Genomic DNA, 51,087 nt, shown 5'->3' with positions numbered 1-51,087 from the left:
CATCCGCCGGAATAGACGGACCCGTGCACAGCGTCCTCGCTGAAAATTTGTTCTCAAAAGTAACTGGCGTTGACTTTTGGCACGCTGTTGAGTTCTCAAGGAACGGACGCTTCCTTCGCGCCTGTTTCACCAGGCCCTCCGGGCGCTTCCTTCGTTTTCTACTCTATCAGAACTTTCGGCTTTCGCTTTTCGCTCCGGCCCGTTCCGACGAGTGAAACTCTAGCTGATTTCTTCGGTCGGAACCAAATCGGTCAGCCATTTTCGAAAATGGCAGCACAAAGAAAGCCTTTGTGCGATCAGATTCGAGGGGGTTTGCTGCCCGGACACCCGCACCGCGAGCGGGGCAACTCGGAGAACATTACGCATCCCCGAGGGCGGTGTCAACCCTCCCTGAGCGGGAACTCGCACCAGACCGCCTTGCCCCCGTCAGGCGTGCGCCGGGTGCCCCAGTTGGTGGCGATGCTGGCGACGATCGCCAGGCCACGACCCGACTCGTCGGCCGGCAGGGCCTGGCGGCGGCGGGGGAGGTGGTCGTCCGCGTCGGTGACCTCCACCGTGAGGCGGCGGTCCGTGCGGCGCAGGCGGAGGCGCATAGGGGGGTGGCCATGGGTGAGGGAGTTGGAGACCAGCTCGCTGACCGCCAGGACACCCATGTCCCGGACGTCCTCTCCGACGCGCCAGCTGCTGAGGACGCCGCCGGTGAAGGCGCGCGCGCTGGACGCCGCCTCCGCGCCGCCGAGGAGGTCGAGTGACGCGCTGCGGAACAGCTCGGCGGAGTCGTGTTCCCGCTGGGGCAGCTGGAAGACCAGGGCGGCGACGTCGTCGTCGTGCTCCGGGGTCACGCCCATGGCGCGGAGCAGACGGGAACAGATGACGTCCGGCGTGCCGGTGGCGCCGCTGAGTGTCTTGGCGAGGGCGTCGAGACCGCGGTCGATGTCGCGGTCGCGGCGTTCGACCAGGCCGTCGGTGTAGAGGACGCCGGTCGCGCCGGGCGGGAAGGGCAGGGTCCCGGAGGCGTGCATCCAACCGCCGGTGCCGAGCGGCGGGCCGCCGGGTTCCTCCGGACGGGTGACGCTGCCGTCGGCGGAGCGGACCATGAGCGGCAGGTGGCCGGCCGAGGCGTAGGTGACCGACTGCTCGCTCGGGTCGAAGACCGCGTACAGGCAGGTGGCGATCTGCATGGCGTCGATCTCGGCGGCGATGCCGTCGAGGAGCTGCAGGACCTCGTGCGGGGGCAGGTCGAGTCGGGCGTAGGCGCGGACGGCGGTGCGCAGCTGGCCCATGACGGCGGCGGCGCGCATGCCGCGTCCCATGACGTCGCCGATGACGAGGGCCGTGCGTCCGCCGCCGAGGGTGATCACGTCGTACCAGTCGCCGCCGACGGCGGTGTCGGCGCCACCGGGTTGGTAGGTGGCGGCCACGCGGAGGTCGTCGGGTTGTTCGAGCTTCTGCGGGAGCAGGCTTCGCTGGAGGGTGACCGCGGCCTCGCGCTGGCGGCGTTCGCTCTCACGCAGGCGCTCGGTGACGCGGACCTGGTCGGTGACCTCGGCGCCGAAGACGAGGACGCCGCACACATCGGAGGCTCCGGTGCTGCGGCGTAGTGAGGCGAAGGTACCGAGGCCGAGGGAGGAGAGACCGAGCGAGGTGCGTGCCCCCGCGCCCCCCACGCTGCCGGCGCTCCCCCCACCGACACCCACCGCTCCTACCGTTCCCACTCCGCCTCCCGCTCCCACTGCGCCTGCCGTTCCCACCGCTCTCGCCGTCACGGGCGAGGCCGTCGTGGGTGTCGACGTCGCGGCCGCCGTCGTGGTCTCGCCGAGGGTGAGGGCGGCCAACTGCCGGCCGAGGTCCTCGGACTCGCGGATCGGGGCGCAGACAAAGGTGTAGTAGCGGGGCTCCGTGCTGCCCGCCGAGGAGGCGGGGTGGTGCAGGATCTTGCGGGCCTTGACGGTCCGCGGGCGGCCGGTCCGGTAGACCTGGTCCATCAGCGGCAGCAGGCCGAGCTCTTCGAGCTCGGGCATCACCTGGTGGGCGGGGACTCCCGTCGGACGCGGGCCGAAGACCTCGGTGTAGGCGCGGCTGAGGTAGCCGAGGCGATGGCCGGGGCCGTAGCCGATGGCGACGAGGGCGGGCAGGTGGCCGAGGACGTCGTGGACGGCGAGGTGTTCGTGGCCGGCGTGCTCGTGGGCGATTCGCTCCTCGGGGATGTCGCCGCGGCTGGCCGGGACGCTGGGGGTCGGACCGGGGTCGCGGTCCGACGACGCGGAGGCGCGCCGCTGTCCGCCGGGGAGCCGGACGCTCCAGCGTGTGAGATTCAACGGAGTCCTTCGGGCTGCGGGGCACGCTGTGGGAGCGGGCGTCGGTCGAACGGTCATCGGTCGAGCGGGCTCGATCGAGGCTGGCCGGTCGAGGCAGGCATCAGGTCGAGGCAGGCTTCAGGTCACGCGGAGTCGGGGTCCAGTGTGGCCGAAAGGCGCGTCACGGGGAATCAGCGGACCTGGGGTGTCTCGAAGATCGGCAAATCCGGCCGGATCGGACACGGCTTCTTCACACACCTGTCCGTTCCGGTCGTCGAGCGATCGGGTTACCGCCCCTCCATCAGCTGTTCGAAGCCGGCGCGTGGTTCCTCCAGTTCCCCGAGCGAGACCATCTCCCGACCGGTCAGCCCGGCGAGCAGCCAGTCGGACAGGACGCGGGCCTTTCGCTCCCAGGTGGGGATGCGGCGCAGGTGCACAGCCCTGTGCAGCAGCCAGGCGGGGCGTCCGTGCAGGGAGCGTCCGCGCAGCTGGGCTACGCCCTTGTGCAGGCCGAGGGAGGTGATGGAGCCCTTGAGCTCGTACCGGTACTCGACGGTGGGCTCGTCGCGCAGGCTGGCCACGAGGTTGTCGGCGAGCACCACGGCCTGGCGGACGGCGTGCTGGGCGTTGGCGCGGCAGGTCTCGCCGGGGCGGGCGAGGTCGGGGACGGCGGCGCAGTCTCCGGCGGCGTAGACGTGCTCACCGCCGAGGACGCGCAGGTGGGTGTCGCAGCGCAGCCGTCCCTGGGCGTCGACGGCCAGGCCGGTCTGTTTGAGCACGGGGTTGGCGCGGACGCCCGCCGTCCACACGAGAGTCCGGGCGGCGAACCGGCTGCCGTCGGTGAGCTGCACGATCCCGTCCGGCCCGACGGCGGCGAGCCGGGTGCCGAGCCGTACGTCCACGTCGCGTTCGCGCAGTTCGGCGGTGGTGCGGGCGGCGGCCTGGGGTTCCGTCTCGGGCAGGATCCGTTTGCCCGCCTCGACGAGGATCCAGCGCAGGTCCTCGGGCTGGAGGGTCGGATAGTGGCTGACGGCGTGACGGGCCATGTCCTCCAGCTCGGCCAGCGCGCCCGTGCCCGCGTAGCCGCCGCCGACGAAGACGAAGGTGAGGGCGGCCTGGCGGACCTCGGGGTTGCGGGTGGAGGAGGCGGCGTCGAGCTGCCCGAGCACGTGGTTGCGCAGCTTGACGGCCTCCTCGACGCTGCGGAACCCGATGCCGCTGCGGGCGAGGCCGGGCACGGGCAGGATGCGCGAGACCGAGCCGGGGGCGAGGACAAGCCGGTCATAAGGGACTGTCAGCTCGATCGGCGGCCCCTCCCGGTTGAGCGGCGAGGGCAGCAGCAGGTGGGCCTGGCGGGCCGCGGTGTCCAGGGAGGTGAGTCTCCCCTGCACGATCCGCACGCCGGGCAGCGCGCGGCGCAGCGGCACGACGACGTGGCGCGGGTCGATCGCGCCGGCCGCGGCCTCGGCCAGGAAAGGCTGATAGGTCATGTAGGAGGTCGGGTCGACGAGTGTGACCTCGGCCTCCCCGGGCCGCAGCCGTGAGCGCAGCCGCAGGGCGGCGTTGACGCCGACCTGGCCGCCTCCGACGATCAGAATGCGCGCGGGTGGGAGCACGCAACTATTCCGCACCCGCGTACGCCCGCGCGTCCATACTCCGTACCTGAATGAGTGGACCCAGAGTGCTCCCGGGTTTGCGCGCCCCGGGGTGGTGGCACGAGGCGGAAGGCGCTCGGGCGACCCCCTTGACTCCACTGATCTGCGCAGATGTCCTACGCTGCGCAGCGACGATGGTGTGGGCACGTCCGATGCGGACGGGGCGAATCCTTTCGGGTTCCCCTGTTCCCGTCGATGCGCTGTCAACTATCGTCGTTGGATCTGTCTACGGGGGAGGACGAACCTCATGGTTCAGCAGGAGCAGGTACTGCCGCGAGCGGTGGACGGAACGATTCCGGTCCAGCGGGGGATCGTGGCCAACAGCGCCGGCCGGGGGGCGGGCGCCGGAACGAACGGCACTCCGGGGGGTCGGCTGCGCGTGGACGCGCGGCGCAACCTGGAGGCGGTGCTGCGCGCGGCCCGCGAGGTCTTCGGCGAACTGGGCTACGGCGCGCCGATGGAGGAGGTCGCCCGCCGCGCGGGCGTGGGCGTGGGCACGGTCTACCGGCGCTTCCCCTCCAAGGAGGTGCTGGTGCGGCGGATCGCCTCGGAGGAGGTGGTCTGGCTGACGCAGCAGGCACGCGAGGCGATCAGCATTCAGACCGGTGGCGCGGGCGGCTGGGAGGCTCTCGCCTCCTTCCTGGCCCGGGCGGCGTCCTCCGGCGCGGGCCGACTGCTGCCGCCGGAGACGTTCCGTCAGGCGGAGGCGCTGGTGCGGGTGCCGGTGCAGCGGACGCCGGGTGCGTCCGAGGAGCCGGCGGGACCGGCGGCCACGGACGACGAGTTCGGCGCGGACGCGGATCCGGCCCGCCTGCTGGAGCTGCTGGCCGAACTGGTCGAGGGTGCGCGGGTCGCCGGCGAGCTGCGGCCCGGGGTGACCGTCGCGGACGTGGTGCTGGTGCTGACCGCGGCGGTGCCGCAGCACACCTCTTCCGACGGGAGCGCGTCCGGCCGTCTGCTGCAGCTGCTGCTCGACGGGCTGCGTAACTGAGCGATGGCTCCTGGCAGGCGGTTGCACCGCCTGCCAGGAGCGTCGCGCCCCTGAGGTAACCGGCGTCCGAAAGCTATTCCCCGAAGGAGTGGCGTCGGAGGCATCGCCTCCCGTTGGCTCACCACCGTGTGGGAAAGTTTCACGGTCGAGTGAGTGAGCGGGGGTCCGTGTCATGGCCGCAGAGGAGCCGGAGGCGACCGCCGCCGCTGCCAAGGTTCCGCCGCAGGGCGATGGCAGTGGGCGGCATCGTGGTGATGTCGCGCGCGAGCACCAGCTGCCCGACGCCACGGTCCCGGCCCCCGGTGGGCCGGTGGACGAGGACGCGCCGTTCGGGCCGTCCGACGCGGAGTTGACCGCGGCCGTGCGCGGCGGGGACGACGTGGCGTACGAGGAGTTGTACCGGCGGCACGCGGCCGCCGTGCGGCGGTACGCGAAGACCTGCTGCCGGGATTCCTTCACCGCGGAGGACCTCGCGGGCGAGGTCTTCGCCCGCACGCTGCAGGCGCTCCGCGCCGGCAAGGGGCCGGACGTCGCCGTCCGCGCGTACCTGCTGACGGCGGTGCGGAACATCGCCGCGTCATGGAGCCGGAGTGACCGGCGCGAGCAACTGATCGACGACTTCCAGGTGTTCGCGGCGTCCAACGCCGTCGTCGCGACGGTCGACGTCACCGATCCGGGTGCGGACGCGCAGGCGATGTCGGGGGTCGACCAATCCCTGATCGTGCGGGCGTTCCGGAACCTGGATGCGGACGACCGGCTGCTGCTGTGGCACACCGAGGTCGAGCAGGAGCCACCGCGCGAGGTCGCGCTGCTCCTGGGCAAGACGGCCAACGCGACGGCGGTGCAGGCGCACCGCGCCCGCGAGCGGCTGGCGACGGCGTTCCTGCAGGCGCACGTCTCGGACAGTCAGGCGTCCGACTGCGAGCGGCACGCGAGCAAACTGGGCGGCTTCGCCCGCGGCCAGCTGGGCAAGCGGGCGTCGACGGAGGTGCGGGCGCATCTGCAGGAGTGCGACCGCTGTTCGGCCGCCTACCTGGAGTTGGTGGATCTCAACCACAGCCTGCGCGAGCTGCTGCCCGGTGGGCTGTTGGTCTGGCTCGGCACGGGTTATGGCACGGCGGTGGCCGCCGGCCTGGTCGGCGGTGCGGCCGTGGCCGGCGCGGCAGCAGGTGCGGGCGCGGCGGGCGGTACCGCCGCAGGCGGCGCTGCGGCGGGTGGCGGCGCGAGCGGCGGTGCGGCGGCGGGTGGTGCCGCGTCCGAGGGCGTCGGGCTCCCCGTGAAGATCGGCGTCGCGACGGCGGTGGCCGTGGCGGCCGGTGTCGCGCTGGCCTACGCGCTGTCCGGCAGCACGCCTCCCCCGCACAAGCCGGTGGCGGCCAAGCCGACGCCGCATCCGGTGGCGACGCAGCCGGCGCCCAGTCCTACGCCTTCCCCCACACCCACGCCCACGCCACAGGCCCCGGCACCGACGCCGGTTCCGGTCGCGGTGGTCAAGCCTTCGCCGAAGCCCACTCCGCCCAAGCCGACGCCGACGCCGACTCCTACGCCGACCCCGACATCCACCCCGACGCCCACTCCGACTCCGCTGCCTCCCCCTCCTCCGCCGCAGAGTTACTTCGTGGACTCCCTGCCGTTCCAGGGCGTCTCGAACACCGACGGCCCGGCGATCGAGCCGGATGCGTTCAACTGGGTCTGGCAGCGGCCGGACGGCGTCAGCATCGGCGGGACGAAGTACCGTCGCGGCATCACCGTGGTGGCGCCCTCGGCCACGGTCATCGACCTGAACCGCAGTTGCTCGTCGTTCTCGGCGTCGGTGGGCGTCGACGACGTGACCATGGGCTGGGGCACGGCGAGGTTCACCGTGGAGGACGGCGACACGGGCGCCGTGCTGTGGAGTTCGGACGTCATCCACGGCGGCGACCCGGCCGTCTCGTTCAGCGTGCCGCTGACGGGGCTGAGCTCGGTCCGGCTGGTCGTCCACGGCTCGCACGGGCACTTCGGCGGGCAGGTCGCGGACTGGGCGGACGCGGGCTTCACCTGCTGAGCCGGTGAGCCCGCGCCCCGGAGGTCAGCTCTTGAGCTGCGCCACCTGACGCAGGGCGGAGAGGAAGGTCTCCGTCTCCTGGGCGCCCTGGACGGCGTACTGGCCCTCGAAGACGAAGGTCGGTACGGCGCTGACGCCGATCTGCCGGGCCTGCTCGAGCTCGCGCTCGGTCTCGGCGCGGCCCTCGTCGGACGGCAGGAACGTCTCGACGCGGGTCCGGTCCAGGCCTGCGGCGACGGCGATCTCGGTCAGCGCGGCGAAGTCGGCGACGTCCACACCGTCAGAGAAGTGCGCGGCGAGCAGCCGCTCCTTGAGCTCCGTCTGGACGGTCGGGCCGTACTCGTGCTCGGCCAGCCAGAGCAGGCGGTGGCCGTGGATGGTGTTGACGTGCAGGGCGGCGTCGAAGTCGTAGTCGATGCCCTCCTGCTTGCCGATGGCGGCGACGCGGTCGTCCATGGCGCGCGACTGCGGCCCGTAGCGCTCCTCCAGCCAGGCGCGGTGCGGGCTCGGCTCGGTCGGCGCGTCCGGGACGAGCTGGTAGGGGCGGTAGACGACCTCGACGTCGGCGGCCCCCTCGAAGGCGGCGAGGGCACGGTCGAACCGGCGCTTGCCGATGTAGCACCAGGGGCAGGCGATGTCCGAGTAGATCTCGACCTTCATGGGGGCGCACTCCTCACAGCTCACGAATCTCTGCGCACTCAGAGAACGCGCTCGCCGGGGAATGCATTCCCGCCGGCCCGACTCCGTCAGCGCAGCGGACCGGGCACGAGCAGCACCGGGCACTGGGCGTGGAACAGCAGCGCCGAGGCCACCGAGCCCAGGAGCAGGCGTGGGAACCCGCCGTTGCCGCGAGCCCCCAGGACGAGGGTGTGCTGACGTGCGGACGCGCTCAGCAGCAGGGCGACCGGGTCGCCCGCGAGCACGTGCAGGTCGGGCGCGGCGCCGGCGCCCGTCACCCGGGCGGAGACGGCGACGATCCCCCGCTGGACCACGTCGGCCATCCCCGCGAGCAGCCGGTCGACGCTGTCCTGCACCACGTCCTCGAGCCCTGCGGTCGCCACGGCCGGCGTGGGGTTCACGGCGGCGAGGACGCGCAGCGGCAGCTCGTGCGCCCGCGCCTCCTGGAGCGCGCGCTCCAGCGCCCACAGGGATCCGTCCGAGCCGTCCACCCCGACCAGGACGCCGGGCTCGGCGTCGGCGGCGGGGAGCTGGTGGGAGACGGGGAGGGCGCGCATGAGGCCATCATGCGGTGTCACAGTGACGGACAGTCAGCTGCAACACGCTTCAGGGGCGCGCGCCTCTGCCGGTATACGGCCTCTCCCCCGGCCTTCGGCCGGGAGGTGCCCCCTGCGTGGGCGCGAGACCACCGGCGTGCGGATCGCCCTGCGCGGTGCGGACCACCCGCTCATCCGTGGTCGCTCGCACAGTTCCCCGCACCCCTGGGGTCAGTGCAACTGCGGTGCCGTGCCCAGCTGGCCGACCCAGCAGCTGCCGCGGCGGCTGTGGAGGCGGCGCAGCCACAGCTCCGTGGCGATGAGCTCCGGGAGGCCGTCCATGGGTCCCGGGGAGTCCGGGACGGTCGCGGCGGACAGCGCCGCGCGGGTGGCGGCGACGTCGATGACGCCCCAGCGCCCCAGCAGGGAGGTGGCGAGGAAGCGGTCCAGCGAGGAGGCGGCCCGACGCAGGCCGGCCCGCATCGTCTCGGCCGAGGGGTAGGCGTCGTGGGGGGCCGGGCCGGAGGCCGGGAGGCCGTCGGGGACGGAGGGGACGCCCGCGCCGGCCAGGACGGCCCGCAGGATGAGCTGGCGGGCGCCGGGCTGGATACGGGCGCGGTCCGGCACGAGCCGGCATGCGCGGACGACCTGGTTGTCCAGGAACGGCGCGTGCAGACGGCGCCCGCGCGCCTCGGGTGCGGACTCGACGACCTGGGCCAGCACCCGGAAGTCGGCCGCCCGGCGCTGTAGCGCGAGCCGGGCCCGGCGGGCGCCCGGGCGCTCGTCGGGGGCTCCCGCCTGCGCGGCGAGGCGCAGCCGGGCAGCGACCGCGCCGCGCGCGCCCTCGGTGAGCCAGGCGGCGGCGGGCCCTGGCGTGCACCAGGCCAGCGCGCGGGTGGACGCGTCGCCGGCACTGCCGGGGCGGAGCGCGTCCGCACCGCCGCGCAGCAGCGCGGCGGCCGTGGCCTCCAGCCCCTCGACGTAGCCGGTGCGGGCGAGGCGTCGGGCGGCGCGGACGACGGAGACGGGCGTGCCGAGCCCGGCTGCGCCGAGCGCCGCGCTGTCGGCGCGGGTCAGGGCGGCGACGGGGCGCAGCAGCGGGCTGCGGCGCCGCTCGTGGAGCAGGTCGGCGAGACGGGCCGGGTGGCCGTCCAGGGCCTGGCGGGCTCCGTGGCCGCTGATGTGCTCGACGCCCGCGGCGGCGAGACGGGCGCGCTGGCGGACGGCGGTGACCAGGGCCGGTCCGGGCTCGTCGGTGAGCGGCCCGGCCAGCGGGTCGTCGGCGAGGTCCGCGAACGGCAGCGCCTCCTGCCCGCCGGGGACGACGACGTGGTCGATCCGGTCGGCGGCGGCCTCGGCGACGGCTCGGGCGCGCAGCAGTTCGGCCTCGCGGGCCGGGTTGGGCGGGGCGCCGGTGACGCCCTCGGCGTCGGTGTAGGTGATGGCCAGCAGCGCGTCGTTCCCCGGTGCGGTCGGGCCGCCGACGCGGGCCCAGGACCCGCGGACCGCGCCGGTGCGCCGCGGATTGCCTCCCGATCCGGCTGCGGCGGCGTCGGGACGGGGCGGGCCGTGGCGCAGGGTGCGCGAGCTGCGCGGGTCGCCCCAGCGCTCCTCGCTGAAGGTACCGCGTGCGGGGTGCCGTGCCGGGGCGGCGCCGTTCGCCTCGCCCTCCGGGCCGTCCGGGCTCTCCCCCGCATCGCCGTCCGGTTCGGCCGACGGGGCCGGGCCTTCGTCCCCGGTCTCCGCCCGTAGCCCGAACAGCGTGGCGCCGCGCGGACGTTCGGCGCGCGCGGCGCCGAAAGCGGTCGCGGGCGCGGTCGCGCGCGGGACGCCCGCCGCCAGGAGGGTGAGGACGGTGGAGGCGCTCCCGCCGGAGAGATCCACGCTGACGGCGGGCCGCGGCGTGAGCGTGGCCGTGACCGGCTCTGCGCCGTCCGTTTCCCCATGACGCCGCCGGAACGCCCGCCCCCGGAAGGCCCCGGCGCCACCGACGCCCGGCGCGGCAGCCGGCGGGTCCGGATCGGCCTTGCGCGCGGCGGAGCCGGGGCCGGCGGCTTCGACCCACACCCCGCCGGCACCGCCGCGCGTGCCCTGTTCCGCCTCGGTGGCCGTCGGTTCCGGTGCGGCGTTCTCCGCGTGGAGCATGCCGAGCCCGTAGGTGGTGGGGGGCGCGGGTGTCCGGACGCGCAGACGGACGGACTCCAGCAGGGAGCGGGTGACCTCCGCCGTCGCGGAGGCCTCGCTGATCTCGTAGGTGCCGACGCCGCCCGGCGGTGCCTCGTAGACGGAGATGTCCGGGACGCCCGCGCGGATGCTGAGCGCCTGCCCCGGCGGAACGCGGCGCACGCCGGTGAAGGGGCTGTTGTCGCCCGCCCCCTCCGGGGAGTCCGGCAGGGCGAGGCGCGCAGCGAGGTGGACGTGGTCGAGGGGCGCGTCGACGAGGTCGGCGAGCGGGAGCGCGGCCGTCGCCCAGGCGGTGCCGCCGCGCCAGCCCGTGTGGTAGACGGGCTGGACGCCTGCCAGGTCGCCGAGGACGGCGACGCGGCTGCCCTGTTGCAGGACGACGACGTAACTGCCGGGCCAGGTGGTCAGGTGCCGCAGGGCACCGCCGGTGGTGGTCAGCAGGGCGGTGCGCAGCGCGGCGTCGGCGGCGCCGCAGCGGCCGAGGACGAAGAGGCGGGCCAGCGCGCCGTCGTCGGGCGGCAGCGCGAGGAGGGCCGATCCCTCGGCGGCCCCCGTCGGTTCGTCGAGCTCGGGGAAGCCGACCTGCACGGTGTGGTGGTAGTGGCGGCGGTAGCGGTGGACAGCGACGCCGCGGATCTCGTCCGGACGCCAGTCGCCGACGACCCAGAGCGGGTCAGGGCCTGGCCAGAGCAGGCGTCCGCCGACCGGCCGCAGCGCCTCGGCCTCGACCCCCGCCGCGCCGCGCACTCCGTTCCAGCCCACCACCCACCGCATGCTCGCCTCCCCGCAGGGCAGCACGGTGCCGCACCGTCAGCTCACATGGTGCCAGCTCACGGCGGTGACGGCGGCGCCCTCGCGGAGATCAACCCTGGTTCGCAGACGAGTTGTTGATCATTCGTCAGACATGTGCGCAGGGAAAGGCGACAGAACGGAGCAAACCATCCCACCCGCCGCGGACGGCCCGACGGCCGGGCCCCGGGCCATCCCCTCCCTGGTCCGGGCCCCGACCCCAGAGGCCGCGGACCGGGAAGGCCCCGACGGGCGAGCCCCACGCCCTTACCGGGACAGGCCGGAACGTTCCGGGACTGCGCGGCTTTCTCTCGCGGCCCGGGGGGTGTCCGCACACCCCCCGGGCCGGTCCGCCGCCGCGCGGGGATGTACGGCGGCGGCGTCCCCCGACCCGCCGGGTCCTCGACGGCAGGCCGACCCACGCCACCATGCAACTGCCGCGACCATGCATCAGGGAGGGGGCACGGCGGGGCGCACCGCCGCACGCGCCAGGGGCATAGGACAACCACCCGACGCACTGGCGTACGAGCCTCCCGGTCGAAATCCATGCCCAACAGGTCGGTCGTCTCGGCCGCCGCCGCTACCTCTTCCCGCCAACCGGAACAAGACCCCTTAACCCTGGGAACGCGGGGAACTACTCTGGGTGTTGTCAGACAGTGTGGGTGGGCCGCGAACGGCCCACGGACGGACGAGGGCGGACCAGGCGAGGGGGTGCAGCCGGGCATGGTGACCAGCGGGCGCGGACCGAACGAGAAGCTGGGTTCCCTGCTGACGGTCGCCGGCATCAGCAACGCCGGCCTGGCCCGGCGCGTCAACGACCTCGGCGCCCAACGCGGGCTGACCTTCCGTTACGACAAGACCTCGGTGGCCCGCTGGGTCACCAAGGGCATGGTGCCGCAGGGCCCCGTGCCGCATCTGATCGCCACGGCCATCGGCGGCAAGCTCGGACGCAGTGTCCCTCTGGAGGAGATCGGCCTGGGCAGCGCCGATCCCACCCCCGAGGTCGGCCTCTCCTTCCCGCGCGACGTCCCGGCCGCCGTCCACTCCGCGACGGAGCTGTGGCGGCTCGACCCCGGACGTGGGCGCAAGCCCGGTACGCCGGGCCCCGGTTGGTGGGACAGCCTGGCCGGCACCTTCTCCGTCGCCGCGTACGCGACGCCCGTGTCGCGCTGGCTGATCACCCCCGTCGACGGCTCCGTCGCCCGGGACGCGACCGCTGCCGCCTCCGGCGCTCCTGCCGTCGGCGGTGCCGCCTTCACCGACGTCCACGAACCCGGCGAGCTGGCGCGTCTCGCCGACGCGCAGGGCCGCCCCTACCGCGTCGGTCACGCCGACGCGGCGAAGCTCCGCCAGGCCGCGGAGGAGGCCCGCCGCTGGGACTCCCGCTACGGCGGCGGCGACTGGCGCTCCTCCATGGTCCCCGAGTGCCTGCGCCGTGACGCCGCCCCGCTGCTGCTCGCCTCCTACAGCGACGAGGTGGGCCGCGCGCTCTTCGGCGCCACGGCGGAGCTGAGCCGGCTGGCCGGATGGATGGCCTTCGACACCGGCCAGCACGAGGCCGCGCAGCGCTACTACATCCAGGCGCTGCGGCTCGCACGTGCGGCGGCGGACGTCCCCCTCGGCGGCTACGTCCTCGCCTCGATGAGCCTGCAGGCCACGTACCGCGGCGCGGCGGAGGAGGGCGTCGACCTGGCCCAGGCCGCCGTCGAACGCAACCGCGGTCTGGCGACCGCGCGCACCATGAGCTTCTTCCGCCTCGTCGAGTCCCGCGCGCACGCCCGCGCCGGCGACGCGGCGGCGTGCGCGGCCGCGCTGGCGGCGGCGGAGAGCTGGTTGGAGCGAGCGCGGACCGGGGACGCCGACCCTGCGTGGATCGACTTCTACACCTGGGACCGCTTGGCCGCCGACGCCGCGGAGGCCTTCCGCGACCTCGGAATGCCCGGCAAGGTCCGCGAGTTCACCGAACGCGCGCTGGCGCGCCCGACGGAGGAGTACGTCCGCTCGCACGGCCTTCGGCTGATCGTCTCCGCGATGGCCGAGCTGGACCAGGGCGAGCTGGAACGCGCGGTCGCGGCGGGCAACCGCGCGCTGGACGTGGCCGGCCGGATCTCGTCGCAGCGGACGCGGGAGTACCTGGGCGAGATGCTGAAGCGGTTGGACCGCTACCGGGGCGAACGCATCGCCGAGGAACTGGTCGAGCGCGCCCGGCTGACCCTGGCCGCCCCGGCGTAGCCGGGGAGGGGCGCGGGGCTCCAGCCGTGCGGCTCCGCCACGCGGGCGGAGCCGCGGATTGGCACAGCCCCGCGCCCCTGGCAGAGTGCAACACATGGACTGCGACGTCGTGATCGTGGGTGGCGGGATTGTCGGGCTCAGTGCTGCGTACGCGTTGAGTCTCGCGCGGCCCGGGATCGACGTGATCGTGCTGGAGAAGGAGCCTCGGCTCGTCGCGCACCAGACCGGGCACAACAGCGGGGTGATCCACAGCGGGCTGTACTACAAGCCCGGCTCGCTGAAGGCGCGCTTCGCCCTCGCCGGGGCCGCCGAGATGGTGGACTTCTGCAAGGAGCAGGACCTGCCGTACGAGGTGACCGGCAAGCTCGTGGTCGCCGTCGACGAGACGGAGGTGCCGCGGCTGCAGGCGCTCGCGGAGCGCGGGCGGGAGCACGGCCTGCCGATCCGGGAGCTCGCGGCGAGCGAGATCGCGGAGTACGAGCCGCACGTGCGTGGCGTCGCCGCACTGCACGTGGGGACGACGGGGCTGGCCGACTTCCCGGCCGTCGCCCGGCGGTACGCGGAGCTGTCCGGCGCGCGGATCCGAACCGGCAACACGGTCACCGCGATCGCGCGGGACGCGGACGGTGTGACCGTCACCACCACGCTGGGCCAGGTCCGGGCCCGGGTGCTGGTCAACTGCGCGGGGCTGTACAGCGACCGGATCGCGCGGCTGGCCGGCGACGAGCCGGGGCTGCGGATCGTGCCGTTCCGCGGCGAGTACTACGAGCTCTCCCCCGCGGCGGCTTCGCTGGTGCGTGGGCTGGTCTACCCCGTGCCGGACCCGGCCTTCCCGTTCCTCGGCGTGCATCTCACCCGCGACCTGGTCGGCGGCGTCCACGTCGGACCGAACGCCGTGCCGGCGCTGGCGCGGGAGGGGTACGGCTGGCGGCGGATCAACGTGCGGGACCTGGTGGAGACGGCGTCCTGGCCCGGGACCTGGTCCCTCGCCTCGCGCCACTGGCGCGCGGAGGCGGTGGAGCTGCGGCGCTCGCTGAGCCGCGGGGCCTTCACGGCGGCCCTGCGCCGCCTGCTGCCGGACATCACCGAGCACGACCTGCACCCCGCGCCGGCGGGCGTCCGCGCCCAGGCCGTGGACCGCGACGGCGCCCTCGTCGACGACTTCGCGTTCGCGCAGGGCCCCCGCACGGTCCACGTCCTCAACGCGCCCTCGCCCGCGGCGACGGCGTCCCTCCCCATCGGCCGCGAGATCGCGTCCCGGGCGCTGGACGCACTCTCGTAGCCGGGCGCGCGGCGTTCCGTAGACTGGGGCGCATTGTGACCAGCCAGACCACCGCCCCCGCCATAGCTCCGGACGACCGTGCCCACGACGACCGTCCGGGCGCGCCCGTCTCCCCCGAACTCCACCGGGAGCAGCGGATCCGCAGCTTCCACCCGCGCAAGGGCCGCATGAGCACCGCCCAGCACGACGCGCTGGCCCGGTCGTGGGACGGGTACGGCATCCGCGTCGACGGCAAGCGCGCCCTCGACCTGGACGCCTGGTTCGGGCGACCGGACCCGCGGGTCGTGCTGGAGATCGGCTTCGGCATGGGTGACGCGACGGCCACGATGGCCGGGGCGGAGCCCGACCGGTGCGTGCTGGCCGTGGACGTGCACACCCCGGGGCACGGCAACCTGCTGCGGCGGATCGAGTCCGACGGGCTGGACAACCTGCGGCTGGCCGAGGGCGACGCCGTCGTGCTGCTGCGGGACCAGCTCGCGCCGCAGAGCCTGGACGGGCTGCGGATCTACTTCCCCGACCCGTGGCCCAAGGCCCGGCACCACAAGCGCCGGCTGATCCAGCCGGAGTTCGTCGCGCTGGCGGCCTCGCGGCTGCGTTCCGGTGCCACCGTGCACTGCGCGACCGACTGGGAGCCGTACGCCGAGCAGATGCTGGACGTACTGAGCGCCTCCCCCGAGCTCGCCAACCTGCACGCGGACTACGCGCCGCGTCCCGACTGGCGGCCGGTCACCAAGTTCGAGCGGCAGGGGCTGGCCAAGGGCCACGTCGTCCGGGATCTGCTGTTCCGACGCGTCTGACCCGCCACCTGACCCGCCACCGCCCTTCGGTGACGGATCTGTGAGGGGCGCGTGAGGGGCGACTGACCGGCCAGAACTCCTTACGGCTCGCTCGGCGCCCCCGCTAAGGTCGTGGGGTGAGCAGCGCGTACGAAGAGCCTGCGGCCGTCGCGGCGGCCGGTCCGACAGCCGAACCGTCCTCCGCCGACATCGAGCCCGGGCCGGCCGTCGCGCTGCCCGAGGGACTGCCCGCGGTACCGCAGGCCGGTGGCGCCGACGCGCTGCCGTTCAGCCCGCCCACCAGCTTCCGCTACAAGGTGCGGCGCAACCTGCTGGAGAACAGGTGGCTGCGCCTGCTCGCGGTGGTGCTGGTGCTCGCGCTGTGCGGGGTGGTCATCCTCGCCAAGGTGCAGCACCTGACCGGTACCTCCGGGTTCCTGGTCGGCATATCCCTGGCCGTGCTGCCGGTGCCGCTGATCCTCGGCGCGTTCTACTGGCTCGACCGGGTCGAGCCCAAACCGTGGAAGCTGCTGTTCTCCTGCTTCGGCTGGGGCGCCTGCGCGGCGGCCCTGGTCGCGTACCTCGCCAACAACTACGTGACCTCACTGCTCGTCAGCCACCAGATCGGCGGCAGCGAGACGCTGGGTGCCAGCCTGGTCGCGCCGCTGGTCGAGGAGACCTGCAAGGGCTCGGCGCTGCTGCTGGTCTTCCTGTTCCGGCGCCGGGACTTCACCGGCATCGTCGACGGCGCGGTCTACGCGGGCTTCACCGCGACGGGCTTCGCCTTCACCGAGAACATCCTCTACATCGGCCGCGCGGTCGCGGACGGCAACCCCGACGGCGGCAGCAGCGTCGCCGTCACGGTCGTGACCTTCCTGATGCGCGAGGTGATGTCGCCGTTCGCGCACCCGCTCTTCACGTCCATGACGGCGGTGGGCTTCGGCATCGCGGCGATCAGCCGCAAGCGCTGGCAGCGGATCTGCGCACCGATCGCGGGCTGGATCTTCGCCATGCTGATGCACGGCACCTGGAACAGCGCCCCGCAGCTGGGCGCGGCGGGCTTCTTCGCCGTGTACTTCCTCTTCATGGTCCCGGTCTTCGCGCTGATGGTCTGGCTGATGGTCTGGGCCCGCGGCAACGAGCTGCGGACGATCGGCCGCCAGCTGGCCGTCTACGTGACGGCGGGCTGGATGACCACGCCGGTCCCGGTGGTCCTCTCCTCGATGCGGACCCGCAAGCAGGCCCGGGCGCTGGCCCGGTTCCAGCAGGGTCCGGCCGGCGACAAGGCGATGCGGGAGTACCTGTCCTTCGCCACCTCGCTGGCGTTGCTGCGCGAGCGGGTCGCGCGCGGGCTCGCCGTCGCGCACTTCACCGAGCGCGAGCAGGAGCTGCTGCATCATCTGTGGGAGCGGAAGGACGCGGTGGCGGCGGTCTTCGCACGCGTCGGTGAGCAGGAGTGGTTCCGCAAGCACCCGCCGCTCGTCCCGGCCTTCGGCCGCCCGATGGCGATGCCGACGGGGGTGCCCATGGGGATGCCGATGGGGATGCCGATGCAGCGCCCCGCGCCGGGGTACCCGGGCGGGTACGCGCCGTATGCCCAGCCCGGACCCTACGGGGCCTACGGGCAGCAGCCGGGGCTCCACCCCGGGACGCCGCAGACCGACGCCTACGGACGCCCGGTGGCACCGTACGGCTGGCCGGGCCGGCCGGCGCCGTACGCCCAGCCGGGCCCGTACGGGCAGCCGTATCCCCAGCCGTATCCCCAGCCGGGCCACCCGCAGGGGAACGCGCAGCCCAACCCGTACCCGCAGAGCCGCCCGCAGCCCTCCACGCAGCCTGCTCCGCAGGCCACGCCACCCGCTCAGGCACAGCCGAACCCGCAGCCGACCCCGCAGTCGTATCCGCAGCCGTATCGGCAACCGAGCGCGCAGTCGCCGTCACGGCCGGAGACGTCCGTCCCGTCCGGGCCGCAGGTGCCGTCGACGTACGAGTACCCCGCCACCCGACCCGCCGCCGCGGCCGAGCCGCAGGAACCGGCCGTCGAGGAGTGATTCCCGTGCGGTGACTTCGGCCGTACCGGAACCATCAGCACCCCCCGGCGCGTTGTTCCTCATATCCGCACACTGACGTGCGGCGACGCCGACACAGCGTCAGGAGGCAACGCCGGTGACCGATGGCATCTACCGGATGGCCGTGACCAGCGGGCACGGGCATCAGGAGACTGTTGCCCTGGCAGAGCAGCAGCTGCGCCAGTGGCTGAAGGCGCTGCACTACGACGAGCCGAGCTCCGGCAACGGCCGGCGCCGGGTCGGCCCGCAGGCCGTGCTGGACCAGGTGGCTCGTGGCAAGGCCGTGCAGGGGCGGCTGGCGCGCTGGCGGCTGCGCGAGTTCACCGTGCAGGGCATCTGGCAGACCTCGCTGACCGTGGCCACCGCCCGCGACGGCCGCACCTGGGTGCAGTTGGACGCCGAGCAGCTGCCCGTGCGCGGCGAGGAGCCCGCCAAGGCGCCGGTCCCGGCCCTGGCCCGGGGCCTGCTGGACGTGCTGGACGCGACGGAGGGCGAGCAGCCCGGCTCCCCGCGGGTGCAGGCCCTGCCGGGGGTGATCGAGCGCGGCGACGTCGACAACATCCTCGACGAGCTGTGCGACCCGGACCGGCGGCTGCCGATCGTCGTCGCGAGCACGCCCCTGCACACCGACTTCGAGGACTGGCTGGACGACACCGTCGATCCGCTGCTGCGCAGCTGCAGCGGCATCGCCGTCCTCTACGCCCTGGCGCCGGGCGCGGAGCGGCCGTTCAACGCGGCGCTGGAACACCACCGGGTCTACGGCGGCGCGGTCCGCACGTACCTGCCGGGGCTGGATCCGGCGTGGGCGCCGGAGGCGGCCCGGCATCGGGTGATGTCCCGCTCGACGATCGAGGAGAACCTGCGGCGCGCGTCCGGCCTGCTGGCCTGGCTGCCGCGCCGGCTCGCCGTGCAGGCTCCCCTGCCGGACCAGCTGGTCGGCCTGCCGCCGCTGCGCCCCGAGGGGCTGCCCGAGGCGGACACGATCCAGCCCGGCGGCCTGCTGGTGGACCACGAGGAGGAGGAGGCCCACGAGCAGCGGGCCCGCGCGGAGGAGCTGCAGGAGGTCCGCCGCTGGCTGCGCGCCGCGGAGGAGCGCGAGTCGCTGCTCGCGGCGGAGTACGACGAGCAGTACAGCGAGCTGCGCGCGGTCCGCACGGAGCTGCGCACGCTCTCCGGCCGCCCCGTGCGCCCGCAGGACTCCGAGCCGTCCACGTTCGCGGAGCTGCTGGACCGCCTCGACGAGTTCCCGCTGCTCGAGTTCACCGGTGACGCACGACTGACCAAGGATCTGGACGAGCAGACCGACCACCCCACCTGGGTCCGCATGACCTGGGACGCGCTGCTCGCCCTCCAGGACTACGCGGAGTCCGCGAAGTCCGGCTCGGCCGGCGGGGACTTCCGCAGCTGGTGCGAGAACACGCCGCCCGACTGCCACCCCTTCCCGCCCCGCAAGGTGATCCGCGGCGAGTCCCGCACGGTGAGCACCAACGCGAAGTGGAAGCGCGAGCGCCTGCTGCCCGTCCCGGTGGAGGTCGACCCGTCAGGTCGGGTCTTCATGGGCGCCCACCTGCGAATAGGAGGTGGCGGCACGGCACCCCGGCTGCATTACCACGACGACTGCTCGACGACGGGCCGGATTTACATCGGCTATATCGGGCTGCATCTTCACAACACGCGCACAAACTGATTGACGGAGGTTCACTTCCATGGCTCAGGTCCCCTCTTCGCTGATAGCCGCCACGGGCCTCGTCGGCGGCTTCGCCGTGGCCCGCGCGACCAAGCGCCGTGAGCTGGGCGGGGTCGCCCTCGCGACGGCGGGCGCGCTGGCCGCGCGCCAGTGGCGCGCCGCGGCGGGCCCGAAGGCGGCGGCAGGCCTGGGCGGTCTCTACGTGGCCGCGTTCGCGGGCTCCCACCCGCTGGCGAAGAAGCTGGGCGCGTGGCCGTCGGTCCTGACGGTGGCGGGGACGGTGGCGCTGGCCTCCTGGGCTGTCGCCGACAGGAAGTAGAGGGACTTCAGTTCGCTGCACCTACGTCAGGGGCGCGGGGAACTGCGCGAGAAACCACTGATGAGCGGATAGCCCTGAACGTTCGGGGCTCTACCTCGCTGGGTGGCTTGTCGCGCAGTTCCTCGCGCCCCTGAAGGTTGGTGCAACTACAGGCTGAGCCCGTGTGCGGCGAACCAGGCGGTCGGGTCGACCGCCTCCGCTCCGTCCGGGTGGACCTCGACGTAGACGTGCGGGGAGGTGAAGCCTCGGGAGGAGCCCACGCGGCCGAGGGGCTGGCCGGGGGTGACGGGGCCGTGGCCGACGCCGATGGCGGAGAGGTGGCAGTACCAGATCTCCGTGCCGTCGGGCAGGGTCTCCACGACGCGGTAACCGTGCGATCCGGCCCAGCCCGCGGAGGTGACGACGCCCGCGCCGACGGCGCGGACCGCGGTACCCGCGGGAGCCGGGAAGTCCTTGCCCGGGTGCAGGTGCGACCAGTAGGAGGCGTCACGGCCGAGGCCGTGCGCGGCGACCGCGATCGGCGGGACCAGGGTGCCGACGGCGCGGACGCGCTCCGCCGCCGCTGCCTTCGCGGAGGCCGCGGCCGCGGCCTCGATGCGGGCCGACTGCGCCGCGGGCGCGGCCGCGGCGTGCTGCTCCGGCGTGCCCTGGGTGCGGATGCGGTCCAGGAGGGCCGTCCCCGCGTCACCGCCGTGCGACGCCGCGTCGTGCTGCTCGTCGACGAAGAGCGAACCGGCTGAGCCGCCGTGCTCGGTGCCCGCGTGGTCCGCGGCGAGCGCGGGGGCCGCGAGGCCGATCACGCTGCTGGCGCCGACGGCCATCGCCGCGAGACCCAACGCTGCGCCGCGCTGGCGCGGCAGGGCGAGGGAGGGCTGCTCGGTCGGCGCCGGGGTCTCGACCTCGGCCGGGTATGCCGCCATGACTGGCGTGCTCCTTTCCGTCCCTTCGCCGACCGGGTTAGCTGACGGGTTCGGAGAGGGAGGTCTCCTACGGCCGTAAGGCCGATACACCCCAGGTGCGTTGGGTCCCCGGTTCCATGAGGATTAGGCGATACACACGACGTCCGCGTGTACTGTTATGGAAAGTTAATACTAAAGCGGCCTGAATCCAAGTGGTTCCCGGGGGGCAGTTGGGACCACAGCGGCCGCTGGTCAGCGTCCGACTGAAGTTTCGTCATCGAATCGGGCATGTCGGACAAAGGCCCCGAGCTGTGACGCGAGGATCTTCTGCAGGACGCTGTAGGCCAGGATCGGGACCAGCACCGCCGGGTTCCCCGGCAGCCGGGTGACCGCGACGACCGCCCCAGCGCTGCTGTTGTTCATGCCGGATGCGTAGGCGAGGGCGATCGCGTCCGCGCGCGGCAGGCCGAGCCGGCCGGCCAGCACCCAGCCCGTCAGGAACGAGCCCCCGCACATCGCCGCCGCGGCGACCGCCACCAGCAGCAGGAAGTCAGGATCCGGACGGGCCACCACCTGGCCCAGCCCGCCGCAGGCGTTGGTGTAGCTGAGCAGCACCACCACGGCCAGGTTGACCACCCTGACCGACGGCAGCGCGGCGGTGAGCAGGGCGGGGTGGCGGGCGCGCAGCAGCCGCCCGAGCCCGAGGCCGAACGCGCAGGGCAGGACGACCGTCACCACGGCGAGGACGCTGCACGCGTGGGCCGCGGCGGCGTGGAGGTCGGCCGCGTACGGGCCGGAGGCGAGGAAGCCGCCGAGGTGCAGGCCGAGCGGGATGGTCAGCGGACTGAGCAGGGTGCTGCCGATGACCAGGCCCAGCGTCAGCGTCGCGTTGCCCTCGCTGCCCTGGGCGAAGACCGTGGCCCCGGCCGCGACCGGCATCGCGCCGACCAGGGCCAGCCCGACCAGCAGGCTCTGGGCCTCGTGCGGGCTGTGCCAGCCCTGGGCGGCGACCGCGCCGACGGCGAGCAGCACGGTGGGCAGCAGGGCGTTGGCGGCGATGCCGACGAGCAGCGCCCGGGGATGGCGCAGCAGGCCGGGCAGGGCCTCGGCGCGGGCGGTGAGCCCGGCGTTGAAGACCATCACGGCCAGCAGGCCTGCCTGGAGCGGGACGGCGGCCCCGGCGAGCTGGAGCGGCGTCACGCCGCGCAGCGCCAGGCCCGGCTCGGGCCAGCCGGCGGCCAGGGCGTAGGCCAGCAGCATGATCCAGAGCAGCCGCCGTTGGGCCGACTCGACCAGGAGGGTCAGCAGGCCGTTCACGTTCAGGGAGGTCATGGGGCACCGCCTTCCGGGCGCGGGTGGCGCCTGTGGCGGCATCAGATCAGGTGCGTACCCGCACGATCCAGCCGATCAGCCCTGATTCATGACTTCGGGCGAATCCCGTCATGATCGGGAAGGGGGGTACAGCCAGGCGACGAGCCGGCCCGCGACGGCGTCGGAGGAGAGCGTGCGGGCGTTGGCGAAGCTGCCGTCCTGGGTGGTGGCCCGGACGCTGCCGTCGGGGTTGAGCACCACCAGCGCGGGGATGCCGCTGCGCTTGAGGTCGATCCAGCGGGCGGCCAGCGCGCCGTTGCGGTCGAAGTGCCCGACGTCGACGGTGACGAGCCGGTAGTCGCGCTGCAGCACGAGCTTCACGGCCGGCTCGGTGGCACGCCGGGCGAGCGCCTGGCAGTCCACGCACCAGTCGGCGCCGAACTCCACCAGCACCGGCCGCCCGTCCCGCCGCGACTGCGCGAGCGCGGCGGCCACGGCGGCCGCCGCGTCGGCCTTGGCGTCGTACCCGGTCGGCACCGGCGCGGGCGCCACCGGGGAGACGCTGACGAAGGGCTGTGCGTAGTGCGGCGCGAGATCGGACCCGCGCCCGTCGACCTGCACGCAGCCGGCCAGCGCGAACAGCAGCAGGGCGGTCGGCGGGAGGAGGCTTCGAGCACGTCGTGGTCGCACACCGTCCAGTGCAGCACCCGGTCACCGGGGACCACTGTTCGACGCGCCGTCACCACTGCGCTACATGGAGAGGTAGACCAGGCTGCCGGCACCCGCGAGGAAGCAGTAGATCGCGAACGGGGTCAGCGTCTTGGTCTCGAAGTACTTGTCGAGGAACCGCACCGCGACATAGCCGGCGACGAAGGCGGCGATGCTGCCCGCCAGCAGCTGCCCGTGGATGCCCGCGCCCTCGGAGCCGAGCAGCCCGGGCATCTTCAGCAGCGCGGCGCCGCCGATCGCCGGGGTGGCCAGCAGGAAGGCGAAGCGCGCCGAGTCCTCGTGGCGCAGGCCCTTGAAGATGCCCGCACTCATGGTCACACCGGAGCGGCTGATGCCGGGCAGCAGCGCGGCGATCTGCGCGGCCCCGACGAAGAGCGCACTGCCCCAGCCGAGCTTGACGATGCGCCGGTCCGAGAGGACGTCGGGGTGCACGTTCTCGTCGCCCGGCCCGGTCCCGTCCCCGGCCCGGCGACGGCCGGTGCCGCCGCGCTTGAGCCGCTCGGCGGTGAAGAGCACGAAGCCGTTGAGCATCAGGAAGAACGCGGCGACCTCGGGCTTGCCCAGGTGCTCGCGGAAGAACTTGTCCAGCGCGATGCCGGCGACGCCGACGGGGATGGTGGCCACGATCAGGAGCCAGGCCAGGCGCTGGTTCACCGTCTCGATGCGCCGCTCGCGGATCGAGCTGTAGAGCCCCTGGATGATCCGCGCCCAGTCCTTGCGGAAGTAGACGACCAGCGCGAGGGCGGTCGCCAGGTGCAGACCGATCAGGACGCTCAGGTAGGGCGACTTGTCACCCGCGACGTTGAGGTCGTCCGAGAACGGCTTCCCGAGCAGGGCCGGGATCAGGATGCTGTGACCGAGGCTGGAGACGGGGAACAGCTCGGTGACGCCCTGCAGCAGGCCGACGCCGATCGCTTCGGGATAAGTGAGCACGGACATCGGTATGGCGACCTTGGGCTGCTCGAGGGACGGGATGACAAGCAGCCCGAAATTACTACAAGCGTGTAGACGCAAGCAGCCGAGATGACGGGTGTTCATTCACCCGTCGTGCGATGTTCACCGACGCCAGCCAGAGCGGCAGCCCGACCAGGACCGGCAGCCAGACCGGAAGCAGCAGCCGGTCCGCTTCGTAGGCGAGCGGATGCGCGGCCACGGCGGCCACGCCGGTCACCGCGCAGCCCGCCGCGAACGCGGCCACCGGGCCCGGCGCGCGCCGCAGCCCGAGCGCGGCGAGGACGAGCGCCACCGGCAGCACCGGCGTGAGCGCCTCCCCCTGCAGCCACTGCCACCAGAAGCGCCCGTTCAGGACGGCGAGCCGGGCGCGCGGATCGGGCGCGAGCGGCTGGGTGAAGTGCTGCGAGAACAGGTCCTGCAGACTCAGCGTCAGCGACGGCAGGTGCCAGACCGCGTCCGCGGCGCCGAGCGCGACCAGCGCGAGCGCCGAGACCGCGCCCACCACGACCGCCCCGCCGGAGCGGCTGCGGCGCCAGGCCAGGCACAGGCCCGCACCGAGCGCGGTGACGAGCGCCACCGGCAGCGCCTCCGCGTAGCGGACCAGTCCGAGCCCGAGGTATGCGCCGGCGAGCAGCGTCCCGCCGGCCCACAGGCGGCCGCGGGTGCGTGGCCGGGCGCAGCAGAGCGCGACCGCGAGCAGGCCCGCCGTCAGCCCGAGCAGCGCGGCCCCCTCCGAGAGCGGGCGGACCCCGTACGCCCCCGTCGGGCCGAGGTAGCAGAGCACCTGCCCGAACGCGGCGACGAGCACCCGAGCGGCCGGCAGCAGGACGCGCAGCGTCGCGAAGACCAGCACGCCCGCCAGCCCGGTCAGCAGCACCGCGGTGAGGCGCAGCCCGGTGGGACCGCCGAGCAGGGAGACGAGCGGCACGGCCAGCAGCGGGTAACCCGGCCGGGTGGAGAAGATCCGCGTGTACCGCGGGTCGTTCGGCGGCAGCACGGTTGCGCCGAGGCGCGCCCGGCAGGCCGCGGCGTCCGCGGGAGCGGGCGCGGGAAACGATCCTGCGGAGGGCAGCAGCAACCGTCCCCGAAGGTCCTGGCGGGCCCACTCGGCGCAGTGGTCCGCGTTCGCGGCACGGGTCGCCGCGAGGACGGACTGCCCCGCGTACCGGTGGGCGAGCAGGTCGTAGCGGTAGCTGTCGTTGCTCCAGCTGCTCGCGGACAGCCCGAGCGCCTGGACGAGGACGAAGAGGAGGAACAGCAGCGCGGTGGCGTTGGTCCTCGACACTCGTCTCACTTGCCGAGGCTCGCACCTCCGCGACTCCGCCGCGCCCCGGGCACGCTCGACTTAACCCGAACAGGTGCCGTGCACTACCCAGGGGCGCGGGGAACTGCGCGAGAAACCACCGGCGTGCGGATGGCCCTGCGCGTGGCACCATCTGCTCATCAGTGGCTGGTCGCGCCCGCGCGGCGGAGCCGCATATTGGCAGAGCCTCGCGCCCCTGGAAGGTGCAGCTACGCCGCCGTTGCCAGCTCAACCGTGTGCTGGGATCCGGCCACGACCGTGCTGCGGGCCGGGACGGCGTTGTCCGCCACCGCAGGCAGGACGCGGCGCAGGCGCCACGCCGCGACCGTGATGGCGACGCAGCACAGGGCCAGCGCGGCCAGGTAGACCGTGGAGAGGCCGGCGCCGACCAGGAGGACGCCCAGGGCGGGACCGAGTGCGATGGCGACCTGCTTGACCAGCGCGAACGCCGCGTTGTAGGTGCCGAGCAGCCGTGCCGGGGCGAGGTCCGCGACGATCGGGCCCAGGGTCGGCGCGAGCAGTGCCTCGCCGACGCCGAAGAGGGCGTACGTCATCATCATCGAGCCGATCGCCGCGAACGAGCCGCCGTGGAAGAGGCCCGCGACCGCCGCGAAGATCCACGCGGCCAGCCACACCACACCGGTCGCCGCGATCGCGGTCGTGCGACGACGGCGGGAGGTGATCCGGACGACGACCATCTGCAGCAGCACGATCGCGAAGGTGTTGACGCCGAGGCCGAGGCCGAGCGCGGACGGGGAGATCCCGACCGTGCTGGTCGCGTACGCGGCGACGCCGCTCTCGAACTGGCCGTAGCAGGCGAAGAAGATCAGCCCGGCAAGGACCGACAGCTTCACCATGGCGTGGTCGCCCAGCAGCGTGCGGAAGTCGGAGCGGCCGCGCTCCGCCGCCGCGGGGCTCTCCTCGGCGACGACCGACACCGCCGGGAGCCGGACCGAGCCGGTGACGGCGGCCAGCACCAGGAACATCACGGCCTCGATGGAGAAGAGCAGCGTCAGGCTGCCCGGCCGGGAGACGTCGACGATCTGGCCGCCGATCATCGCGCCGATGCCCATGCCCAGGTTGACCAGGGTGAACTGCAGCGCGAAGGCGTGTGCCCGGGTCGTGCGGGTGGAGCAGCGGACCACCATGGTGGCCAGCGCGGGCTGGCAGGTGGTGACGCCGGCGCCGAAGAGGAAGGCGGCCAGCAGGATGGTCCAGTGCGTGGTGGCCAGGCCGAAGGAGGCCGCACCCAGCGCGGTCAGCACGGCGCCGGCGACCAGCACCGGGCGCGGGCCGAAGCGGTCGATGCCGCGACCGCCGAGCGGCAGCACCACCAGCGCGGCGGCGGCGAACAGCGTGAAGACCAGCCAGGCGGTCAGGGATCCCAGACCGCGCACGTGCTCCACGTACACGAACATGTACGGCAGGGTGAACCCGCTGCCGAAGGCACTCAGGGCGTTCCCCACCTGGACGCGGCGCAGCGCCCCCTGCATCGTGTTCTCCCTCGTGATCGCCATGTCCCACACCGCCCTTCTCTTCGCTCCGCCACACGCTCTCTCGTCGTATCGTACGAAAGAATACACTACTAAAGTCTTCACAGCGCAAGTTTTAATCCCGCAAGGCTTGAGCATGATGAGATACTGGTCGGCATGACAGAGTCGTCGTCCCAGGAGCCGCCGCACGAGCTCGCCATCAGCGAGCAGGTCGCGGTCTACCAGCGCGAGTTCCCCAACGTGGACCCGCAGGTCGAGACGATCGTCTCGTCGCTGAGCCGGCTTGCCCGGCGGATGTCGGTGGCCTACGGGCGGCACCTCAACGACCTGGGCATCTCCTCCGCCGACTGGGAGGTGCTCAAGGCCCTGATCGTCGCCGGCGCGCCCTACCGGCTCGGGCCGGGTGAGCTGGCCAAGCGGATCGGGCTGACGCCCGCGGCGATGACCCACCGCGTCGACCGGATGGCCACGGCCGGACTCGTCACCCGCAGCCGGGACGAGAGCAACCGGGTCCGCGTCAACATCGAGCTGACCGAGCTCGGACGCGAGAAGTGGTTGGAGTCGATGCGGATGGCGGCCGTCTTCGAGGAGAGCCTGCTGCAGGACGCCTCGCCCGAGGAACGCGCGGAGCTGTCCGGGGCGCTCGGGCGCATGCTGCGGCGCGTCGAGGACTCGCAGCCCGACGCGCAGGGCCGCACCGAGGACCTCGGCCCGGACGGCCAGGCCTGAGAGAACAGCCCGAGAGAGAACAGCGCGAGAGAACGAGTGAGGGGCCCGGAACCGTCACACGGTTCCGGGCCCCTCCGCGTGCCGAGGCACGGGTGGATCAGGCCGGCTGGATCACGACAGGCCGTTGGCCTTCAGCCACTGGTCAGCGACCTGGGCCGGGTCGGCACCCTGGAGGCCCACCTGAGCGTTGAGGGCCATCAGACCGGCGGTGGTGAGCTTGGCCGAGACGTCGTTGAGCACCGTCGCCGCGCCGGCCGGGAGCGACTTGTTGGCCAGCGGCACCACGTTCTGGAAGCCGAAGAGGCCCTTGTCGTCGAGCAAGGTCACCCAGCCGTTCTTCTGGATCGACGGGTCGGTGGTGAAGATGTCAGCGATCTGGACGTCGTTGCCCTGGAGCGCCGTCTTGGTGAGCGTGCCGCCCGGGTCGAGCGCCTTGAAGCTCTTGAACTGCAGGCCGTACTTGTCCTTCAGGCCCACCAGGCCCTGCTCCCGGGTCTGGAACTCCGGCGCCGCGCCGATGACGAGCGAGGCGGCGACCTTCGGGGGCAGCGAGCTGATCGTGGAGGAGGAGGTGAGGGTGTACTGCTTGGCGGTGTTGGAGTTGACCGTCAGCGAGTCCTTGTCCTCGGCCATCGAGGGGTTGAGCAGTTGCAGGACGCCGGCCAGCTTGGCGGAGGCCTTGGTGTCGGTGTCCGCGGTGCTGGTCGGGACGGCCGTCGGGTCCAGGTAGGACAGCAGCGCGCCGTTGTACTCCGGCATCACCGTGACGAGGCCGTTCTTCATCAGGCCGTAGGAGATCTCCCGACTGCCGATGTTGGCGTGGTACTTCACCTGGAAGCCCTTGGCCGCGAGGGCGTGGCCGTAGATGTCGGCCAGGATCGTGCTCTCGGCGAAGTTGTTGCTGCCGACCGTGATCGCGCCGCCGGCGGCGGCGGCGGTGGGGGCCAGCGGGTTGCTGCCCGTGCTGGAGGAGCTGGAAGAGCCGCAGGCGGAGAGGGCGACGGCGGCTGCGGAGGCCACCAGGGCAGCGGCCGCGCGGGTACGGGTGGAGCGGGAGACGTTGAAGGAGGTCACGGTTCCAATCCGGCTTCTGCTGTTGTCGCTTGAGTCGCTTGTCGCTTGATGTGACGCGTGCTTACGGTTGATCAAATCCATTGCCGGAGACCTGAGTCAACGCCGATCTGGTCACGATCCACCCTCCGGACCGACCGATAGTGGCCTCTCACTGGCCGAAATCGGAAGCCAGATGGGGCCTTTGTAGCGCAATGTTCACAGGCGACTCTGACAAACAGTCGACACAAGCGGTAGTCTCGCCCGCGGTCACGGGTTCGGGGGGCGAGCTCAGGTTCGACCCGACGACGGAAACATCGTCAATATGCAGGATTCGCAGGGACAGTAGGAGTTCCCTTTGTCCTCCCTGGACACCTTGGCCGACCGCCTCGGACGCCGCCTCGCGCGTCTGCCGTTCCGGCGCAAGCTCAACGCGCTGATCGCGGTCCCGCTCGTGATGATTTCGGTGCTTTTCGCCGTCTATGTGAACGGCCAGGTCAACCAGGCCGAATCCGCGGCGAACGAAGCGGACCTGCTCTCCCGCAGCGGCACCGTGGCCCAACTCGTGGATGACGTCCAGCACGAACAGTCGCAGGCGATCCTCTACTACGAGAGCTACTGGGAGACCCCGACCAACCGGGCGAAGAGCATCCCGGACCGGGACTCGTACGTGGCCGCGCAGGCCGCCACCGACGCACAGGTCGACAAGGTGCGGCAGACGTTCGGCTCCGCGATCCCCGCGGATCTGGCCACCGCGCTCCAGGTGCTCGAGGCGGGCCTGCAGGTTCCGCGGCAGACCATCACCTCCGGCCAGCTGCCGACCGACAACATCGACGCCGCCTACGGCAACGTGGCCGAGAGCCTGATCGACGGCCTCGGGCTCAGTGCGCCGCAGAGCAACCAGTCGACCGCCCGGCTCTCCGACCAGCTCGACTCGCTGCTGCGTGCCGACTCCGCGCACGCACAGTTCGAGACGGCCGTCGTCTCCGCGCTGACCCGGGACTCCGACGCCACCACGCAGTTCGGCGTCGCCGAGGGCAGCATCCAGCTCTACCAGGCGCAGGTCGCCCGCTTCACCGCGATCGCCCCGACCGACCGGTCGAACGCGCTGGGCGGCATCGAGTTCGGCCCCGACGAGGTGAACCTGGAGTCGGCGCTCAGCAGCCTCTGGCTCAAGACCTCGGCCCTGACGGAGGTGTCCGCGGCCGATCTCAAGGCGGCCCGAGCCCAGGCGCTCGCACTGCAGCCGTCCGCCGTGCGGGAGTCCCAGAAGCGTGCCCGCATCACGGGCGAGCTGATCCCCGAGATCGCCGGCGAGGCGCAGTTGGACTCGACCCGCGCCTGGTGGCGTGCCTCGATCCTGCTCGGCCTGGCCGCCGTCATCTTCTTCGGCTGGGTGCTGCTGCTGGCCCTGATCCGCCGCTCGATCCTCGGCCCGCTGCAGCAGGTGACTGAGGCCGCCCGCCGGGTCTCCGAGCTCTCCGCGCAGGAGCTCTCCCGCGTCGCCGACGAGGACGCGGTCGACAACGCCGAGGGTCCGCCGCAGCTGGAGGACCTGCCGATCCCCGCCGAGGACGAGATCGGCGAGCTGGCCAAGGCGTTCAACCAGGTGCAGAGCACCGCCGGCGCGCTGCTGGAGCGCCAGGTGCAGAGCCGTCGGAACATCGCCGAGATGTTCGGCAACATCGGCCGCCGCGTCGCCAACCTGACCGGCCGCCAGCTCAGCCTGATCGACTCGGTCGAGCGCGGCGAGACCGACCCCGAACTGCTGGAGCAGCTCTACCGGATCGACCACATCGCGGTGCGCCTGCAGCGCAACGCCGACTCCCTGATGCTGCTGGCCGGCATCCGCGAGACCGAACTCGACGGTCGCCCGGCCGAGTTGAGCCACGTCGTGCGGGCCGCGCTGGGCCAGATCGAGGGCTTCGAGCGGGTCCGCCTCACCGCCCGGGTCGACGCCACGGTGGCGCCGGACGTCGTCGGCGACCTGGTGCTGATGCTGGCCGAGCTGCTGGAGAACGCCGTCTCCTTCTCCCCCGCGCACAGCGAGGTCGCGGTGACGCTGCGGGAGGAGGACGGCCAGGCGGTGCTGGAGATCGTCGACCACGGTCTCGGCATGAGCTCGGAGCGCCTGTCCGAGGAGAACGCACGGCTGGTCCGCCGCGAACGCCTCGACCTGGCCCCGACCCGGGTGCTCGGCCTGTTCGTCGTCGGCGTGCTGGCCCGGCGCTGGAACATCCAGGTCACCCTGAGCCGGACCCCCGGCGGCGGTGTCACCTGCCAGGTCGTGGTGCCGAGCGAGCTGGTCACGCCGAGCGCGCCGCGCGCCGGACTGACCTGGTCCCCGGCCGGAGCGCTGCCGCCGGCCGCCAAGGCCGCACTCGCACTGGGTGCTTCGGCCACCGCCACGATCCTGCCGCCGGCCGCGCGCCGGCACCAGCCGACTCCGGCGGCGCCCGCGGTCGCGGTGCGCGCCGCCGACCTCGAGCCGGAGCCGGACCTGTTCGCGCCCCGTCGCGAGCCGGACTCCACCCACGCGCGCCCGGACGACCCGGCTCCGGCCCTCCCCCACGCCCGGACGGCCAACGCCACGACGGACGCGGGCCTGCCGGTCCGCAAGGCGCCGACCGCGGAGGAGCCGCCGGCCGCTCCGACGGCTCCGCAGACGTCGGAGACGCCGCAGACACCGCCGGAGTCACGTCGCGAACGGCCCGGCCTCGGCGGCGGACTGCGCCGCCGGGTGCGCGGGGCGACCCTGCGCGAGGGCCTGAGCAGCGCCGACCGCCTGGCGGCCCGCCCGGCCGACCCGGACGAGGTCCGCTCCTCCCTGGAGGAGTTCGAGGCGGCGGTGAGCCGCGCCGAGCGCGACAGCGCGCCGGGGATCTCGAGCACCACCAGCACCACAAGCACCATCGGCACCACAAGCAATCCCGAGCGAACGGAAGGAGTGGGACAGTGACCACCGAGCCCACCGTGCAGGACCTGCAGAGCGCCGCGGCGGACTTCACCTGGCTGCTGGGCCGCTTCGCCACCGACACCGCGGGCGTCGTCGACGCCATCGCTGTCTCCTCGGACGGCCTGCTGATCGCGGTCTCCCGGCTGCGCGACCACGCCGACTCCGAGCGGCTGGCCGCGATCGTCTCCGGCATCACCAGCCTGGCGGCGGGCGCCTCCGGCAACTACGGCCTGGGCGGCCTGAACAAGGTCATCATCGACCTGGAGGGCGGCCACCTGCTGGTCTCCTCGATCGGCAACGGCTGCGTGCTCGGCGTGGTGGCCTCCAAGGAGGCCAAGCTGGGCAACATCGCCTACGAGATGACCCTGTTCGCCAACCGCGCCGGCGCCGCACTGAGCCCGCAGCTGATCATGGAGTTGAAGAACGGCGTCGGGGCGTGACTCCCGCGGACCCCGGATCCGACGACGCGGTGGTACGGCCCCTGCGGCCGTACGTCGCGCTGCCCGACGACGAGCCGGCCACGAGTCCCGGAGCGGTCGGCTCCGCGGGCGAGCCGGTACGACGCAGCCTCGCGGTCCGTCCGTTCCTGGTCACCGCGGGACGCGTGACCGACGAGCAGCGGCTGCCGCTGGAGACGCAGGTCGTCGCCACGGCGGAGGGCCTCGCGGCCCTGCCGACGCTCACCTTCGAAGAACACGACATCGTCGCGGCCTGCGGCGAACCCCTCTCGCTCGCGGAGATCGCGGCCCGGCTGCACCTGCACCTGAACGTGGTGCGGGTCCTGGCCGGGGATCTGCGCATCTCGCGCCAGCTGACCGTCCACGCACCCCAGGCCGGCACCGCCCACGATCTCTCCGTCCTGCGCCGGGTGATCGAGGGTCTGCGCGCCGTCCCCGACTCACGAGGCCTCACGCGTGACAACGACCGCCCTGCCTAACTCCTCCGTCGCCGGCGCGGGCCGCCCGCCGCTGCCGGTCAAGATGGTCATCGCGGGCGGCTTCGGCGTGGGCAAGACCACGACCGTCGCCTCCATCTCCGAGATCGAACCCCTCACCACGGAGGCCTCCATCACGGAGGTCGCCGCGGGCGTAGACGACCTGACCCACACCCCCCACAAGACCACCACCACGGTGGCCATGGACTTCGGCTGCATCACGCTCGACCCGACGCTGAAGCTGTACCTGTTCGGCACCCCCGGGCAGGACCGCTTCGGCTTCATGTGGGACGACCTCGTCGCGGGCGCGCTGGGCGGTCTGGTCATCGTGGACACCCGCCGCCTGGACGACTGCTTCGCGGCGGTCGACTACTTCGAGAACAAGGGCCTGCCGTTCGCGGTCGGCATCAACGTCTTCGACGGCAACCTCGACCACGACCTGGACGAGGTCCGCTGGGCCCTGGACATCCCCGACACCGTCCCCCTCGTCCTCTTCGACGCCCGCGAACGCGGCAGCGTCCGGGACGCGCTGCTGGTCGTCCTGGAGCTCGCATTGGAGCGGGCCGAGGCGTAGGCACCGCCCGAGGTCGCACTCCCTCGGGGGCGCGGGGCTCTGCCGATATGCGGCTCCTCCCCCAGCCTTCGGCCGGGAGGTGCCCCCTGCGTGGGCGCGAGCCGTCACGGATGCTCCCCCAGGCAGTTGCACGACCAAGCGGCGCGGGGAACTGCGCGGCAAACCACCCGAGCAGGTAGGGCCCGAACGCGCGGGGCCATCCGCACCGGGTGGTTTCTCGCGCAGTTCCCCGCGCCCCTGGAGGCTGCGCCTCCCCCGGGGTCAGCGTCGCCGGACGCCCGGCGAGACCAGGACCTTGTTCAAGGCCCAGAAGAACCCCAGCGTGGCCAGCGCCAGCGCCGCGACCAGGATCGCGCCGCCGACGACCTTGGCGTAGTCGACCTGGCTGAGGCCGTCGACGATGTAGCGGCCGAGGCCGCCGAAGGAGACGTACGCCGCGATCGTCGCCGTGGAGACGATCTGGATCGCGCCCGAGCGGATGCCGCTCAGGATCAGCGGGAGCGCGACCGGCAGCTCCACCTGGGCGAGCACGCGCCACCGCGGCAGCCCCATGCCGCGCGCGGCGTCGACCAGCGCGGGGTCCACCGCGCGGATCGCCTCGTAGGTGGTGACCAGGATCGGCGGGACCGCCAGGGCGACCAGGGGGACCATCACCGGGGTCATGCCCAGGCCCATGAGGATGGTGAGCAGCACCAGCAGGCCGAAGCTCGGCAGCGCCCGCGCCGCGGTCGCCAGCACGGAAAGTGCGTTGCCGCCCCGGCCCGTGTGACCGGTCAGCAGGCCGACGGGGAGCGCGATGACCATCGCGATCAGCAGGGCGACCGCGCTGTACTGGACGTGCTCCAGCAGCCGCTGGGGAATGCCGTCCGCGCCGGACCATCGGCCGGGGGCGTCGAAGAACTGCTGGGCGTACCCGAAGAGGTTCACTTGGCGGTCGCCTTCCGCGCCCACGGCGTCAGCAGCCGGCGGGCCAGTACGAGCAGGGCGTCCAGCACCACGCCGATGACGGCGATGGAGAGCACCGCGTCCCAGGCGAGCAGCGGACGGTGGTAGCTGAGGGCGTCGGAGAGCAGGTTGCCGAGGGCGCCCTCGTTGCCGATCAGCATGCCGACGCTGACCAGGCTGACGCTGGAGACCGTGGCCACGCGCAGGCCCGCGATCACCGCGGGGACGGCGATGGGGAGTTCGACCTGCAGGTAGCGGCGCAGGGTGCCGAAGCCCATCGCGGTCGCGGCGGCCCGGGTGTCCTCGGAGACCGAGCGCATGCCGTCGACGATCGCGGGGATCAGCACGACCAGCGAGTAGACGGTGAGCGGGATCTCGACGGTGATGTCGCTCTCGCCGTAGTAGTCGATCAGGAAGACGAAGAAGGCCAGCGACGGGATGGCGTAGAAGACGGTGGCCACGCCCAGCACCGGGGGGTAGATCCAGCGGAAGCGGGCGCAGAGCATGCCGAGCGGCAGGGCCAGGATCAGCCCGTAGAGCACGGGCAGCAGGGCGAGTTCGCACTGCCAGCCGACCAGGCCCCACCAGGTGTTCTGCAGGTCGCTGGGGACCTCGAAGAAACCGCCGTGGTTCACGCGAGCACGCCCCGCACGCTGTCGCGCGGCCCAACCGTGGCGTGGGCTCCGCGGATCGCCGCGGCGATGGTCTCCTGGGCGGCGACGCCGATCGCGCGGCCCTCGGCGTCGACGGCGACGGCCCAGCCGGTGGGCGACAGGACGGCGGAGTCGAGCGCGGCGCGCAGGGAGTCCTGGCCGTAGGTGAACGCGTGGCCGTAGGGCAGCAGTTCGGTCGGCAGGCCGGCGGCGCGGTCGGCCGCGTGGGTCCAGCCGCGCGGGCGGCCCTCGGTGTCGGTGACCAGGACGTAGGGGGTCTGCGGGATGGTGTGGGCGCGGACCTGCTCGGTGGTGGCGTCCTCGGCGACGATCGGCTCGGCGGTGAGCTCCAGGCCCTCGGTGCCGAAGAAGGAGAGGTGCCGGATGCCGCGGTCGGCGCCGAGGAAGTCCTCGACGAACTCGTCGGCAGGCGCGGAGAGCAGCTCGGCGGGCGGGGCGTACTGGGCCAGGCGGCCGCCCTCGCGCAGCACCGCGACCATGTCGCCGAGCTTGATCGCCTCGTCGATGTCGTGGGTGACGAAGACCACGGTCTTGCCGAGGTCGGCCTGGATGCGCAGCAGTTCGTCCTGCAGGCCCTTGCGCACGATCGGGTCGACGGCGGAGAAGGGCTCGTCCATGAGCAGCACCGGCGGGTCCGCGGCGAGCGCGCGGGCGACGCCGACGCGCTGCTGCTGACCGCCGGAGAGCTGGTAGGGGTAGCGCTTGGCGAGGGCGGTGTCGAGGCCGACGCGCTCCATCAGCTCCAGCCCGCGGGCGCGGGCTCTGGACCGGTCCCAGCCGAGCAGACGCGGGACGGTGGCGATGTTCTCGATCACGGTCCGGTGCGGGAAGAGCCCGGCGTGCTGGATGACGTAGCCCATGGAGCGGCGCAGCGCGTTGACGGGGCGCTCGCGGATGTCGTGCCCGTCCAGCAGGATCCGGCCGCCGCTCGGGTCGACCATGCGGTTGATCATGCGCAGCGTGGTGGTCTTGCCACAGCCGGAGGGGCCCACCAGCACGGTGATCGAGCGGTCGGGGATCTCCAGCGTGAGCCGGTCGACCGCAGTGGTTCCGTCCGGATACCGCTTGGTGACGGCGTCGATCACTATCACGGGTGCGCAGCGCCCTTCGGGCCTTGGACCGGTCCGAAGACCGGATGGGATGACCGGTTGCGTAACGACCCCTCATCTTCCAGTGGTGGCACGGGGAGCGTCAATCCGCGTAGGTGACAGGCGGATGACGTCTGCGGACCGGCCGGTGACCGAGCCCTGCCAAGAAGTGATTCACGACATTCCGTTTCCGAACGAACCTGTGGCAGAGTCGGCCCCTCGACCCATCAGCCGGGACCACTGAGGACATGACCGTGACCGAGAACCCCACCGCAGGCAGCGGCACCTCCGGCGGCTCGAGCGCCGTCGGCGGCTCCAGCGCCGTCGGCGGCCGGGCCGCGGCACGGCGCGGCCGGAAGCGGGCGGGCGCCCGCCGGCGCAAGGTTCTGAAGATCGCGCTCGCCTCGGCGGCCTCGATCGCCGTCGTCGCCGCGGCCGGCGGCTGCTACCTGGTGAACCAGCTGAACGGCAACATCAGCTCGTCCAGCCTGTGCTCGGGCAAGTCGTGCGGGACGACCAAGGAGAAGGTCGACGCCTTCGGGCGCAGCCCCATCAACATCCTGCTGATCGGCTCGGACGAGCGCTCCAGCGCCGCCGACTGCAGCCTCGGCGGCGACTGCGGCAGCCCCGGCGCCCGCGCCGACGTCGAGATGGTCCTGCACGTCTCCGCGGACCGCTCCAACGCGACGGTGATGAGCATCCCGCGCGACCTGGAGACCACCATCCCGCGGTGCGACTCCACCAAGGACGCGGCCAGTGAGTCCGCGCACACCGACATGATCAACAGCGCGCTGAACTGGGGCCCCGGCTGCAGCGTCGCAGCGGTGCAGCAGCTGACGGGCATACCCATCGACCACTTCATGAAGGTCGACTTCGGCGGTGTCGTCGCCATGTCCGACGCCGTCGGCGGCGTCAGCGTCTGCGTCGACAAGAACGTCTACGACCCCTACTCGCACCTGAAGCTCGCCGCCGGCACGCACACGCTGAAGGGCGTCTCCGCGCTCGAGTTCGTCCGCACCCGGCACGGCTTCGGCGACGGCGGCGACCTCGGCCGCACCTACGCGCAGCACCTGTTCATGTCGCAGATGGTCAAGAAGATGAAGAGCGCCGGGACCCTCACCGACGTCCCCGCGATGTACGACCTGGCCCAGGCCGCCACCAAGGCGCTGACCGTCGACACCGGCCTCAACAGCGTCTTCAAGCTCGCCGGTCTGGGCCAGGAGCTGAGCGGCATCTCGATGGACAACATCACCTTCGCCACCATGCAGACGCAGCCCGACCCGGCCGACAACGCCCGCCTGGTCGTCGGCGCCGGCGCCCAGCAGCTGTTCGCCGCAATCGCCGGCGACCAGTCGCTCACCGAGATAAAGAGCAAGGCCAAGGGCGGCACGGCCGCCGCGCCGTCGGCGTCGGCGACCCCCGTCGACACCTCGACCGTTGCGGTGAAGGTCGAGAACGGCACCGGCGTCTCCGGCCGCGCGAGCACCGTCAGCCAGAAGCTGATCGGGGCCGGCTACAGCCAGGACACCGTCGCGCTCAGCGGCCCCTCCGCCGCGACCACGACGCTCAGCTACCCCGCCGGCAAGGCCGCCGAGGCGCAGGCCGTCGCGAAGTCCCTCGGGCTGAAGGCCTCCGCGCTCAAGCAGTCCGCCACGAGCAGCTCGATCGTGCTGCTGATCGGCGCCGACTGGACCACCGGCGCCACCTTCCCCGGCGGCAGCGCGGCCCCCTCCGCAGCCGACACCAAGGCGGCCCTGGCGGACTCCCACGCCCAGACCGCCGGACAGTCCGGCTGCGCCCAGGTCAGCACCTTCGACACCGTCTCCCTGCCCGGCTACGGCGGCATGACCCCGACTCGCGCCTACGCGCTGAGCCCGAGCGTCCCGAACTCCGCCCCCTGAGACGCGCCGGGGCGCGGCGGGCAGGCGCACTAGGCTTGCCGTGTGAGCAGTGAGAAGCGCAGGTCGCGACGGGACCTCGACGTCCTCGGTGTGATCGCGGTCGGCGGCGGCCTCGGCAGCATCGCCCGCTACGGCCTGGCCCGGGCGATGCCGACGCCCGCCGGGGGCTTTCCCTGGGCGACGCTGATCACCAACGTCGTCGGCTGCGCCGTGCTCGGCGGGCTCATGTACCTCGTCCTGGAGGTCTGGCCGCCCTCCCGCTACCGGCGTCCCTTCTTCGGTGTCGGTGTCTGCGGCGGCTTCACCACCTTCTCGACCGCGATGGTGGAGACCCGCGGCCTGCTCGACGGCGGCCACCTCGCCTCCGCCGGGATCTACCTGCCGGCGAGCGTCCTCCTCGGGGTCCTCGCCGTCCTCGGCGGCGCTGCCCTGGCCCGCGCGGCCACCCGCGGCCGGCTGCGGCCCGACAACGCCCCGACGGCAGCGGAACCCGCGGTGGCCCAGGAAGGGCAGCGCTGATGACCACCCCCGACGCCTCACGGCTGCGCATGACGGTCTACCTGCGTGAGAGCGCGCAGTGGCACCACCGCCCCGCCTACTCCGAGATCGTCCACCGCGCCCACGCGGCGGGCCTGGCCGGTGCGGGCGTCTTCCGGGGCATCGAGGGCTACGGCCGGGGCGGCCGCGTCCACACGACGCGGCTGCTGGACCTGGCGGAGGACCTGCCCGTCGCCGTCGTGGTGGTCGACGAAGAGGAGCGGGTGCGGGCGTTCGTGGCGGCCGTCCGGGAGGTCCTCGGCGAGGGGAACGGACTGATCACTCTGGACCGTGTGGAGATCGTGCCCTGATGCCTGTCCTTCTCGTCCTCCTCGGCGGCATGCTGGGCGCCCCGCTCCGCTACCTCACCGACCGCGCCGTCTCCTCGCGGCACGACAGCGTCTTCCCCTGGGGCACGTTCACCGTCAACGTGGTGGGCTCGTTCGTGCTGGGCTCGATCGCCGCGGGCGTGGCCCGGCACGGGTGGCCGAACAACGCCGCCCTGTTCGTGGGGACGGGGATCTGCGGCGGACTGACGACGTTCTCGACGTTCGGCTACGAGACGGTCCGGTTGATGACCGCGGGCGCACTGCGGATGGCGGCCTGGAACGTCCTCGGCTCACTGGCGGCGGGCCTCGCCGCGGCCACGGCGGGCTGGGCGCTCATCTCGGCGCTGTAGGCCACTGGCGCGGCCTCCGCCGCTGACTGTGCTCCTCAGTGCGGCCTCCGCCGCTGGAAGAGCACCGGCAGGAAGCTCAGCACGACCACGAGCGCCACCAGGGGCAGCAGGTAGTTGTCCACACCCGGGACCGTCGCGCCGAGCCAGTAGCCCAGCAGCACCAGGGACTGGGACCAGATGACGCCGCCCACCACCTGCCAGAGCGTGAACGTCCGGGTGGGCACCTGCAGGACGCCGGCCACGGGGCCGAGGACCGTGCGGACCATGGGGATGAAGCGCCCGATGACGATCGCCTTGCGCTGCCCGTAGCGCTCCAGCAGGTCCTCACCACGGGCCACGACCGCCTTGAGGCGGGCGCTGCGCGAACGGGCCAGCATCGCGGTGCCGCCGCGACGGCCCACGAGGAAGCTGAACTGCGCGCCCAGGCAGGCGCCCACCGCCGCGCCCAGGAGCACCTGCCACAGCGAGAGGGCGGTGCCGCCTCCGGCGGGCGCCGCGCACAGCACCCCGGCCGGGAAGAGCAGGGTGTCCCCGGGCAGGAAGAAGCCCACGATGAACAGCCCGGACTCGGCGAAGGTCACGACCAGCACGGCGAGCGCGCCGAACGCGGACAGCAGCGAGGACCCGTTCAACGGGTTCACGGCTGCTTGCAGGTGGGTGAGCACGTCTGAACGTTAGCCCGGACAGGTATGAGCTTCATCAGCCCCTGGTCCCGTTCGCCCCTCAGCGCGGATGAGGGGCGAGGAAGGGGGATCTCATCCTCACGGACTAGGAATCGTCCGGGCGGGTGTGGATGGCGGGGGATGGCATGGATGCGGCCCCGGGGCGCCTCCCTCCCCGGGGCCGCGGTCGTCCCGAACGGCTCGGAGTCCGGCCGTTCAGGAGCCGCGTCGGCGTCTGGCGCTCCGCAACGCCAGCCCGACGCCGTTCGCTGGGCCGTTCGAGTTATCCACAGAACCGGGCGCCCGGCTCGAAATGCTGTGGATAACTCTGCCGTGGCCCCCCGGCAGGGGTGCACCACCGGGACGGTCGCGGTGCTGTTCCGCGGCACCGTGCCCGGGTCTGCCCAGAGGCGGGTGCGGCCCGCGCCACCCCCTGCGGACCACTCCGCCGCACACCGCACGCCGGCCGACGCGACGCCCACAGGCACGCTCAACTCTGGCTTGAGCAGCACAATCTGACGCCTCGCCATATACCTTTTCCCACCGCACGAGCAGGAGAAGGAAGAGGGGAACGGGCCGGTGGCAGGGGCCACGCCGAGTCGCGTTGGCGACTGCTGCGGCGTCAACGCCCGGCCCGGGGCGTCCTCCCCGACGGCCCACATGGAGATTTCCCCAGGCGCCGAGCTCGCGGGCGCGGCCTGTGGATCACTGGAACAGACCATGCGCCCTCCCCTCCGAAGCCTCGAGGTCCCTCGCCGTGCGGCCGACAGAGATCACGGTGCATCAGACAAGTACGACAAATGCCACCAACACGCTCATTCTTGGCTAGCTCTTTACTCTTCAACTGTTGAACGGCCTCAGAGCTCCGAAGGCGCCTCGATGCCGAGCAAACCCATCCCCAGCTCCAGCGTCCGCGCGCTCAGCGCGCACAGCAGCAGCCGGTTGCGCCGCACTCGCTCGTCCTCGGCCTTCAGTACCGGGCAGTGCTCCCAGAAGGCCGAGAACGCCGTGGCCAGGGCATGCAGGTACGCGCAGAGCCGGTGCGGCTCGCACGTCTCCGCCGCCGCGGCGACAGCGCCGCCGAACTCGTCCAGCACCAGCCCGAGCGCCCGCTCGGCCGGAGCCAGCTCCGCGCCCTCGAAGACGGCGCCGGCCTCCCCGGCCTTCCGCAGCACCGAGCGCATCCGCGCGTGGGCGTACTGGAGGTACGTGGCGGTGTCGCCGGTCAGGGAGAGCATCCGGTCCGGGTCGAAGACGTAGTCCTTGATCCGGTTGTTCGACAGGTCCGCGTACTTGAGCGCGCCCACCCCCACCTGCCGCGCCCGTGTCCGCAGCTCCTCCCCCGTGAGCCCCGGGTTCTTCGCAGCCACGATCGCGGTGGCCTTCTCCGTTGCCTGGTCCAGCAGGTCCTGCAGCCGGACCGTGTCACCCGACCGGGTCTTGAACGGCCGCCCGTCCGACCCCAGCACCATGCCGAACGGCAGGTGACGCGCGGTCACCCCCTCCGGCAGCCACCCGGCCCGCCGTGCGGTGTCGAAGACCTGCGCGAAATGCCGCGCCTGCCGGGCGTCCACCAGGTACAGCAGCCGCCGCGCCCCCAACGTGCCGACCCGATCCCGGACCGCCGCGAGGTCCGTCACCGCGTAGCCGTACCCGCCGTCGCCCTTCCGCACGATCAGGGGCGCGCCCTCGTCCCCCTCCGGGAAGACGCAGAGCGCGCCCTGCGACTCGACGGCGATCCCCGCTGCTTCCAGCTCCGCGCACACCTGCGGCAGCATCGGGTTGTAGTGGCTCTCCCCGACCGCGTCCGCCTCCTCCAGCAACACCCCCAGCTCGGCGTAGACCTGCTGGAAGTGGACCTGCGACACCTCCACCAGCCGCCACCACACGGCCAACGTCCGCTCGTCCCCCGCCTGCAGCGCGACCACCCGCAGCCGCGCCCGCTCAGCAAAGCCCGCGTCAGCGTCGAAGCAGGCCCGCGCCCGCTGGTAAGTCGCGCTGAGCGCGGCCACGTCGTCGGGGACCTCGCCGCCCTCGCCGCTTTCGTCGAAGAGCTGCTCGATGAGCATGCCGAAGCCGGTGCCCCAGTCCCCCAGGTGGTTCCGCCGGATCACCGTCTCACCGGTGAAGTCGAAGATCCGGGTGAGTGCGTCGCCGATGACCGTCGTCCGCAGGTGGCCGACGTGCATCTCCTTGGCGATGTTGGGCGAGCTGTAGTCCACGACCGTCACGCCCGGCGTCGCGGTCCGGGCCACCCCGAGCCGGGGATCGGCGGCCCGCGCCGCGAGGTTCCGCAGCAGGGCCGCGTCGTCGATGTCGATGTTGAGGAACCCGGGCCCGGAGGCGACGCAGTGCGCGACCGGCGCTACCCCGGCGAGCCGCGCCGCGACCTCGGCCGCGAGCGCGGCCGGGTTCTTCCCCCGGACCTTGGCCAGCGGCAGCACTCCGTTGGCCTGGAAGTCGGCCCGGCCACTCCGCCGCAGCAAAGCTTCGGCCCCACCGAGCAACCCCGCGACGCGTCGCTCCACCACGACCGCGAGCGGCTCGACGGGCGTGTGGACGACGGTGTGCGCGGTGAGAGTCATGCGGCATTGTCCCGGCCGGTGGAGCACGCGGGCACATGGTTTTCCCACTCGGGACGCACCTGCTCGCCGTGCAGGCCGCAGCCGACCACCCCACACTGATCCCATGGACGAACTCACCCTCGTCGCCCGAGGACAGCTCGAACAGGCGCGGCAGTCCCCCCACGGCCGGGCCGCGCGGCTCCTGCTGCATCTGAACATGCTGCGGCAGACCCTGATCGCGCTGACCCAGGGCTCCGTGCTGGGTGAGCACGAGGCCCCGCATGCCGCGAGCGTGCTGGTGCTGACCGGCAGCGTGCAGATCAGCACCGAGTCCGGCGGGATGGTGTCGCTCGCCGCGGGCGAGCTCGCCGAGGTGCCGCAGGAGCGGCACGACCTGATGGCGCTGGCCGACTCGGTCGTGCTGCTGACCACCGTCACCGGGGTCTGACCTCACCGGCGTCCGATCAGCGCGGCGGCGCGTCCAGACCCAGCGACCGCCGCAGGAAGTCCAGCTGGTGCAGGATCAGGTTCTCCGCCACCGCCTCCTGGGTCACCCGGTGCCCCGCACCGCTGAGCGGCAGCACCTCGTGCGGCCGACCGGCCGCCAGCAGGGCGGCGGAGAGGCGCAGCGTGCTCACCGGGAAGACGTTGTCGTCGCCGAGACCGTGCATGAGCAGCAGCGGCCGGCTGAGCTTCGCCGCGTCGCGGAGGATGTCGCAGGCGGCGTAGGTCTCCGGTGAGGTGTCCGGGTGGCCGAGGAAGCGCTCACGCCAGTGGGTGTCGTACAGCGTCTGGTCGGTGACGCCCGCGCCCGCGACCGCGGCGTGGAAGACGTCCGGGCGGCGCAGCACCGCCAGCTCGGCCAGCGATCCGCTGTAGGACCAGCCGCGGATGGCGACCCGGTCGAGATCCAGCCCGTACTCCGGGTGGCCCGCCGCGACCGCGTGCAGCGCGTCGACCTGGTCCTGCAGCGGCTGGGTGAACACGTCGCCGTGGACCTCCCGCTCCCAGCGAGGTCCGCGTCCCGGCACGCCCGAGCCGTCGATCGCCAGCACGGCGAAGCCCTGCTCCGCGAACCACTGCGACAGGTGGGTGGCCCAACCGCCGCCCGACGTGACCCGCTGCATCGCGGGGCCCGCGTACGGGTCGAGCAGGACCGGCAGCCGCGTCCCCGGCGTGTGCCAGGACGGCAGGTGCACCGCCGTGCACAGCCGCCGCTCGGTGACCCGGTGCAGCGTCCGCCGCAGGGGGACGAGCGGCTCCTCGGCCAGATCGTTCAGGTCCCCCGGACGGAGCAGGACACCCGCCCGCAGCACCCCGCTGTGGACGCCCGGCTCCGCGCTCAGCGGCTCCGGCGTCCCGCCGGGCACCCGGCAGCGCCACAGATGGGTGGAGAACGGGTCGTCCTCCGGCGTCGCCGTGAAGAGGACCACGTCACCGTCGACGCCGAGCACCTCCCGCAGGTTGAGGCCCGGCGGGGTCAACGGCACGCCGTCGGCGGCGAGGTGACGTGTGTCGCCGCGGTCCAGGTGGGTCAGCAGCGCGCCGGACGCGGTCCGCGCGGGCAGGCCGTACACCAACTGCACCCAGGCGTCGTCGCGCTGCTCGGCGAGCACCTCCGTCGCGCCGCTCGCCGGATCGATCCCGAGCACCCGCACGGTCCGCTGGTCCCGGCTCTGCACGGACACGTACGGGCCGTGCGCGTCCCAGCCCGCGTCGGTGACGTACTCGAAGGCGGCACGGTCCCGGTGGACCTCGGTCCAGGCGCCGGTGACCACGTCGACGACGCCCAGCCGCACGTCCGCGTTGGCGGTCCCCACGGCCGGGTACCGCACCGCGCGCGGCGGCACGGCCGGGTTCGCCGGATCCGCGACGTACCAGACCGCGACCGGCTCCTCGTCGACCCGCGTGACCAACAGCCGCTCGCCGTCCGGCGCCCACCACAGGCCGCGGTCGCGGCCCATCGACTCCTGGGCGACGTGCTCCGCCCTCCCGAAGCCGACCTCCGGCCCGTCCTCGGGCCCCGGCGCGGCGACGGCCCGGTCCTGCCCCGTCGCCGGTTCGACGACGCGCACGCTCCGCCCGCTGAGGTAGGCGACGTAGCGCCCCGTCGGGTCCGGCAGCGGCCGCGCGACCGGGTGCCGGTCGCCGGAGAGCACCCGGCTCAGCATGTCCGCGGCGCCGCCGCGACCGAGGCGGGCCACCCACAGCCCACCCGCCCGCACGAAGGCGGCGAGCCGCCCGGCGCGATCGGTCGCGTACCCGTCGACGGCGCCCTCGGCGCCGTCGACCACCACCCGCTCCACGCCTGCGGCGAGCTCCCGTGCCCACAGACACGTCCCCGTGTCCGTCCCGTCCCGCCCACGCAGGAACAACGCGGTCGCACCGTCCTCGGTGAGCGTCACCTGCGCGGGCGTACCGAGTGTGAGACGGCGAGTGCGGGCGAGCTGGCGCGGCAACGGCGGTACGGAAGGCGTCATGCGGCGCAGCCTGACACACATGGAGTCAGTTGCAACCCGTTCAGGGGCGCGGGGAACTGCACCCCATGGGGCGGTGCAACGCAAGGTCAGCCGTTCGGATCCGTTGCCGCGTCGGAGTCGGCCGCGTCCGCGGCCGACTGGGCCGCGTTGACCTTGGCCTGCTGTTGCTGCAGCGTGCCGCCGGCCGGGTTCGCCGTGGAGGTGGCCGCCGGGGCCGCCGGGGCGGCACCGCCGCTGCCACTCCCGCTGCCGCCGCAGGCGGTCACGCCGAAGAGGGCCGCTGCCACGAGCGCGCCCGCTACGAGGTTCCTCACTGGGCGCCCTTGCCGTTGTCGTTCGCGCCGCACCAGGCCTGGACGCTCTTCAGGTCCGCCTGGCGCTCCTGCAGCGTCGGGACCAGCGCCTTGCGGGTGTTGAGGCGGTCCTGCAGGTACGTGGCGATCGCCGTGTGGTTCAGCTTCTTCGCGTTGTCGACGCGCGCCTCCAGGTGGGCGATCGAACCGCGCACGCCGACACCGCCATTGATGCGGTCCAGCGCACGTTCGATGCGGCGCTCCAGCTTGGGCACGCGCAGGCACAGCGCGTGCGCGCCGTCGCCCTTCGGCGCGTGGGCGGCGGGGGTCCCCGTGCCGGACGCGGCGAACGCGGGGCCACCCGCGAGCAGCGTGCCGGCGACGGCGAGGCCGACCACCGCGAGGCGGGCGCGCTTGGGCATGACGAGAGGCATGGACGTCTCCTTCCGAGCTCCTGAGCGGGCGGCGCGTTCGTGCGTCCACCCGCTGGCTCGGTGAGAGTAGGAAGCGTCTTTGTGGTTTCTCTGTGGCGGTCCCACCCGTCAGACGGGATCGTCCGGGTAGGTCGCGCGCTCCGCGACCGGCTCCCCCTCCGCCGGGAACCGCCAGCGCGTCATGGACTCCTCGAAGGCGGCCTCGTACCAGCCGAGGGCCCGGGTCGGCCGGACCGCGAAGACCGGCGAGGCGCCGATCACGATGGTCGCGGGCTCGCCGGTGCGCGGCAGCGCGTACTTCGCGGCGTAGGCCGCGTCGACCTCCGAGGGGCGCGCGGCCGCCGGGACCTGCTCGGCGACTCCGGTCACGGAGACGAGCTCGGTCGCGCTCTCCAGGTGGACGCTCACCCGGGGATTCGCCGCGAGGTTACGGGCCTTGGTCGTGCCGGCGCCGGTGGAGAACCAGAGCCGCTCGCCGACCCAGACCCCCCACACCGGCATGGCGTGCGGCACCCCGGCCGGCGACGCCGTGCAGATCCAGTAGTTGCGCGCCCCGACGAGGCGCACCCGCATCTCCGCCCAGCTGATGGTGATCCGATAAGGGTCGCTCATCCGTCCAGTCTCGCCGCCGGACCGGCGAACACCGGGCCGCCCCGCCGTGAGGAGCAGAACGGCGGGACGACCCGGCGGGGACGACCGGGCGGGGACGACCGGGCGGGGACGACCGGGCGGGGACGACCGGGCGGCCGGAGCGGACTACTTCAGCTCGGCCCAGGCCAACAGCGGCGTGGTCAGCCGCAGGACGGTGGCCAGCAGCGCGAGGCGGTTGGCACGGACCGCCGGGTCCTCGTCCATCACCATGACCCCCTCGAAGAAGGCGTCGACGGCCTGGACCAGCAGCCCGCTCTGGGCCAGGAAGGTCCGCAGGTCGGGCTGGCTGCCCAGGACGGCGCGGGTCTTCTCGACGGCTTCGTGCAGGTCTCCCTCGGCGGGTGCCGTGTACCGCTGCGGGTCGGGCGTGGGCTCGGTGCCGGCCGGGACGATGCGCAGCACGCGCTGGATCGCGGCCGCCGCGAGCGCCAACTCCTCCGAGCCGCGCGCGGCTTCGAGCTCGGCGAGGCGGTTGGCGGCGGGGACGGGCCGGTCCGCCAGCGGCAGCACCGCCCGCACGTCCTGGACGGCGTGCCCGGCCTCCAGCAGCTGCTGCTCGAAGCGGCGGACGACGAACTGCTGCGCCTCCGCGAGGCTCTCGTCCGACACGGCCAGCGGCTGCCGCTCGGCGGCGACCTTCAACATGCCGGAGACCGTGAGATGCGCGAGGGCGGGGTGCGTGCGCAGGATGTTGACCATGCCGAGCGCGGCGCGGCGCAGTCCGAACGGGTCCGATCCGCCCGTCGGGGCGCCGCCCAGCGGCAGCAGGCCCGACAGCAGGTCCGCACGGTCGGCGAGGGCGAGCAGCGCGCCCGGCGTCGACTGCGGCAGGCGGTCGGCGGAGTGGCGGGGCAGCTCGCCCTCGAAGAGCGCCTGGGCCACCTCCTCGGGCTGACCGGCCTTCTTCGCGTAGACCTCGGCCATCACCCCGGCCAGGCTGGACAGTTCGGTGACCATCTGCGAACCGAGGTCGAACTTGACCAGCCCCGCGGCCTTCTCCAGCGTGATCAGGTCGCGCGCGCCCATCGGCAGCTGCGAGGCGAACTCGGTTGCCACCGAGCCGATCCGCTGCGCGCGGTCCGCCATCGACCCCAAGGTGTCCTCGAAGGTGAGCAGTTCGAGCCGCTCCTGCATGGCCTCCAGCGGGGTGTCCAGGTCCGCGCGCCAGAAGAACGCGGCGTCCTCGTACCGGGCCCGCAGCACCGCCTCGTTGCCGCGCCGCACCACGTCCTGGTCGCAGGCGCCGTTGGCGACGGTCACGAAGAACGGCAGCAGGGCGCCCTGCGCGTCGAGGACGGGCAGGTAGCGCTGGTGCTTGCGCATGACCGTGGTGAGGATCTGGTCGGGCAGTTCGAGGTACTTGTGGTCGAAGCTGCCGAGGATCGGCGTCGGGTACTCGACCAGGTTGGCGATCTCGTCGACCAGCGCCCGGTTGGCCTCCAGGTCCACCGTGCCGCCGACCTCGGCGGCCAGCCGCACCGCGGCGGCCTCGATGGCGGCCCGACGCGCGGCGGTGTCCGCGATGATGCCGTGCCGGGCCAGCAGCTCCAGGTAGCCGTCGGCGGCGGCGACCTCGATGACGGGCTGCGCGGCGGTCCGGTGCACGCGCGTGCTGCGGCCGGCGTCGAGGCCGGAGACGGAGAACGGCACGACCTCGTCGCCCAGCAGGGCGAGGATCCACCGGATCGGACGGCTGAAGGAGAGCCCGGAGGCGTTCCAGCGCATGTTCTTCTCGGCCCGCAGGCCGCTCACCACGACCGGCAGGACCTGCGCGAGGACCTCCTCGGCCGGGCGGCCGGCGACCGAGCGGGTCAGCACGACGTGCTCGTTCTTGCCGAACGCGGCGCGCCCCAGGGTCGCCGGGTCGGCGTCCTGACTGCGGGCGAAGCCCAGCAGCGCGGGCGTCGGCACGCCCTCGGCGTCGTAGGCGGCGGAGATCTTCGGACCCTTCACGGTCTGCTCGTGGTCGGGCTCGGCGGCCTCGACGCCCTCCAGCGTCACCACGACCCGGCGCGGCGTGGCCGCGACGTGCAGGGCGCGGTGGCCCAGACGGGTCGCGTCGAGCCCGGCCGTGAGCGCCTCGCGCACCGAGTCGACGACGCGGGTGGCCTCGGCGGGCGGCAGCTCCTCGAAGCCGATCTCGAAGACGAGAGTGCGCAGCCCCGTCGGACCGGCCGGCTCCTCCGCCTGCGGGGCGCCTGCGCCGTCCGCGCCCACCACGCCCGTCCCGGTGCCGAGCGGGTGCCCCAACTCGGCACGCCGCTCGGCCCACAGTTCGGCGACGTCGTGGGCCAGGCCGCGCATCCGGGCGAAGGAGCGGGCGCGCTCGGTGGTGGAGATGGCGCCGCGGGCGTCGAGCACGTTGAAGGTGTGCGAGCACTTGAGCACGTACGAGTAGGCGGGCACCGGCAGCCGCAGGTCGAGCAGGCGCCGCGCCTCCTTGGCGTACGCCTCGAACAGATCGCGGTTGGTGTCCACGTCGGCGTCGTCGAGGTAGTACCGGCTCATCTCGTACTCGGCCTGGCCGAACACCTCGCCGTAGGTGATGCCGGGCGCGTACGCGATGTCCTTGAAGTGGCTGACGCCCTGAAGCGCCATCAGGATGCGCTCGAGACCATAGGTGATCTCCACCGACACCGGGTCCAGCGTCATGCCGCCGGCCTGCTGGAAGTAGGTGAACTGGGTGATCTCCAGCCCGTCCAGCCACACCTCCCAGCCGAGCCCCCAGGCGCCGAGGGCCGGCGAGGCCCAGTTGTCCTCGACGAACCGCACGTCGTGCGCCTCGATGTCGATGCCCAGCGCCTTGAGGCTGCCGAGGTAGAGCTCCTGGGCGTTGCCCGGCTCGGGCTTGAGGATGACCTGGAACTGGGTGTGCGTCTGCAGGCGGTTGGGGTTCTCCCCGTACCGCGAGTCGTCGGGACGCACACTGGGCTCGACATAGGCGACACGCCACGGCTCCGGGCCCTGGACCCGAAGGAAGGTGGCGGGGTTCAACGTCCCCGCGCCGACCTCGCTGTTCATCGGCTGGGAGACCAGACAGCCCTGCTCTGTCCAGTACGCGTTGAGGGCGAGCAGAGCTTCCTGCATCGTCAGCATGGTGCAACCCCACGAGTCGGTGAACTGGCCCTTCGGGCCTGCGGTCCGGCGATTCTATGCACTGCCGGTGACCGGGCGGCTCGCTGTTCACCGGCGCTTCGGCAACCGCCGCCGAAGCGCCGGTGAACGACCAAGCCCCGGCCGGGAGATGCCCGGCCGGGGCTTGGTCGTCAGGTGGGGCGCGTGGGGCTCGAACCCACAACCTACGGATTAAAAGTCCGCAGCTCTGCCAATTGAGCTAGCGCCCCAGGCCGCGTACGGCCCGGCCGGGGCGGACCCGGCCAGGCGTAGCCTACCTGGTGCCGGACCCGGGCGTGCGTGTCCATCCGGCGCGCCGGTCAGCGGCGCCCCGGGTAGCCGATCGGGACGGGCGTACGCAGGCCGTCCGGGTCGGCGAGCGCCTCGGCCAGGAGCGGGGCCGGCTCGCGGCCGGCGAGCGTGTCGAGGACGAACTCGGCGGTCACCGACCAGAAGTCGGCTGCCCGGCTCAGCAGGTAGTGGTTGGCCCCGGCCACCTCCAGGCGACAGACGGGGACGACCTCTCGGGCCCGCTCGGCGTAGGCGAGGGAGTCGGCCGCACTGGCCCCGCTGCGGTCCCGGTCCCCGTGCACGATCAGCACCCGCCGCCCGGCCAACTGCCCCACCGGGTCACCCGGGGGGAGCCAGGGCGCGACGCCCGCCACGCCCACCACGGACGAGTGACCCGCAGCGCGGAACGCGGCACGGCCGCCGAGCGAGTTGCCGACCAGGCAGACCGGCACGTCGCCGTAGCGGGCGCGCAGCTGCGCCAACGCCCACTCGGTGTCGGCCAAAGTGCAGGCCTCCTCGCCGTTCCAGCCGCGGAAGCGGTAGCGGAGCTGGTGGACGGCGATGCCGTCACCGTCCACCGTCAGCCGCTGGACCAGCGGCTTCAGCGCCCACGCGGCGACCCGCAGCGGCGGCCGGTACCCCTTGATCGTCCCGCCCGGAAGCACCAGCACGACGCCCTCGACCGGCCCGCTGCCCTCCCGCGCGCTGAGCTCGGGCTGTCGCTTCTGACGCTTGTCCATCTCGATCTCCCCCCGGTCGCCGCGCCGTGCTGCGCGATGGATCAACTCTCCGGCACCGCGCGGTCCCCGGGCAGTGCCGGGGCTCCTGCGTCGGCCGGGACATATGTCACACCGCGGTGAGCAGGGTCCGCCGGACGGAGCGCAGCCACGCCTCGGCCGGACGCTCGTCCGGCTCGGCCGGGAGCGCGCCCGGCAGCCTGAAGGCCTCCTCCGCGGCGAGCAACCGGGCCTCGGCCTCCGCCGGCCGCGCGGCGATGCGCTCGCCCTCCGCGCGCAGCCGTTCCGGGTCCTCCACCCGTACCCGCAGCTCACCACTGCGGTGCAGGTGGACGCCCTGCTCCAGCAGGCGCAGCAGGTGCCGTGCGTGCTTGGCCAGCCGCGCGGGCGGGGTGTCGCCGCGCCCGTCCTTGGCGGAGAGCTTGCGGAACTGCTGGGTGGCGTAGCCCAGGTACGCGTTGCGGACCGCCCGCGCACCGAGGAACAACCGACGGATCGCGATCAGCTCCTCGCCGAGCGGGCTGCGCAGCAGGTAGCAGTCGTCCGGCAGCCAGACCAGCTCGGACGCGGTCGGGTTGGCCGTCAGCGCCAGCCGGCACCATTTGGCCGCCTCGTGCAGGGTGCGGTCCGGCGCCGTCGTCACCATCGACTCCCCCGGCCGGTGCAGCCCGAACAGCTCCTGCGTCGGCACGGCGAACAGCCCCAACCGGTCCACGTCGGACCCGGCGTGGGCCAGGCCGTAGGCCGTCGAGCCGACGACGCCCTCCAGCAGGACGGTGTTCGAGGTGTTCGATGCCGCGTTCATCGTGCGAGTGTCCCGTCCGGGTCCAGGACGCGGCCACCGGATTTCGGGCGGGCCGAGCTCTCAGAAAAAAGGCATTGCGGCCCGCGAGAGGGTCTGCCTACTGTGTTCGCACACTGAAAGGAGGTGATCCTAGGTTGAGTACGACCAGGACGCGTGAGGTGGCTGCGCGCTAGCGCTGCCCCGTCCGGCGGCGGGTAGCTCCCGTCCAAGGACACTCCAACACTGGCGCGCAAGCGCAATTCAGAGCAGTCACCCGGCCCGCAGGCTCATCGGATCGTCCCCGATGCCCCGGCCCCTGGACGCAGGGACCGAGGGAGCAAGCCTGCGGGCCGCTTTTTTGTTTTCGCCGTGCGGAAACGCGGACAGGCCGCCCCCGGGAACGGGAGCGGCCTGTCGGTTCTACTACGTGCTGTGTGTCAGCTCTTCCAGCGCGGCTTGCGCTCGGCGGAACCGGCGCCGGAGCCACCGCGGTAGCCGGCGGGGCCACGGTCGTCACGGCGCTGGAAGCCACCGCGGTCGTCACGACGGTCGTCGCGGCGGAAGTTGCCCGAGGCCGGACGGTGGTCGTCGCGGCGGGCGCCGAAGGCCGGACGGCGGTCGCGGTCACGGTCGCCGAAGGCCGGGCGACGGTCACGGTCGCGGTCACCGAAGGCCGGACGGTCCTCGCGACGCTGGAAGCCACCGCGGTCGTCACGACGGTCGTCACGACGGAAGCCACCGTCACGGTCGTCCCGACGCTGGAAACCACCACGGTCGTCACG

General features: G+C 73.0%; 42 protein-coding genes, 1 tRNA gene, 1 pseudogene and 1 riboswitch. Of the genes and pseudogenes, 18 read left to right on the top strand and 26 right to left on the bottom strand.

All coding sequences use genetic code 11. The annotated features are described in order from the left end of the window. Positions 1-380: 380 nt before the first annotated feature. Complete coding sequence (locus BMY61_RS08975; protein ID WP_042461442.1) at positions 381-2,318, bottom strand: ATP-binding SpoIIE family protein phosphatase; 1,938 nt, start codon at positions 2,316-2,318, stop codon at positions 381-383. Positions 2,319-2,584: 266 nt separating this feature from the next. Then, on the bottom strand, positions 2,585-3,913 hold the full coding sequence (locus BMY61_RS08970) for an NAD(P)/FAD-dependent oxidoreductase (RefSeq protein ID WP_042461438.1): 1,329 nt from the start codon (positions 3,911-3,913) through the stop codon (positions 2,585-2,587). Between the two features lie 286 nt (positions 3,914-4,199). Here BMY61_RS08970 and BMY61_RS08965 point away from each other — a divergent pair, with 286 nt between their 5' ends. Together BMY61_RS08965 and BMY61_RS08960 are read left to right on the top strand one after the other, a co-directional pair. Continuing rightward, a complete protein-coding gene (locus BMY61_RS08965; RefSeq protein WP_042461436.1) occupies positions 4,200-4,943 on the top strand; it encodes a TetR/AcrR family transcriptional regulator in 744 nt (247 codons plus the stop codon). A gap of 172 nt (positions 4,944-5,115) precedes the next feature. Beyond that, entirely contained in the window at positions 5,116-6,987 is a 1,872-nt protein-coding gene (locus tag BMY61_RS08960; protein ID WP_083555145.1) for a sigma-70 family RNA polymerase sigma factor, read from the top strand. Positions 6,988-7,011: 24 nt separating this feature from the next. On the opposite strand, the gene BMY61_RS08955 is transcribed toward BMY61_RS08960, so the two are convergent. The 3 genes from BMY61_RS08955 to BMY61_RS08945 all read right to left on the bottom strand — a co-directional run bounded on the left by BMY61_RS08955 (position 7,012) and on the right by BMY61_RS08945 (position 11,159). Further along, positions 7,012-7,671 (bottom strand): DsbA family oxidoreductase, encoded by a 660-nt coding sequence (locus tag BMY61_RS08955; RefSeq protein WP_425314673.1) that lies wholly within the window; start codon positions 7,669-7,671, stop codon positions 7,012-7,014. A gap of 62 nt (positions 7,672-7,733) precedes the next feature. Beyond that, entirely contained in the window at positions 7,734-8,222 is a 489-nt protein-coding gene (locus BMY61_RS08950) for a universal stress protein (protein ID WP_042453716.1), read from the bottom strand. Positions 8,223-8,432: 210 nt separating this feature from the next. Continuing rightward, positions 8,433-11,159: an asparagine synthase-related protein gene (locus BMY61_RS08945; RefSeq protein WP_075003812.1), complete on the bottom strand. Its 2,727-nt coding sequence runs from the start codon at positions 11,157-11,159 to the stop codon at positions 8,433-8,435. Positions 11,160-11,897: 738 nt separating this feature from the next. Between BMY61_RS08945 and BMY61_RS08940 the strand changes: the two genes are divergently transcribed. The 6 genes from BMY61_RS08940 (at position 11,898) to BMY61_RS08915 (ending at position 19,539) form a co-directional block, all read left to right on the top strand. After that, on the top strand, positions 11,898-13,406 hold the full coding sequence (locus tag BMY61_RS08940; RefSeq protein WP_042453719.1) for an NsdA family TPR-like regulatory protein: 1,509 nt from the start codon (positions 11,898-11,900) through the stop codon (positions 13,404-13,406). 94 nt (positions 13,407-13,500) lie between these two features. Then, positions 13,501-14,688, top strand: coding sequence for an L-2-hydroxyglutarate oxidase (lhgO, locus tag BMY61_RS08935; protein ID WP_174514539.1), 1,188 nt, complete (start codon positions 13,501-13,503; stop codon positions 14,686-14,688). A gap of 32 nt (positions 14,689-14,720) precedes the next feature. Continuing rightward, a complete protein-coding gene (trmB, locus tag BMY61_RS08930) occupies positions 14,721-15,485 on the top strand; it encodes a tRNA (guanosine(46)-N7)-methyltransferase TrmB (RefSeq protein WP_425314675.1) in 765 nt (254 codons plus the stop codon). A gap of 116 nt (positions 15,486-15,601) precedes the next feature. Further along, positions 15,602-17,515 carry a PrsW family intramembrane metalloprotease gene (locus BMY61_RS08925; RefSeq protein ID WP_052439082.1) on the top strand — a complete coding sequence of 638 codons (1,914 nt, stop codon included), beginning with the start codon at positions 15,602-15,604 and terminating at the stop codon, positions 17,513-17,515. 115 nt (positions 17,516-17,630) lie between these two features. Further along, on the top strand, positions 17,631-19,220 hold the full coding sequence (locus BMY61_RS08920; RefSeq protein WP_052439083.1) for a hypothetical protein: 1,590 nt from the start codon (positions 17,631-17,633) through the stop codon (positions 19,218-19,220). Between the two features lie 19 nt (positions 19,221-19,239). Then, positions 19,240-19,539 (top strand): hypothetical protein, encoded by a 300-nt coding sequence (locus BMY61_RS08915; protein WP_042453724.1) that lies wholly within the window; start codon positions 19,240-19,242, stop codon positions 19,537-19,539. A gap of 146 nt (positions 19,540-19,685) precedes the next feature. Here BMY61_RS08915 and BMY61_RS08910 read toward each other — a convergent pair whose 3' ends face one another. The 6 genes from BMY61_RS08910 to BMY61_RS08885 all read right to left on the bottom strand — a co-directional run bounded on the left by BMY61_RS08910 (position 19,686) and on the right by BMY61_RS08885 (position 26,252). Next, positions 19,686-20,459, bottom strand: coding sequence for a M23 family metallopeptidase (locus BMY61_RS08910; RefSeq protein WP_075003811.1), 774 nt, complete (start codon positions 20,457-20,459; stop codon positions 19,686-19,688). An 11-nt stretch (positions 20,460-20,470) separates the two neighbouring features. Continuing rightward, positions 20,471-20,599: riboswitch (cyclic di-AMP (ydaO/yuaA leader) on the bottom strand. Positions 20,600-20,690: 91 nt separating this feature from the next. Continuing rightward, positions 20,691-21,770: a bile acid:sodium symporter family protein gene (locus BMY61_RS08905; RefSeq protein WP_042453726.1), complete on the bottom strand. Its 1,080-nt coding sequence runs from the start codon at positions 21,768-21,770 to the stop codon at positions 20,691-20,693. 108 nt (positions 21,771-21,878) lie between these two features. Continuing rightward, positions 21,879-22,439: a thioredoxin family protein gene (locus BMY61_RS08900; protein WP_052439084.1), complete on the bottom strand. Its 561-nt coding sequence runs from the start codon at positions 22,437-22,439 to the stop codon at positions 21,879-21,881. 60 nt (positions 22,440-22,499) lie between these two features. Next, positions 22,500-23,417, bottom strand: a complete 918-nt coding sequence (locus BMY61_RS08895) for an undecaprenyl-diphosphate phosphatase (protein ID WP_042453727.1) — start codon at positions 23,415-23,417, stop codon at positions 22,500-22,502. A 55-nt stretch (positions 23,418-23,472) separates the two neighbouring features. Next, positions 23,473-24,717, bottom strand: a complete 1,245-nt coding sequence (locus tag BMY61_RS08890; protein ID WP_042453728.1) for a hypothetical protein — start codon at positions 24,715-24,717, stop codon at positions 23,473-23,475. Between the two features lie 227 nt (positions 24,718-24,944). Beyond that, the gene (locus BMY61_RS08885; RefSeq protein WP_236656349.1) at positions 24,945-26,252 is read right to left on the bottom strand and encodes an MFS transporter; all 1,308 of its coding nucleotides are present in this window, start codon (positions 26,250-26,252) and stop codon (positions 24,945-24,947) included. Positions 26,253-26,384: 132 nt separating this feature from the next. Between BMY61_RS08885 and BMY61_RS08880 the strand changes: the two genes are divergently transcribed. Beyond that, a complete protein-coding gene (locus BMY61_RS08880) occupies positions 26,385-26,957 on the top strand; it encodes a MarR family winged helix-turn-helix transcriptional regulator (protein WP_042453729.1) in 573 nt (190 codons plus the stop codon). A 111-nt stretch (positions 26,958-27,068) separates the two neighbouring features. On the opposite strand, the gene BMY61_RS08875 is transcribed toward BMY61_RS08880, so the two are convergent. Continuing rightward, positions 27,069-28,031: an ABC transporter substrate-binding protein gene (locus BMY61_RS08875; RefSeq protein WP_236656350.1), complete on the bottom strand. Its 963-nt coding sequence runs from the start codon at positions 28,029-28,031 to the stop codon at positions 27,069-27,071. A 334-nt stretch (positions 28,032-28,365) separates the two neighbouring features. Here BMY61_RS08875 and BMY61_RS08870 point away from each other — a divergent pair, with 334 nt between their 5' ends. From BMY61_RS08870 to BMY61_RS08855, 4 genes are read left to right on the top strand one after another with little or no spacing between them, the layout of a single operon-like run. After that, positions 28,366-30,966 carry an ATP-binding protein gene (locus BMY61_RS08870; RefSeq protein WP_042453730.1) on the top strand — a complete coding sequence of 867 codons (2,601 nt, stop codon included), beginning with the start codon at positions 28,366-28,368 and terminating at the stop codon, positions 30,964-30,966. Beyond that, positions 30,963-31,403 carry a roadblock/LC7 domain-containing protein gene (locus BMY61_RS08865; protein WP_042453731.1) on the top strand — a complete coding sequence of 147 codons (441 nt, stop codon included), beginning with the start codon at positions 30,963-30,965 and terminating at the stop codon, positions 31,401-31,403. The genes BMY61_RS08870 and BMY61_RS08865 overlap by 4 nt, the downstream gene beginning before the upstream one ends. A gap of 59 nt (positions 31,404-31,462) precedes the next feature. Continuing rightward, positions 31,463-31,900, top strand: a complete 438-nt coding sequence (locus BMY61_RS08860; protein ID WP_042453862.1) for a DUF742 domain-containing protein — start codon at positions 31,463-31,465, stop codon at positions 31,898-31,900. A gap of 43 nt (positions 31,901-31,943) precedes the next feature. Beyond that, entirely contained in the window at positions 31,944-32,471 is a 528-nt protein-coding gene (locus BMY61_RS08855) for a GTP-binding protein (RefSeq protein WP_082015351.1), read from the top strand. A gap of 261 nt (positions 32,472-32,732) precedes the next feature. On the opposite strand, the gene BMY61_RS08850 is transcribed toward BMY61_RS08855, so the two are convergent. From BMY61_RS08850 to BMY61_RS08840, 3 genes are read right to left on the bottom strand one after another with little or no spacing between them, the layout of a single operon-like run. Continuing rightward, positions 32,733-33,398, bottom strand: coding sequence for an ABC transporter permease (locus BMY61_RS08850; protein ID WP_042453733.1), 666 nt, complete (start codon positions 33,396-33,398; stop codon positions 32,733-32,735). After that, the gene (locus tag BMY61_RS08845) at positions 33,395-34,051 is read right to left on the bottom strand and encodes an ABC transporter permease (protein WP_042453734.1); all 657 of its coding nucleotides are present in this window, start codon (positions 34,049-34,051) and stop codon (positions 33,395-33,397) included. The genes BMY61_RS08850 and BMY61_RS08845 overlap by 4 nt, the downstream gene beginning before the upstream one ends. Continuing rightward, positions 34,048-35,181, bottom strand: coding sequence for an ABC transporter ATP-binding protein (locus BMY61_RS08840; protein WP_042453735.1), 1,134 nt, complete (start codon positions 35,179-35,181; stop codon positions 34,048-34,050). The genes BMY61_RS08845 and BMY61_RS08840 overlap by 4 nt, the downstream gene beginning before the upstream one ends. A 245-nt stretch (positions 35,182-35,426) precedes the next feature. Here BMY61_RS08840 and BMY61_RS08835 point away from each other — a divergent pair, with 245 nt between their 5' ends. The 4 genes from BMY61_RS08835 to crcB are packed head-to-tail and all read left to right on the top strand — an operon-like array spanning position 35,427 to position 38,295. Continuing rightward, positions 35,427-37,079 carry an LCP family protein gene (locus BMY61_RS08835; protein ID WP_083555144.1) on the top strand — a complete coding sequence of 551 codons (1,653 nt, stop codon included), beginning with the start codon at positions 35,427-35,429 and terminating at the stop codon, positions 37,077-37,079. A 42-nt stretch (positions 37,080-37,121) separates the two neighbouring features. Next, entirely contained in the window at positions 37,122-37,598 is a 477-nt protein-coding gene (locus BMY61_RS08830; protein ID WP_042453736.1) for a fluoride efflux transporter FluC, read from the top strand. Then, a complete protein-coding gene (locus tag BMY61_RS08825) occupies positions 37,598-37,927 on the top strand; it encodes a DUF190 domain-containing protein (protein WP_042453737.1) in 330 nt (109 codons plus the stop codon). Before BMY61_RS08830 ends, BMY61_RS08825 begins: the two co-directional genes overlap by 1 nt. Then, positions 37,927-38,295, top strand: a complete 369-nt coding sequence (gene crcB, locus BMY61_RS08820; protein WP_042453738.1) for a fluoride efflux transporter CrcB — start codon at positions 37,927-37,929, stop codon at positions 38,293-38,295. Before BMY61_RS08825 ends, crcB begins: the two co-directional genes overlap by 1 nt. A gap of 35 nt (positions 38,296-38,330) precedes the next feature. Here the strand turns inward: crcB and BMY61_RS08815 are convergent, their stop codons facing one another. Next, positions 38,331-38,960, bottom strand: a complete 630-nt coding sequence (locus tag BMY61_RS08815; protein ID WP_042453739.1) for a DedA family protein — start codon at positions 38,958-38,960, stop codon at positions 38,331-38,333. An 854-nt stretch (positions 38,961-39,814) separates the two neighbouring features. Beyond that, complete coding sequence (argS, locus tag BMY61_RS08810; protein ID WP_052439085.1) at positions 39,815-41,542, bottom strand: arginine--tRNA ligase; 1,728 nt, start codon at positions 41,540-41,542, stop codon at positions 39,815-39,817. 103 nt (positions 41,543-41,645) lie between these two features. Between argS and BMY61_RS08805 the strand changes: the two genes are divergently transcribed. Beyond that, positions 41,646-41,969, top strand: a complete 324-nt coding sequence (locus BMY61_RS08805) for a cupin domain-containing protein (protein WP_042453740.1) — start codon at positions 41,646-41,648, stop codon at positions 41,967-41,969. A 16-nt stretch (positions 41,970-41,985) separates the two neighbouring features. Here BMY61_RS08805 and BMY61_RS08800 read toward each other — a convergent pair whose 3' ends face one another. The 9 genes and pseudogenes from BMY61_RS08800 to BMY61_RS48750 all read right to left on the bottom strand — a co-directional run. Then, a complete protein-coding gene (locus tag BMY61_RS08800; protein WP_042453741.1) occupies positions 41,986-44,001 on the bottom strand; it encodes a S9 family peptidase in 2,016 nt (671 codons plus the stop codon). An 86-nt stretch (positions 44,002-44,087) separates the two neighbouring features. Then, the gene (locus BMY61_RS08795; RefSeq protein ID WP_143094230.1) at positions 44,088-44,315 is read right to left on the bottom strand and encodes a hypothetical protein; all 228 of its coding nucleotides are present in this window, start codon (positions 44,313-44,315) and stop codon (positions 44,088-44,090) included. Beyond that, complete coding sequence (locus BMY61_RS08790; protein ID WP_236656352.1) at positions 44,312-44,728, bottom strand: hypothetical protein; 417 nt, start codon at positions 44,726-44,728, stop codon at positions 44,312-44,314. The genes BMY61_RS08795 and BMY61_RS08790 overlap by 4 nt, the downstream gene beginning before the upstream one ends. Positions 44,729-44,836: 108 nt before the next feature. Then, complete coding sequence (locus BMY61_RS08785; protein WP_042453743.1) at positions 44,837-45,340, bottom strand: pyridoxamine 5'-phosphate oxidase family protein; 504 nt, start codon at positions 45,338-45,340, stop codon at positions 44,837-44,839. Between the two features lie 144 nt (positions 45,341-45,484). After that, entirely contained in the window at positions 45,485-48,466 is a 2,982-nt protein-coding gene (locus BMY61_RS08780; RefSeq protein WP_236656354.1) for a glycine--tRNA ligase, read from the bottom strand. Positions 48,467-48,650: 184 nt separating this feature from the next. Next, positions 48,651-48,723 (bottom strand) — tRNA-Lys (locus BMY61_RS08775). Positions 48,724-48,813: 90 nt separating this feature from the next. Further along, positions 48,814-49,524: an alpha/beta hydrolase gene (locus BMY61_RS08770; RefSeq protein WP_042453745.1), complete on the bottom strand. Its 711-nt coding sequence runs from the start codon at positions 49,522-49,524 to the stop codon at positions 48,814-48,816. Between the two features lie 106 nt (positions 49,525-49,630). Beyond that, the gene (locus BMY61_RS08765; RefSeq protein WP_042453746.1) at positions 49,631-50,326 is read right to left on the bottom strand and encodes a nucleotidyltransferase domain-containing protein; all 696 of its coding nucleotides are present in this window, start codon (positions 50,324-50,326) and stop codon (positions 49,631-49,633) included. A 416-nt stretch (positions 50,327-50,742) separates the two neighbouring features. Next, positions 50,743-51,087, bottom strand: a pseudogene (locus BMY61_RS48750) (DEAD/DEAH box helicase); the annotation flags it as partial.

Origin of the sequence: Streptacidiphilus jiangxiensis, from assembly GCF_900109465.1 — a bacterium.
GTDB classification, from domain to species: Bacteria; Actinomycetota; Actinomycetes; order Streptomycetales; family Streptomycetaceae; genus Streptacidiphilus; species Streptacidiphilus jiangxiensis.
Note: the sequence above shows the minus strand (reverse complement) of the source record. Positions and strands in the feature narration are given on the sequence as shown.

What these genes read in the sequence shown, in the direction of transcription:
- BMY61_RS08965 (WP_042461436.1), top strand. Translation starts at nt 4,200, where the DNA reads ATGGTTCAGCAGGAGCAGGTACTGCCGCGAGCGGTGGACGGAACGATT.
- BMY61_RS08960 (WP_083555145.1), top strand. Translation starts at nt 5,116, where the DNA reads ATGGCCGCAGAGGAGCCGGAGGCGACCGCCGCCGCTGCCAAGGTTCCG.
- BMY61_RS08950 (WP_042453716.1), bottom strand. Translation starts at nt 8,222, where the DNA reads ATGCGCGCCCTCCCCGTCTCCCACCAGCTCCCCGCCGCCGACGCCGAG.
- BMY61_RS08945 (WP_075003812.1), bottom strand. Translation starts at nt 11,159, where the DNA reads ATGCGGTGGGTGGTGGGCTGGAACGGAGTGCGCGGCGCGGCGGGGGTC.
- BMY61_RS08940 (WP_042453719.1), top strand. Translation starts at nt 11,898, where the DNA reads ATGGTGACCAGCGGGCGCGGACCGAACGAGAAGCTGGGTTCCCTGCTG.
- lhgO (WP_174514539.1), top strand. Translation starts at nt 13,501, where the DNA reads ATGGACTGCGACGTCGTGATCGTGGGTGGCGGGATTGTCGGGCTCAGT.
- BMY61_RS08915 (WP_042453724.1), top strand. Translation starts at nt 19,240, where the DNA reads ATGGCTCAGGTCCCCTCTTCGCTGATAGCCGCCACGGGCCTCGTCGGC.
- BMY61_RS08910 (WP_075003811.1), bottom strand. Translation starts at nt 20,459, where the DNA reads ATGGCGGCATACCCGGCCGAGGTCGAGACCCCGGCGCCGACCGAGCAG.
- BMY61_RS08905 (WP_042453726.1), bottom strand. Translation starts at nt 21,770, where the DNA reads ATGACCTCCCTGAACGTGAACGGCCTGCTGACCCTCCTGGTCGAGTCG.
- BMY61_RS08895 (WP_042453727.1), bottom strand. Translation starts at nt 23,417, where the DNA reads ATGTCCGTGCTCACTTATCCCGAAGCGATCGGCGTCGGCCTGCTGCAG.
- BMY61_RS08885 (WP_236656349.1), bottom strand. Translation starts at nt 26,252, where the DNA reads ATGGCGATCACGAGGGAGAACACGATGCAGGGGGCGCTGCGCCGCGTC.
- BMY61_RS08880 (WP_042453729.1), top strand. Translation starts at nt 26,385, where the DNA reads ATGACAGAGTCGTCGTCCCAGGAGCCGCCGCACGAGCTCGCCATCAGC.
- BMY61_RS08855 (WP_082015351.1), top strand. Translation starts at nt 31,944, where the DNA reads ATGGTCATCGCGGGCGGCTTCGGCGTGGGCAAGACCACGACCGTCGCC.
- BMY61_RS08835 (WP_083555144.1), top strand. Translation starts at nt 35,427, where the DNA reads ATGACCGTGACCGAGAACCCCACCGCAGGCAGCGGCACCTCCGGCGGC.
- BMY61_RS08825 (WP_042453737.1), top strand. Translation starts at nt 37,598, where the DNA reads ATGACCACCCCCGACGCCTCACGGCTGCGCATGACGGTCTACCTGCGT.
- crcB (WP_042453738.1), top strand. Translation starts at nt 37,927, where the DNA reads ATGCCTGTCCTTCTCGTCCTCCTCGGCGGCATGCTGGGCGCCCCGCTC.
- argS (WP_052439085.1), bottom strand. Translation starts at nt 41,542, where the DNA reads ATGACTCTCACCGCGCACACCGTCGTCCACACGCCCGTCGAGCCGCTC.
- BMY61_RS08805 (WP_042453740.1), top strand. Translation starts at nt 41,646, where the DNA reads ATGGACGAACTCACCCTCGTCGCCCGAGGACAGCTCGAACAGGCGCGG.
- BMY61_RS08800 (WP_042453741.1), bottom strand. Translation starts at nt 44,001, where the DNA reads ATGACGCCTTCCGTACCGCCGTTGCCGCGCCAGCTCGCCCGCACTCGC.
- BMY61_RS08790 (WP_236656352.1), bottom strand. Translation starts at nt 44,728, where the DNA reads ATGCCTCTCGTCATGCCCAAGCGCGCCCGCCTCGCGGTGGTCGGCCTC.
- BMY61_RS08785 (WP_042453743.1), bottom strand. Translation starts at nt 45,340, where the DNA reads ATGAGCGACCCTTATCGGATCACCATCAGCTGGGCGGAGATGCGGGTG.
- BMY61_RS08780 (WP_236656354.1), bottom strand. Translation starts at nt 48,466, where the DNA reads ATGCAGGAAGCTCTGCTCGCCCTCAACGCGTACTGGACAGAGCAGGGC.
- BMY61_RS08770 (WP_042453745.1), bottom strand. Translation starts at nt 49,524, where the DNA reads ATGGACAAGCGTCAGAAGCGACAGCCCGAGCTCAGCGCGCGGGAGGGC.
- BMY61_RS08765 (WP_042453746.1), bottom strand. Translation starts at nt 50,326, where the DNA reads ATGAACGCGGCATCGAACACCTCGAACACCGTCCTGCTGGAGGGCGTC.